We start from the raw sequence: 55611 nt of genomic DNA on the forward strand, positions 1-55611 counted from the left end.
CCCGACCGTCTGGTTAAAAGCCAGACGCTCTGCCGGACTGAGCTACCGGCCCGCACCGAGAGCTAACTGGTCGGCAGTGATAAGCGTTTACTCTCGGGTTCCCGCCGCAGTCGGCACATCAACGTCGCAGGAGCGAACGGGTCACTCGCGCGCGATCGACTCCGCGGCGAAATACTGTTCGAGGGCTTCGGACGCCAACTCGCCGGGGTCGCGGTTCTCGATCGATGCGCGCCGCCGGAGTTCCCGATACGTGTCGAGCGGGAGCGACAGTTCGATCCGGCCCAGTTCGATCCCGCGGGCTCTGAGGGCCTCGGCCGCGCTGGTCTCGCCGTCGACCTCGCTGGCGATCCGGCGGACCTGCCGAACCGTGAGGTCGGCGTCGACGACGGCCCACGCGAGGTCGAACCGGTCGACACCAGAGACGCGCGCGATGTGCTTTGCCGCGGTCGGCGCGATGTCTCCGCGCGCGACGTGCCGCCGGATCGCCTGCGGGAGGTCGTGCACGCGTGCCCACTTGCGGACGAACGAGACGGAGACGTCGCCGCCAGCGCGCTCGACCGCCTCCTTGTAGGAGCCGACGCCCCTGACGAGCGCCGCGCACGCGGCCGCGCCGCGAAGCATATACACGTTGTCCGCGGCACCGACGGTGTTCTCCGAGAACGCGCGGACCGTCTCGGCCGCGTCCGCGACGCTCTCGGGGTCGTCGGGATCGAACCCGACTGCGTCCTTCGCTCGCTCGCCCGTGACCGCGGGATCGGCGCGGACGACGGGCTCACCGACGGGTTCTTCGCGGTCTGCGGGGAATCGATTGCCCCGGTTCGGGCGTCGCCTGCCGCCGTCAGTAGTGCGCTGCTCGGCGCGGTCACCGGCCTCCTCGGTCATCTTCGATTCCACGTAGCGAGGCCGCGAGTAAAAGGCTCTCCCTCGGTCACATCGCTTGGTTGACGAGTATCGCTCACTCCTCGCGGCTGTCCGAGAGATGTTCCCAGATTTCGGTGCAGCCCGCTCCGTCGGCGAGGTCGTCGAGGTGGCTGTACTCGTCTGTCTCCGCTTCGTCGGTCGGTTCGGCCGGGTCGTCGTCGGGTTCGTGTTCCATCGTAAGCGTCATCGCTGCTCCGTCGGTGCGTGGCTGCGGGTGGTCTGCTGGCTGTGCTGCGTCTCGTCTGATCCCTCGTAGAGTTCCGGAGCGGCATCTGCGGGCGCGTGCTGCCGCTGCTCGACAGCCCGTTCGCTCGTCCGTGAACGGAGACACTGTCGGCGGTGGTCTGTCATCGAGCCACCCTATGCGACCCTCCTGCATAAGGGACGCTTCCGGAGTAAATCGAACCACTACTCCCGGATACCGGAACTCCGTTCCGGATTCTATGACGCCGGATTCTGGGAATAATCGACAGACTGCGGGGGGATCACTCGAATCGGCTGCGTCGCCGACAGCGTCGCGGTTTGTGACCGTCGTCAGCGTTGGGGTGCTTCGGCGCGTAGGACCGAGTGTGACGACTCGACTCCGCATCCTCGACGACGGTGCGTGGCTCTCCGTCGACGACGCGCGACGCGTGAGCGTGAGCGAACTCTGGCGGCTCGACGCGCCGGATTTCTGCGAATGCGACCTCGCGGATATGGTCGTCGAGAACTTCCTCGAGACGGGTGTCGACGGCCGAACCGTCCACGTGCGCGTCTACGGACAGTGTATCGTCTGCGGGACGAAATCGACGACCGGCTGGGTTCCCGTCGGCCGCGTCGTGGACGGCGAATTCGTCGATATCGACCGCGAGGGCGTGCTCTCACAGGCGACCCGGAAACAACCGGAAAAAAACTCCGCTTAACGGGAGCAGCGGGAAGGGTTGACGGCACGCGTCCTTCTTTGAAGGTGGGGGTACTGTACCTGGTAAGGATGCCAACGGACGTTGAAAACTGGAAATCGGAGGTCTACGGTAACGAGATACGAGAGCACCTGTTCAGGTTCGCCGAGGAGGGCTTCGACACCATCCCCGACGACGAGCGGGACGCGTGGTTCGAGCGCTTCAAATGGTGGGGGCTGTACCACCAGCGGAACGGCCAGGAGGGCTACTTCATGATGCGGATCGGGACGCCCAACGGCGTGCTCGAACCCGGTCAACTGCGGGCTATCGGCGAGATCACCGACGAGTACGCGAGAGGTCCGGGGACGAACCCGATCTTCGGCGACGCCTACGCCGACTACTCCACCCGGCAAGCGATTCAGCTCCACTGGATCGAACTCGCTGACGTTCCGGACATCTTCGAGAAGCTCGAAGCGAACGGGCTGTCGACCCAGCAGGCCTGTGGTGACTCCTGGCGGAACATCGTCGGCAACCCCGTCGCCGGGAAGGACGACAAGGAAGTGATCGACGCGTGGCCGGTCATCCGCGAACTCAACGAGACGTTCAAGGGCGACGATGACCACTCGAACCTCCCGCGAAAGTGGAAGGTTTCGGTGACAGGATCGGCGGACGGATCCGGCCAGGGCGACATCAACGACCTCGCCTTCGAGCCCGCGTACAAGGAGATCGACGGCGAGGAGGTCGTCGGCTTCAACGTTCGCGTCGGCGGCGGCCTCGCCCGAAACGAGCCGCGCTTCGCCCGCGACATCGACGTGTGGGTCCACCCAGACAACGTCTCCGCGGTCGCGGGCGGGATCTCCGCGCTCTTCCGCGACAACGGCGACCGCGAGGACCGCTACAACGCCCGGATCAAGTTCCTCGTCGACGAGTGGGGCGCGGACAAGGTCCGCGAGACGCTGCAGGAGGAGTACGTCGACTTCGAGCTCCACACCGCCGGGCGCGACGTCCGCAACGAGTACACCTACAACACCGGCGGGGGCGAGCGCAACGACCTCGTCGGCGTCCACAAGCAGAAAGACGGCAACTACTTCGTCGGCCTGAACGTCCTCGTCGGGCGGATGGGCGTCGACGACGTCTACGAACTGGCCGACCTCGCCGACGAGTACGGCTCCGGCGAGGTGCGGCTCTCCCAGCGACAGAACGTCATCGTCACGGACATTCCGGAGTCCGATCTCGACGACTTCCTCGCAGAGGACCTGCTCGAACACTACTCGCCAGAGCCGTCGCCGTTCATGCGCGGCTCGATCGCCTGTACCGGGACGGAGTACTGTTCGCTCTCGATCGTCGAGACGAAGAACCGCCAGGTCCGCTTCGCGCGCTGGCTGAAGGAGAACGTCGACCTTCCCGACGGCGTCGAGGAGTTCCACATCCACCTCTCGGGCTGCACCGCGTCGTGCGCGCAGCCGCAGATCGCCGACGTGAGCCTCCGCGGAATGAAAACGAGAAAGAACGGCGAGGCGGTCGAGGCGCTCGACGTCGGCCTCGGCGGCGGACTCGGCGAAGAACCGCAGTTCGCTCGCTGGGTCACCCAGCGCGTGCCCGTCGACGAGGTTCCCGGCGCGATCGCGAACCTCATCGAGAGCTTCGCCGAGGAGCGCGAGGAGGGCGAGTCCTTCCGCGAGTTCGTCGACCGCCACGACGACGAGGAGCTCGACGCGTTCGTCGAGCCCGAAGAGACCGATTACGAGGACCCGATGATGCACAACACGAAGCTGACGTGGTACCCCTACGCCGAGGACGACTCGATGGACGCCGCGCCGCCGATTCCCGCCGACGACTGATCGGCACGAGGGCCGAATCGACGACCGCGCCTTCGCCGCGCCGGAGCGGTAGCGACTTCCCGTTTGCCCGCCTGAACTCTCGTATGCCCAACCGACTGCTCAGAGTGAACGCCTACACGACGCTCGACCTCGTCGACGCCGCCGCGCGCGGCCACGACTTCGAGGACGAGGCGGTCGCGGTGTTGAACGTAACCTCTCCACGAAAGAACCCCGATCACGTGAAGCTCCAGTTGGAACTGGACAACGGACAGCTCGAATCGGTCCCGGCGCACGCCGACGAAGTGACGCTCTCGGCCGAGGAGGCCCGGGCGGTCGCGTCGGCGCTGGAATCCCACGCGGAGAAGGTCGAGGCCGCGGCGGCGACCGACGAAGACGACTCGGTTGCGACTGATGGAGCGGATCCGACTGCGGCCGACGAAGACGACCCGTCCGAGTGAGTCGTAGCGCGTTTTCTGCGTCGACGTTTACAGCCCCCAAATCGCGGCGATACCGACGGTTCCGACCACCGAGAGGAGCAACTGGAGCGGGCCGCCGACGCGAACGAAGTCCGTGAACTCGTAGCCGCCGGGGCCGTACACCATCAGGTTCGTCTGATAGCCGATCGGCGTCACGAACGACGTCGCCGAGGCGAACATCGCCGCCAGGAGGAACGAGAACTCGTTCGCGCCGAGGCGAGCCGCGGCGTCGACGGCGACCGGAATGGTGAGGACGACCGTCGCGACGGGGGTGATGATGCTCGCGAGGACGCCGACCGCCAGATAGAGGACGAAGAGCGTACCCAGAAGCGGTAAGACGCCGCCGAGCGCGACGAGCAGGTCAGCCAGAAGGGCGGCTCCGCCGCTCTCGTTCAGCGCGATCCCGAGCGGGATCACGCCCGCGAGCAAAAACACGACGTTCCAGGCGACGGCGTCGTAGGCGTCAGAGGTGGTGAGACACCCGGTCAGGACCATCGCGACGACGCCGACGAGGGCGGCGATCACGATTGGGAGCAGGTCGAGCGCCGCGACCCCGACGACCGCGACGAGGATTCCGACTGCCAGTGGGGCCTTCGGTGATACCTGGTGCCGTTCATCGGGTTCACTCGCTCCGTTCCCGTGGTCGATCGCGCCGAGCCCGTCGAACGCGCGTTCGTCGGTGACGACGAGTTCGCCGGTGTCGTCGAAGTACCGGAGGGACGCCGGAGTCGTCCGAAGCAAGAGCAAATCGCCGGGCTGTAGCGTCCGTTCTCCGAGCCCCGTGCGGATCAGTTCTCCCCCGCGCCGGATAGCCAGTACCGTCGTTCGGTGGTATTCGCCGAGTCCCGTCTCGCGAATGGACTTCCCCGCGTATCGGGAGTTGTCCGGAACGATCGCTCTGGCCAGCGTGCCGTCCGTCGGCGACGATTCGAAGGTGTCCTCGGTGACGGTTTCTCTGAGAAGGTGGCTCACGTCGGCCTCCTCTCGAAACCGATTGACGGCCTGTAGCGACCCGTGGACGACGAGCACGTCGTCCGGTTCGATCGGCGTATCCGCGTGCGGACCGGCGATGGCGTTTCCATCGCGGCGAAGCTGGAGAATGCGAATGTCCGGATGGTCCGCATCGAACGTCTCGATCGAGCGGCCGACGGCCGGAGACTCCGATCGGACGCGGACGAACGCCAGGTGATCGGAGAGATCGAACTCCGAGACGCGGTCCCCGTCGACGGGGATCCGTGCGGGCGTGAGCCACCGACCGACGGTGAGGAGATACGCGGTTCCGACGAGCAACATCCCGAGACCGAGACCGGTGAACTCGAACATCCCGATCCCGTCGCGACCGTCGATTAGCTGTCGGGCGAAGTCGCTGGCGAGGAGGTTCGTCGACGTTCCGACGAGCGTGAGCGTCCCGCCGAGAATCGCCGCGTAGGAGAGCGGGAGCAGGAGCTTCGAGGGGCTCGTGCCCGCCCGCTTGGCGAGATCCGTGATCATCGGGATGAAGACCGCGACGACTGGCGTGTTGTTGACGACGCCTGCGATCGGTCCGGTGGTCCCGACGGTCGCGACGAGCGCGCGAAACTCGCTGCCGTCGACGAGCGCCGCGAGTGCGACACCGAGGCGACGGATGATTCCCGTCTCTTGGACGCCCGCGCTCAGCATATACATCGCGATGATCGTGACGACAGCGGGGTTGGCAAATCCGGAGATGCCCGCACGCGGGTCGACCCCCGTCCACGGTTCGAGGACGACCAGCGCGGCGATGATTCCGATTGCCGTGACGTCGCTCGGCACGACGTCCGTAATGAACGCGACGAGTGCGAGGAGCACCAGCGCGAAGACGACAACCACGCTGGACACCTCGAAAAGCGGCATACTCCCCTCAAGCGTTACGGCCCGGTATATACGTTTCGCGAGGCGAAAACCAAGATACGCAACGCACGCTCCCGCGCCGAATCTCGAAACCCTCCTCCCAACGAGTCCCTGCTATCACTCTCGAAGTGACAATCGTGGTAAACGCGAACCACGTATATTCGAACGGCGAGCGAAATGACTCAATCCGACGCGACCACATGGATCGTTGGCGGTCTCGTTGCCCCCGTCGTCAGCGGCTATCTGCTGCACCGGGCCGCGACCGGCGGTGAACGGACCGACCCGGCGATCGACGAACTGCAGAGCGCGTACGCGCGCGGCGATCTCTCCGAGGAGGGGTATGAGCGTCGTCGTGAGCGACTCGAAGACAGCTCTTCGGGGTCCGACGAGTGATCCTCGATATACGATACGTGACACTCTTCGACACCTAACTTCGAATTCTTCAGATATCCACCTATTCTACCTTCGAACCTGAATCCCCGTGGCAAACGCACTTCTGCTCCGCGCGCCAAGGGCCGCTATGTCCACGCTCGACGAGACCGACATTCGGATCCTCGAACTGCTAGTCGAAGACGGACGGCGCTCCTACAGCGACATCGCCGAGGCGGTCGATCTCTCGCCTCCGGCCGTCTCAGACCGGATCGAGCGGCTGCGGGAGTCGGGCGTTATCCGGCGTTTCACCGTCGACCTCGATCGATCGCAGCTCAGGGCGGGCGTTCCGGTGCTCGTGACGCTCGAACTCTCCTCACACTCCGTCGAGACCGTCCGTGACGACGTCGTCGCGGCCGACGCTGTCGAGCACGTGTTCGTCACCGCGGAGGGCGACGTGGTCTTTCACGCGCGCCTCCGCGCGAACGCGGTTCGCGAACACCTCGACCGACTCATCGACCTCTCCCGCGTCGACGATTACGAGGTGACGATCGTCGGCGATGTCGAGTGGTCCCCGGCGGTCGGCGGCGCGGAGTTCGCGCTGTCGTGCGCGGAGTGCGGCAACACCGTCACCAGCGAGGGTCGGAGCGAGCGTATCGGCGGGGAGCGTTATCACTTCTGCTGTCCGTCGTGTCTGTCGCGGTTCCGCGAGCGCTACGAGCAGTTCGAGGCCGACGCCGCCTGAATTTCATCGCGGGCATCTGCTCCGGGAGCGTCCGCCCGCGAGCAGTTTGTATTCCATGGGTTTCGGGTCGGAAACGGACTGATTCGAACGAGACGATCGAGGGAGAGCGAGATCCGTACTATCACTTCTCCGAAGCGCACTCGAAGGGACAGGCGTGCGAATCCCGGACGCTGCGCACCGCCCGCACCGCGGCTTTTTCCATCGATGACCGCGGTCGGCCGAGAGGTTCGCACAACCGAACGGATTTGCCCGATGGGTCCGAAACAGTCTCCGATGACAAAAGTCAACGTCTCTCTCCCCCCGGAGGCGGAAGCGAACGTCGAGGCGTTCATCGACGAGGTCGACGACCGACTCTCCTCCTCGGAGGACACCTGCCGCGTCGTGACCGAGACGCTCGTCGACCTCCACGGGGACCGCGAGGCGTACGACCGCTGGCAGGCTGGCGAGGACGTTTCGGCGGCCGAACGCGTGCGGCTCCAGGGGTACGACCCCTGCAACGCGACGCTCGAATCCGAGTACTACGCAGAGAAGGACGAGGAGCGCTTTCCCCGCTCGAAGTATCTCCAGTGGCTTTGGCGACAGTTCGACGCCACGCCGATGGCCGACAACGTCGCGTTCGCGCTCCGATTCCGCGCGATGCTCGCGACGCACCTGTTCGACTCCTGCGGGGACAACTGCCGGTTTTTCAAGGGGATCACGTTCACCTACGGGCACAACATCTCCGTCGGCGACAATGTCGTGATCCACGACGACCTTCACCTCGACGACCGCGGCAGGCTCACGATCGGCGACCGGGCGTCGATCTCCGACAACGTGCACCTCTACAGCCACGACCACGACGTCGTCGATCAGACCGACGTTGAAAACTTCCACACGACCGTCGGCGACGACGCCCGCGTCACCTACGACGCGATGGTCCGCGCCGGGTGCCGGATCGGCGAGAACGCCGTCGTCGGCGCGCGATCGGTCGTACAGGGCGACGTCCCCGATCACCACATCGCAGCGGGCATCCCGGCGAAGAGCGTGAAGGTCAAGCCCGGCTGGGAAGATGTCGCCGATCCGATCGACGACAAACTCACGAACCGGCAGGCCGAACGGCGGATCGACTACGATCTCCCCGACGACCTCGACGCGTTCGACGAGTTCGAGCGCGACCGAACGCCACCCGCGGAGTGAAGCCGGAGCGCTCGCTCGCAACCTGTTACGCTACCGTGCGTTTCGCATTACGAGCAGCGACATCGGCAGACTGGCGGCGACGAGGCCGTAGACGCCACCGATCAGCGGGTCGACGCCGAACGACGGGCCCAGGAGGTACCCGGAGAGGAAACCGATCGGATCGAGCACCACTGCGAGAATGATAATCTGCTGTTCGAAGGGCTTCGCGTCGAACCATCGGGAGAGTCCGGGGAACATTCGAGGGACAGTGCGTCGATTGCGACGTCACTGACAAAGGTGTTTCCTCGCTCCGCTCGGAAAAAGCGTTACGTCCGTTCCTCGCGGAATGCGCCAGCCGGGAATTGAACCCGGGCTAGTGGCTTGGGAAGCCACTGTCCTACCACTGGACCACTGGCGCGCTGACGACCGGACGCCGTCTTGCACTCGAAACAGAGCCCCACGCCGGACTTAAGGATGACGGAACACCACACTGTGTACGTCTCGCGAGTGATTCCCGGGGACTCATTGCGGGATCGTCCGCTCTCTATCCAGTCGACCGCCGTCTCTTACCGCCGATCGGGGTCGCTGGGGAGGTGGTCACCGGCAACAGTCACAACCGACCGCTTCAGGAGTCGAGTCGGTAGAAGAGCGCCTCGAAATCCTCACCGTCGAGTTCGGCCAGGTGGGATTCCGACTGCTGTCGCAGCGTCTCGATTTCGGCTTCGAGCCGCTGATACCGCTCATCGGCGTCGAGTTGGAACTGTGGCTTTTCGGCCATCAGCGCCTCCCGCTTCGAGAGCTTCGAGAAGAACGTTTGGAGCGTATCCGTGTAGTCGGATCGACGGAGCAACCGATCGATGACGTCTTTGAGCGCCGTCTCGCCGACGGGCTTCGTGAGGTAGGCGTCGAACCCCAGTTCGAGGATGTCGAAGTCGGGGTCGACCGCGGTGATCATCGCCACGCTGCAGTCCGTCCCCCGATTTCGAATCTGCTCTAGGACCTCGTCGCCGGAGACGCCCGGCATCCGCCGGTCCAGGAGGACGACGTCGACCGTCTCGTCGAACTGTTCGAGCGCGCTGGGACCGTCGTGGGCCGTTTCGACGGTGTACTCGTCCCGCAACCACGACGCGTACAACTCCGCGAGGTCCGGCTCGTCGTCGACGACGAGGACGTGGGGATTCGCGCTCATACTGACGGGTGATCGCCACATCGTTAGTTCGTCGAAGTGATAAGTTTACTCCCTCCCGCGGACTCGAATGGAGGCGATCGTATCAAGATTTATTATTCGACTCTGTCAGTACAGTGTATGACACACGACGAGGAGGACTCGTCATCCACAGACGACGCTTCGTCCTCGTCACTCGGTGAACTGGCCGATCAGTTGGACGACACTAACCAGTTATCTGATGCTTCTGGCGACTGGCGGTCGCTGTCCGAACTCGTCAACTCGATCGAACAGCGCCGTGGCGACGCGGAACCGACGGCGGATCTCGACGATCGCGACCTGGGCCGGTGGGATTTCGTGGCTCGCGAGGAGTCCGGCGAAGGCGACTCCGCGGTCGATCCGAAAACCGAGGCGCTTCTCGAACTGACCGGCGGCGCATCGAACATCCTGCTCAGCGGTCCCGGCGACTGCCCCGCCGAGCAGAACTTTTGTTCGCGGCTGATGGAACCGCGAGTTGACGACCCCGTGAACCTCTTGGTGGTCACGATTTCGGACACCCCAAGTCAGCGGCTCTCGGTCCTCGAAAACTACCTCGAAAGCCCCGTCAACGACACCGTCGTCGTCGACGTGCGCACGTACAACCGCGAATCGAGTTACGAGGAGTACGACGGGCCAGTCGACATTCACACCGTCTCGAACGCACAGGACCTTCGACGGCTCGGGATCGTGATCAGTAAGGTCCTCACCGAGTGGGAGGACCTGTCGGATCCGATCACGATGTGCGTTCACTCGCTGTCGGATCTGCTCGAACTGAACGAGGACCACCAGCGGGTGTTCCGGTTTCTGCACGTGCTCCGCGGACGCGTCCAGTCCGCTGACGTGCGCGCTCACTACCACTTCGACCCGGAGCGGCACGACGACCAGGCCGTCCGAACGTTCAGCTCGCTGTTCGATACGGTGATTCAGTTCGACGAGAACGGTTCGATAGCGCTCGGTTAGCGTCCTTCCTTCTGTTCGAGATCATCGAGATCGCCGAAGGGTGAAGTCGCACTCGACGACGTATCCGTGTTCGAGTCCGGTTCGTTCGCGCTCGACGACGATTCGTTCGTCTCGCCGTCTTCGAACTCTGCCGAACCGAACTCGAACGGGGTCGTAGATTCCGACGAGTCGTCGTCTCGATCGCCCGCAGATCTCCGCGATAGCCCGTCGGTTTCGTGCTCGGCGCTCGACGGGTGCTGTCCGCGGGTGTTACGTTCACTGCCGTGCGAATCGCTTTCAGCCACGGGAATATCTCGTTCAGTGTCGCGTCTATCAGTCGGTGCGCTCGATTGCGTGCGCTCCGGCTGACGCTGTGAAGGCGCTTCTCGCGGCGACTGTTGCGGCTTCGATACCTGCGCTTCGCCTCCACGTGGTGATCCCACCGCCGCGTCCCGTCCGGAAGTCTCCGTGTCGGTGGTGACGACGGCGTCAGACAGGAACAGCCACTTCTCCCGCTTTTCGACGCCCGACAGGGAGTTCTCACAGTTCGGGCAGTACGGCCGGGACAGCAAGTCGAGGTCGATGTCGGACGAACAGGACTCACACTCGGCCTCGTGGACGCCCAGTGCCGCCGCGTCGCGTTTGATCGACTGGAGGGTGTCGCGCTCCCACTGAAGGTCCGAGAGCGCCTCTTCGTAGCGCGATTCCGCGCTCGAAAGGTCCGATTCCAAGTCGTCCGTCTGCGTGACGAGGTACGTGAGAATCGTCTCGAGATTGCCGAATTCGTCGTCCATCCACGCCCTGGTCTGTTTCTGCTCTGTCGCCAGATCGTCCTGTTCAGACGCGAGCGCCTCGTGCTTGTGGTCGAACTCCGATTCGAGCGAGTCGACGCGTTGTGTGAGCGAATCGTACTGCCCGGACAGCGACTGCCGCGTCGCGTCGACCTCGTTGCCGATCTCGTCGAGTTCCGCTTCGATCTCGGTCAATCGACCCGCGATCGCCTCTTTCACGCCGTCTAAGGACTGACCGCGCTCGGCTTCCGCCTCGATGTCCGCCTGCAACTCGTCGACCCGGTCGCGGAGCGTTTCGAGCTGGTCGCTCCGGCCCTCGTCGATCTCTGAGGAGTGTTGACGATCCCCCTCCTGTCCCTCGCGTGAGGGAGGGCTCGGCCGGTCGGTACTCGATCGATCAACGCTCGGTCCCCGACCACTACCGACGTCATTTCGGTCACCATCGACGGGGGACTCTCCGACCGGTGGAGGACCGTTCCCCGACTCGTCGAGTAGTTGCATCAGCTCGTTTAACGTCCAATACGACGACACGAGCCGCTCGAAGAGCTCCTCCCGTGAGATGCCCTGATTCGCGGCGTGTTGGTCGAGCCACTCCTCGAACGACGTCGTGGGAGCGCTTCCTCCGCGATCTGAGAAATCGTTAGGCATCTCGAAATCCGTAATTAACACGTGTAAGTTCGGTGAGGACAAAAGTTTTGTTACCGTTACTACCATACGCGACGTGATGACTGTCGTCTATCGGTGTGCCGTCGCTGTCGGGGGCCTTCCATATGGCGTTTGAGCACCGGGTCAAACTGTTCATCAGCGAGAACAACCGGGCGGTCGTCGCCGCCCTTCTCCTCTGCGGCGTGCTGTGCCTCCTCGCCGCCGGGTACGTCTTCAGCACACCGACGACACAGACGGTCGTCGAACAGACGGACAGGCAGACGTTCGACGCCGAAGTACACCCGAGCGCTCTCGTGACCCGTCCGACAGCCCTCTACGAACAGGGTGAGCGACTGGAGAACCGATCGGTGTATTTCCTCTCTGCGTCCCCCTCGCTGACCTTGCAGGCCAACACTAGCGTCCCCGACGACGAGCCCGTCGCGGTGGATACGCAACTGCAACTCGAGACGCTCGGTACGCGGAACGGACAGCCGTTCTACCGGTCTACGCGCACGCTCATCGAAACCGAGCAGACCGCTTCTGACGGACGGGTGAGCGCCACCGAGACGGTCAACGTCTCCGCGGTCCGCCAAGAGCTGGCAGTTGTTCAGGAGGAGGTGCAAGATACGGGGCAGTTCCGGCTCCGTCTCCTGTTAGACGTCGCCTACCGCAGCGAGGCGTACGAGGGATCGCTCAGCGCGAGTGCCCCGTTCGTCGTCAGCGACCAGTCGTACTACCTCGACGGAACCCTCGAAGCCACGGAGACCGAGTCGACGCCGGTCGAGCGACAGATCACCCAACCACCGAGCCCGGCCGAATACGGCGGACTCGCGGTCATTGGTCTCCTCCTGTTCGGCCTCGCCGCGGCGACTGTCCGAATCGACGATCGGGTCGATACCGAGGAACTCCGGACCCAGATCGTCCACGATCAGCACGCCGAGTGGATCTCGCGCGGGCAGTTCCCGACCGATTCCCAGAAGCAGTACATCTCGATTCTCACGCTGGAAGACCTCGTCGACGTCGCGATCGATACGAACCGACGCGTCATCCACGACCCGCAGATCGACGCCTACGCGGTGATCGACAGCACCGAGATCTACTATTACGCCTTAGCGGACGTGCAGGCCGACGAGTGGCTCGACATCTAGTGCGACGACCCGAGTCCCCACCCGTCCCGAAGGTACAAGGCGGTCCGAACCGGTCTTGCTGACGTCCACGGCTCACCGCTATGAACCGCTCGCTCTGGTATCTCGGCCTGTTGGTCATCGCCGCGGGGATCACGTTCACCGCGGTCCCGACCGGATTCGGGACGATGCTCGGCGACGGTTCGAGCCCCTTTCAGACCCCAGATCGCTCACAGGGTCCGATCACGCTCGTCGGAACGGGGAACGAGATCACGCGTGGCGTATCGCCTTCCACCGCCTCGTCGATCTCTCTCGCCTCGTCGCCCGCGTCGTCATCTTCGGCGTCGTCGACGGCGACCTCGTCGACCCGCCGAGACGCTGAAACCGCAGCGAACCGCTCCGAAACGGTCGTAGCGGCACTCGTCAACCGGGGCGACGCGGCCGCCAACGTAACGTACGAGGCACGTGTCGACAGCGATGCGATCGAACTTCGCACCGCGAGCGACGAGATCACGGTGCCCCGAGGCGGACAACACCTCCTGTTCGCCACATGTGCGGCTTCGGATGGGGACGCGGGAACAGCGACCCTGACCGTCACCATCGTCGAAGCGCATGTCGGCGACGCGACTGTCACCGACCGCGACCTCAGTGCGGAACTCTCCTTCGAGTGTACGGGGACAAACACGGAAACGAGGGACACATCGGCGACGGTCGAAGAACCCGCTACGACAGTTGTCGAATACGTCGAAACCGGCGGCGTTCGATCGTCGAACATATCCGATCCCCTACGATAGGCTCGCGCTCTTCGTCAGAACACCGCCGTTGGAGGGAATCAGAACAACCGCCGCTTGAGCTGCTCGATCACCGTGATATTTCGACCCGTCGAGCGCATCCTGATAGGGCCGAACCCGACGGCGATTAGACCGCTCGTGACGGCGGTGACCAGCAGCACCAGATCGATGACGAACACCGCGACGATCGGGTGAACGGCGTGAAGGGCCAGGATGATCGATCGCGGGAGAATAGGGAGGTACCGCCACTCGGAGATGCTGCGCGTGTACGCCCCGGTCGTATCGGGTGCCCGTATCTGCAGCGTCGTCGTCGCTTCGGAACGTCCGGGTATGAGGAACGTCGACTGCGAGACTGTGAGGCTGGGACTCCGCGGTTCGATCACCGTCAACACCGGGATGATGCCGTCGTTGGCGACGCGGTACTCGACGGTGGCGTCCTCGCCCACGCCGATGACGAGCGGGTTCTCGTTCGGCGACTCGGAGCTGACGATGTCGAACGACGTCGTCCCCGACGGGATCATCATACTCGCCGTCGCCGGTGCGAGGACGACCAACGAGAGGACGATCAAGAACGTGGAGGTCTTGATGTAGTTCGAGCGCCGCCGACTCCGTCGGCTCTCCGGCCGGTTCCCGCCGACGGCGTCGACGACGAAGCCGATCGCGATGATCCCGAGCCCGACCACGACGAGCGATTGAGCAGACCCACCACCGCCGAGGACTGCCCCGATTCCGACCGCGCTCCACGCGCTCTGGAGGATCCCTTGGAATCCGGTGACCGTCGTTCCCAACCCGGGAATGACGACCACCTGCCCGTTGAACTGCATCGCCTCGGAGACGATCTGTCCTTCGGTGACCGGCGGCTCCGCGCCCTCCTGATCGGTGAACGGATTCGCGTCACCGCGGGTGATATACCCATCCGCTGTCTCGCCGACGACGCGGTGCGTCGTGAGCCCGCCGCCCTGCAACTCCTCGGCGACGAACACGACCACGTCGCCCTGTTCCGGCGGTCCGGTGAGCGCCGAGGGGATTGCCACGAACCCGTCGCCGGGCTCCATCGTGGGGGCCATACTCCCGGTCTCGACGTAGCCGAGGAGGACGGGCTGTCCCGCCGCCTGCCCGAACAACATCGCGGCGACGGCGAGCACGAGTAGAATGACCGCTCCGTTCGCCACGGCCGTCGAGAGCTTCACGGGCGACGTAGAACAGCGATCGATTTAACGCTTAATGCGCTTGCCGTTCGACTGGGCCGGATTCGCGCTCTCACCCCTCGCTCGCGATGCTACGTCGTCGTCAACACCCGATCGATCGCCGCGAGTAACTCCGCTTTCGAGTAGGGCTTGATGAGATACTCGTCGGCACCCGCGTCCGTCGCCTGCGTTCGGGCGTCGTCGCCGACCGCGACCGTGCTCACGATGACCGCGGTCGACGGGTTCGCGGCAGTGATTTCGGCGGTCGCGCTGATCCCGTCGCCGCGCTTCAGACTGAGGTCCATCACCACGACGTCCGGCGAGTATTCGTCAGCGATTTCGACGGCCTCGTCTGCGGTCTCCGCGGTTCCGACGACCGAGTGGTGGTCCCGGAGGTACCGACGGAGCAGCGTCGTCTGCATCGGAATATCTTCGACGAGGAGGATGTCTGCCATCTTGGTGACGGAGATGCGGAATCGGTCTCAACGCGTCCGACGCGTCGTCGAGTCTCGCTCGAATGATCGGACTGTGAGCCGTTGTCGATGGTAGTGCGCTTTCCGACTTGAACGTACCGGCGTTCTGTCGATTGAGCACCGTGTGAACGGATTCCGATTTCGCCTCAGTCGGCGACAACATCGATTAAACGACCGATTAATGGTGAATTCAGCGCCTACAAGCCCGGCTTTCGATTCTAATGCTCCAATTGAACTCGCTTCAAGCACCCGAATACAAAGTGGGTAGGGTGTTCCTATACTGGTAACGACACGGACCATCCCCGTGTTAGGAGCATACTACTATGGCAATCAGCAGACGAAACATCCTGATCGGACTGGGCGCATTGGTCGGCGGCGGCGGCGCACTCGTGAGCACGGGCGCGTTTACGACAGTGAGTGCGGAGCGCTCGGTGAGTGTTGAGACGTCCGGTGACGCAAGCGCGTTCTTGACTATTACCGGAACCAGTCAGTACGTTAACGACGACAGTGGTAGTGGAACACTGACGATTGATCTTGGTGCGCCCGGGCAAGCGGGTTTCAACGAGAACGCAATTACAACGCTCAGTGGCGTGTTCGAGATCGCAAATAACGCCGCTGATGGCTCGGATGCAGAGGTTAGTCTTTCGACTACCGGAACGAGCAATGATCCCGATACGGGATCAGGGACAGTTTCCGTCGAGTTGGATGATGCTGAAGTGACCTTCTATCTCGGTGGAATCGACTCTGCCGGGACACAGACACTTTCTACTGGCGACGCCGCCGTAGCGGTTGATGTCGAGGTCGATACAACCGGCTCCTACTCGGGTGGATCCAGTGGAAATCTGACAATTGTCGCGAACGAACCGTAACACTGCTGTCTGACCACCATTCCATATATGAAACGACGACAAGTCATCACGGCAATCGGAACGCTCTCACTCGGTGCGGGAACGGCTCTCGGCACGGGTGCGTTCGACGCCACCTCATCAAACTCGAGTGGTGGACTTTCGGTTGTTACGCAGACCGAAAACGCGGACATCAACATCGTCCCGGGCTGGGATGAGTTCACCACCAGTAATCTGGGAGATGACCTATACGTCCCTGTTGATGGAGAGGACCCACCAGAGTACATCGCTTCGGACGGTACGATTAGCTACGAAAAGCTCTCCCGCGAGGACCTGCCGGTCGCAGTAGTCCAGAATTCCGGGTACGGGATGGCGACCGTTCAAATCGCAGTCGAAGTCGGCCGTCCGGAGACCAAGGTCGACTTCGCGAGCCTGTTAGCGGTGAACAACAACGACTCGCAAGATTACGAACTCGGGTTTACGTATTATCAGGGGTACGGAACACCAGTTGACGACGAGGAAATCTCCGCCGGTGTTGTCAATGATACGTTCATATTTGAGGCGGCGGACGGTACTCGGATCTCCCCGCTAAGTTCGGATTCCGAAGGAGCGGAACCTGCCAACCTGATGACTATCGACGCCGGAACGACTGAACCCGTCTCACTGAGCGTAAATACGGACCAATCGGACCTCACTGAGCAATACGCCGACGTTTACGGCAATAACTATGATGGGGCAGGGAGTTTCGTCTCCGATGGCGACGGGGCCACGACGGAGGAACTCGTCTCCGAGGTCACCGCCGTTGCGAACGAGCTCACATCGTTCTCGGAAACGGCCGAATGAAACCGTCTTTCCGTCACAGTCTGGTCTCTCTCTGATCTGGAAAACACCTCAACGACGAGCGCCCGAATTACTACCCAATGCTCACCCGCCGCCAACTCGTCGCTGGCCTCGGAAGCGCCTTCGTCAGCGCGGGCGTCGTCAGTTCGACGGCGGCGTTCACCGCGACCTCCTCCAGTTCCGAGGCCTCGTTCGTCGTGGTCTACCCGGACCTGATCGAACTCACGCCCGTCAACGACCCGCCGATTCACGTCGAAGCGAACGAGAGCGGCTACGTCACGGCGATCACGCCCGGCGGCGACACGGGACTGAATCAGCGCGCGATCACGCGCTTCGAGGACATCGTCGCGATCACCAACGCCGGAACGGTCGACCTCACGGGGCTGTACTTCGAGTTCGAAACCGATAGCGATGTCCTCGACGCGGAAACGCTCGCGGAGGTCGAGGCTGCGTTGTCGGTGACGGCTGGCGGCCAGACACTCCGAACGAGCGGCGAATCCGGCGACGATCTGCTCGACGTGAGCGCGCACGGGGCGGCCGATGACAGCGTGCTCACGCCCGGCGAGTCGATTCCGTTCGGCGTGCAGGTCGACCTCATCGCCGATCACGGCGCGTCGACGCGTACGGACCTCCCCGCTCCCGGCGACCACGACGTGACGCTTCGGCTGGTCGTCGAGGGCGACGAGTGAGTCGCCGCACGCGCTGGCCGGTCGGTTCCGACACCGTCGCGGAATGGAGAGACTATTTGTAGGTGAAGTAATAACTTCCCCCGACGAATGGGGCAGCGAGCCGAGATGGAGTCGACCGACGCGGCGTCCGCTTCCGATTTCGGATCGACCGAGGAGACGCTTCACAAAGACGAGATCTTCGAGTTGATGGGTAACCACCGTCGACGCTACGCGATCCACTACTGTAAACGGACCACGGATCCCGTCGAACTATCCGACCTCGCAGAGCAGATCGCCGCGTGGGAGCAGGGCAAGGCGATCGCGGAGATCACCTCCGCGGAGCGCAAGACCGTCTACACGTCACTCCAGCAGACACACCTCCCGCGGCTCGATCGAGCGGGCGTGATCGAGTTCGACGGCAACGAGATCACGCTGACTGATCGGGTCGATCGACTCGATATCTACCTCGACATCGTCCCGGAGAGCTCGATCCCGTGGAGCGTCTACTACCTCGGACTCTCCGCGATCGGGGCGCTTGTCCTTCTCGCGCTCTGGGTCGACTTCCTGCCCACTGGTCCGCCCCCCGTGTTGCTGTATCCGACGCTCATCGTGGCCGTGTTCGCAGTCTCTGCGACATATCACGTGTACGTGAATCGCGAAAACCGGTTCGAAAACCTCGAACGTCCTCCGTAACGGTGCTCGTCGAGGAGCCACCGCCGCGCTGGACGGAGTCGATTCCGCTCGGAGCCGACTTACCCTGCCTGCACGCTCCCTCGCGCTGGCGTCCCCTCGACGGTCACGCCGCTCGGATCGTAGGTGAGCGTCCCGTCCCGATCGTCGAGCGTCGCTCTATCGACCGACAGGGTCGCCGACTCGACGCCGAGGGCTACCTCGGCCTGTCCGTTTGAGGAGGCGACGCGCGCCGCGTCGAGCAGCACGTCGCCCGAGGCGCTGAACGCGATTCCGACGTTGGTCTCGAAGGCCGCGCCGCTCGCGAGGATGTCCGCGGCCGATTCGATCTCCAACTCCCCGTTCGAGCTCGTCACCGACGCCTCGCCTAACTGGAGCGTCCCCGACTCGGCGGTCAACCCGATCCCGACGTCCGTCGAGATCGATGCGCCAGCGGCCTGGATACTCCCGCCTGCCAGATCGATCTCACCGTTCGTCGAGTCCACGGTGGCGTCGGTCAGCGTGAGCTCCCCTCCGTCTGCGGCGAGCGAGATCTCAGTATTCGTCGAAATCGCCGCCTTCGACGCGTCGATGTTCGATCCTCCGATATCGATCGCGCCGTTTTGCGACTCGATCGTCGCCTCCGAGAGGCCCACCGATCCCGAGTCCGCGTCGAGCGAGATGGCCTCGTTCGTCCGCACGGTCGTCCGCGGCGCGTCGATCGAGCGCCCCGAGAGCTCGATCTCGCCGTTGCTCGATTCGATTGTCGAATCGCCGATCGACAGCGCTCCCGATCCCGCGTTCACGGAGATCTCCTCGTTCGTCGCGACTGTCGCGTCGGATGCGGTGACCTCGCTTCCCGAGAGTTCGATCGCGCCGTTTTGCGACTCGATCGTCGACCCCGACATCGACAGCGTCCCTCCGTCGGCTTCCAGCGTGACTTCGCGGTTGCTCGAAAGACTCCCGTCGCCGACCGCGATCGACCGGGCGGCGATGTCGACCTCTCGGTTCCCGAACTGGACGCGCCTGCCGTCGGCCGCGATGACGAGGGCCGCGCTGTCGTCGTCGAACTCGGCCAGTTCGTTTCGGGTGACGGTCCGCTCTCCCTCGTCGTACGCGTGGTTTCCGTTCTCGTCGACGTAGGCGACAGCCCCACCCGGTGGACCGCTGGGACCGCCGGGTCCGCCCCCACCGCCCTTCCCGGGGCAGTCGTACTCAACGAGCGTCTCCAGGGTCGCGTCCGTGACCGTCGCGGACCCGCCCCGTGCCTCGATCACGTCGATCTGGAGCGTCGCCGTCCCGCTGCCGCCGTTCGGTGGACTGCAGGCGGCGTAAATGGGATGACGGCCGCCCTGTTGGACTGTCGCGGTGTCGGAGGGGGTTTCGACCGCAACCGTACTCGAATCGATGCTCGCCTCGAACTCGATCGTCATCGCGCCGTCGAGGTTGTTCACCAGCTCTGCGACGGCGACGCTGTTTTCGGGTTGTGAAACTGGGGTATTCGTGTTCGAGACCGCCACGAACGCCGCGCTGTCGTCCGCGACCGAAACGTCGACCGGGCGGTCGCCCGCGATGGTGCTGAAGCTCGCGGTCGGCACAATCGTCAACATCGCACCGACCAGCACGAACGCCAGCCCCACGTACAGCCACGCTCGACGCATTGAGTACCCTTCGCCGAACGTACAAGCCCAACTACCTTGTGTACTTCGGCTGTCGAATCACAGATCGAGGCCCTCGCTGTGGCTGTGTGCCTCGCTGGGGAACGCCCCGGATTCGACGGCGTCTCGATACCGTTCGATCGCGGTCCGCATCTCTGCTCTGACATCGCCGAAGGCCTCGGCGAACGGGGGGATTCGATCCGACAGCCCCACCGCGTCGTCGACGACGAGCACTTGGCCGTCGGTGTCAGGGCCCGCGCCGATTCCGATGACCGGTATGTCGAGTTCGTCGCTGGCGGCTGCGCCGACCTCTCTGGGAACGTGTTCGATCACGAGCGAAAATGCGCCAGCTTTCTCGTGGGCCTTCGCGAGATCGAGCATCTCCGCGGCGTGCTCCGCGGTCGTTCCCTGGCGGGTGTAGCCGCCGACGCCGTGGACGTGCTGCGGCGTGAGGCCGACGTGCGCCATCACCGGAATACCGAGATCCGTCATCGCCTCGGTCAGTTCCACCGTGTGTGGTCCGGACTCGATCTTCACGGCGTGTCCCCCGGCATCTTTCAGCAGTCGGCCCGCGTTTTCGAGCGTCTGCGCCCGGTCGACACCGTAGCTGAGGAACGGGAGGTCCGTGACGACGAGCGCGTCTTCGACGGCTCCGGCGACCGATTTCGTCGCCCGCAGCATATCGCTCATCGTCACCTGCAGGGTCGAGTCGTGACCGAAGACCGCGTTTCCGATGCTGTCGCCGACGAGCACCATTTCGATGCCCACCTCGTCCGCCAACCGCGCGGTCGGCGCGTCGTAGGCCGTGAGCATCGTCAGCGGTTTTTCGGGGTCCTGTATGCTCGCAACGGTCGTCATACTCGCTCATCACCGCCGGGGGCCTTCAATGACTCCGTCTCGCGCGTGGATGGGGGACGTGAATCGGTCGACGATGCCGGGTCGCGCAGTCCCCGCGCGGATTCCCACGTGCGAACCAGCGTCCACAGCGTCCGATTTGTCGGAACTTCTACCCCGTGCGCGTCGGCCCGATCGACGACGTAGCCGCTGATGACGTCGATCTCGGTCCGTCCTCCGCGCTCGATATCGCGCCGCATCGACGAGTCGTTCTCGGCGGTCGCCACGACGACTTCGTCGACGGCTCCGACCGCCTCCTCGTCGGCGATGGCGACGCCGACCGCCCGGGCCGTCGACGCGACTTCGCGAGCGATCGGTTCGACGAGGTCGACACCGGGACTGGCTCCGAGCGCTCCGTTCGGCACGCGAGTCAGCGCGGTCACCGGGTTGACAGCCGCGTTCACGGCGAGCTTTCGCCAGAGCTCTCGTCGGATCTCGTCGGCCGTCTCGACGGTCGCCGGAACGCCAGCGATCGCGAAGGCCTCGCCGACCGCAGCGGCGGTTTCGTCGGCGTCCGTCGGCTCCCACGGGCCGACCGCGAGGTCTCCCTGCCCGTTCCATTCGACTTCTCCGGGATCTCGCCGGGCGGCCCCGTAGCTGGTCGTCCCCGCCAGCACGGGACAGTCGAGATGTCGCGCGAGCGTCGCCTCGTTTCCCATCCCGTTCTGTAGCGAACACACCGCGCGAAACGATCCGGTCGCGAGCTCTCTCGCGGCCATCTCGGTGTCGAACGCCTTCACGGTCACGAGCGCGAGATCGGCTGCGAGTCCCGTTCCGTCGGTCGTCGCTTTCGGATACACCGTGAACGAGTCGGTGCCGGTCACGCGAAGCCCCGACTCCCGAATCGCGGCGACGTGCGGATCGCGCCCCACGAGCGTCACGTCGTGTTCGGACGCCCGCGCGAGCAGCGCGCCGAAGAGACTGCCGAGGCTGCCCGCGCCGAAGACGACGATGTCCATATCGGTGGCACGAGGTCGACCGAGAAAGCGGTTGTGTTGACTCCGGGGACGACCGGCCGCTTCGTCGACCGCTGACAGCTGGTTTCGAGACCATAGAAGTGTACGATCGTCCATCAATACGCCGGAACGGGTGAGTATTAGTGCCCCGCGACGGTATCAGTATCCGATGACTACGGAGCAACCGGTCCTCGAAGAGGACGCACCGCTCGATCTTCGCCTTTCCACGGCGGAACTCGACGCGACGGTCGACCACCTCACTGCGTTCCTCCGCGACGTCGTCGACGACGCGGGCGCCGGCGGTGCCGTTCTCGGCCTCTCCGGCGGGATCGACAGCACGACGGTGGCGTATCTCGCGGCCGAGGCCTTGGATTCGGAGAACGTCCACGGCCTCGTGATGCCGTCCGTCGCGAACACCGAGGACAATATGAGCGACGCCGAGTGGGTCGCCCAGGAACTCGGAATGGAGTACGACCTCGTCGAGGTTCAGCCCATCGCTGAGACGTTCTTCGGGACCTTCCCCGAGGCCGCGGACGACCGGATGGCCGCCGGGAACGTCTACGTCCGCGTCCGCGGGGTGTTGAACTACTTCGTCGCGAACCACGAGGGCAAGGTCGTCCTCGGCACGGGCAACCGCTCGGAGGCGCTGACGGGCTACTTCACGAAGTACGGCGATCAGGCCGTCGACTGCAACCCGATCGGCAACCTCTACAAACAGCAGGTCCGACAGCTCGCGGCGCACCTGGGCGCACCGGAGGAACTGGTGATGAAGACGCCCTCCGCGGAGATGTGGAGCGGTCAGACCGACGAGGAGGAGATGGGAATCGGATACGACACCCTCGATGCGATTCTCGCGCTCCACGTCGACGGCCCGCTGTCGACGGCCGCGACGGTTCGCCACCTCGACGTCACCGAAGCGCAGGTCGAGCGCGTCGTCGAACTCTACGAGCGCAGCGCTCACAAGCGTGAGATGCCGCCCGCTCCGGAGCCGCTGCACCGGTAGGGAGTTCTCGATACCCCCACTGATTCGACCGCGATCCTCGATACCCTCTCTGCTTCGACCGCGATTCTTTTATCCCGACGCGCCCACTTCTCACACGATGCGTCTCGGTATTCTCGGAACCATCCAACTGGCGGCGACGCTCATCTTCGCGGCACCGGTCGGCATCTTCGGCGTCACCCGACTCGTCGAGGGCGACACGCTCATCGGCGGCGGGGCGGTCGCGATCGCCGCCGCAATGGTCCTCCTTCCCCACTACCTCACCACGCCCACCGACATCCCGATGAAAGTCGGCGAGCGCGTCGTCAGCGCGGTCGTGAAAGAACCCGACGACGACGAGGCGTCGTAGTCGGCTCGGCGATTCTCCTGTTCCGAGCCGGTGCGTCCGTAATCCGCCGATCAGAGCTACTCTCGCGGCGTGAACGCCCGTTCGCCCCCGCCGATCCGTTCGTACCCCTCGTCCGTGACGACGATGAGTTCGCTCAGGCGGACCTGACCGTGGTCGCCGTCGGTCACCGACGGGCTAACGGCGAGGATGCCGCCGGACTCGAGCGTCGCCCCTGACTGCGCCCGTGGTCGTTCCCGACGCGACAGCCCGACGCCGTGGACGATCTCTGTGGGGTCCGAGTCGGAATCAGTATTGCCTCCACTGGTCGGACCGAACCCGAACGCCGCCAGTTCGGCGGTGGCCTCTCGGCCGACGTCGGCGACTGCGGCCCCCGGTTCGATCTCGCCGAGCGCGGCGTCGAGTGCCGCCTCGCTCGCGACGTACGCGCGACGCTCCCAGCCGCCGTCGCTGTCGACGACGAACGTTCGAGAGAGCCGTCCGTGGTAGCCGCTCGGCCCGCGCGGAGCGACGTCGACGACGACCGACTCGTCCCTGTGGGCGACACCGTCCGCTCGCGGGGCATTCCCCGTGATCGCTTCGGATACGTCGCTCGACCCGGCCACACCGGTCGCTCCAGTCACGACAGTCGATCCGACCGCGACGCTCGTGTTCCCCGCGTCGCTGACGCCGCCGCGAGCGAGTTCGGCGTTCACTTCTCGACGGAGTCGTTCGGCGGTGAGCGGTCGTCCCTTCCATAACAGTTCGTCGGCCGCTCCCGACTCGGCCGCTGCGAGGATCCGCTCGCCGCGTCGAACGCCCCGCTCGGCAGCCCGCTGGACGGACTGAATGGCCTCGATCTCCGCGTCTGTTTTCGTCGTTCTCGCCTCCCCGACGGCCGTCGTCGAACGCAGTTCGTAGCCCGCGCGTTCGAGATAAATCGCGGCGTCGTGTGGGATTGTCGGCGGCACGAGGACGGTCGGCGCTCGGTCGTCGCTCGCAGGGTCGGCTTCGCGCGCGGAATCCAGCACGGCGGCGGCGCGCTCGCCCGGGTGGTCGGCGGGGCGCGCAGTGGCGATCCGCCCGTCGAACTGACGGCGCGCACGAGCCACGCAATCGGCGGGTGGGCACAGCACCCGTTCGCCTCCCGTGTGCACGTACGCGTAGCGGTCTTCGGGACCGCGGAAGCGCGTGAGATACCGGAGGTCGGCGTCGAGGCCCCCGCCGACAGCGACGTATCCCACCGCGTCTCGCTCGTCGATTTCGACATCGAGGAACGTGCCGTCGGTAGCGGGTGTGGCTACCTGTCCGATCGGACCGCGCTCGGCGACCGCCTCAGCCGGATCGCTCTCGTGGGTCACTCGCCTACGCGTCGGGTTCCGGCATCGGAACGTCCCCGTCCTGAGCGTCGTTGAGGAGGTCCTCGATCGACTCCTCGCGAATCTCGTTGTGCAGCAGGACGCTCACCGGGAGCGTCGGCGCGCCGCTGACGAGGTTTTCGAGGAGGATGAGCCGCTCTCGCGCACGCGACATCCCGACGTAAAACACGCGCCGCTCGTTGTCCGTGAGGATCGGCACGGGATCCGTCGTCGAGGTGAACTCCTCGACGCCGGGGACGTCCTCGTCCTCGACCGACGCGGCCATCTGCTCGACGACCTTCTCGGTCAGGTCGGTCGCGACGAAGACGTGGTCGGCCTCGCGACCCTTCGCGGAGTGGATCGTCCCGATCCGGACGCGATTGGGGTCCATCCCCTGGTACTCGCCGGAGAAGTACGCCTCGACTGACTTCCGCTGGAACGAGGTGACCTTCCGGAGCATATCCCCCGCGTCCTTCGTGTCGGGGGCGAACGGCGCGAACTCCGAGATCACGTCGGGATCGACTTTGAGGTCCGTCAGGTCCTCGACGCCCGCGTTCTCCTGGAGTTCGTCGATGCGATCGAACAGTTCGTCCCGGTCGTTCGCGCCGAATGCCGAGTCCTGCAGCATATCCGCGAGCCGCCGCGCCTGCAGCCCGTCGAGATCATCGCCGCGTTCGAGCGCCTCGACGGCGCGGACGTACTGCGTCAGTCGATCGGTCCACATCCGCTGGTCGGTGAGCGCCGAGAAGGGCATCCCCAGCGGGAGGAACTCGTCGATGAACTGGAACAGCTGATACCGCGCGCGGAACAGGACCATAATCGTCTCGTCGTCGTCGCCCTCCTCGATCGTGTACCGGACGTTCCGCGCGAGATCCAGCATCGACGGCGACTCGATTCCCTCGACGACGCCGCCCTCCTTTCGCGGGCGGAGATCCTTCTCCTGGCGCTTGTCGATGTGCCGGATCTCCTGATTGACGACGTTGAGAACCCGCGACGGGAGTCGGTAGGAGTTCGGCAGGACCACGTCCTCGTCGCGGTCGGCGTCGAGCAGGAGATTGGGGTCTGCGCCCTGCCAGGCGTAGACGACCTGGTCGTCGTCACCGGCGATGAGGACGCGCTTCATATGCGGCTTCCACTCCTCGTAGACGTCGTACTGGAGGGTCGTGATGTCCTGGAACTCGTCGATGACGAGGTAGTCGACGTGCGGGACGAGCGAGCGTTGCTTCACGCGCTCGAGCATATCCGCGAAGCCGACGAGCCCGTGTTCGCCCTTGTAGGACCGCCACGCGCGGATGACGTCGGGCACGTCGATCCGGTCGTCGTCCGCCGACCACGTCGGCGTGTACTTGTTGCCCTCCTGGGCGTTCGGATCGATCTCGGGCGGGAGTCGAACCTCCTCGACGTTCCACTGGAAGGGCACGTCGTACCAGTCGGAGACGTCGCGGCGCGTTCGCTGCAGCCACTGGCTCGTCGCGATGATCTTGTTCCCGATCGTCGTCGAGCGCGCGGTTCGACGGCCCGCACCGCCGTACTCGTCTTCGAACTCGATGCCGTAGTCCTCGCAGAACTCCTTTTTGTCCTTCTCGCCGACCACGTCGTTCCGCGAGAGATCCAGGAGTTCGTACGCCTTCGCGTGCATCGTCGCGACGTTGCCCTTCAGCGAGCGCGGCGAGACGTCGAGTCGTTCCGCGAGCCGCTCGCGGACCTCCGCGGCGGCCGCTCGGGTGTACGAAACGACGAGAATGTCGCGGATAGTGATGTCATCGTCTTCGAGGAGTTCGTCAACCCGATCGAGTAACGCCGTCGTCTTCCCGCTGCCGGGGCCACCGAATAGGCGGGTGACCGTCGCGTCCGAGTCGCTCATTGGACACGTTCACGCGCTTGTGCGTGATAAACTACCGGTTTCGAAAAAACCCGTACGGTCGGCTTCGACCCGATCAGATTCGGGGATCCCAGCCGCAGACGGTGCAGTCGGCCGCACCGTCGTCGTGGAGTGCACCGCACTCCGGACACTGTTTCTTGTTATACGACGTCTCCCAGTCTACCGTCTCGATCTCGTGACCGCGGTCGTCGAGGAACTGGTCGAACAGCGCGTCGTCGGAGGTCGGTGCTGAGGCCATACACGCTATGGTATGTCTTACCATTACTTAGTCCTACTGCCGAACCCCGTTCGTCGAGAACGAACTCGAAGCCATCCACCGAGGTTCGAGGCGATTGAACGCAACTCAAAAATCGCTCAGAAGTACGAATTCACCCAAATTACGCCGATTCGAGGTCGTAGAGCGCGCCGTACTTTTCGGTGACGTAGTCGATGAACGCGTCGGCGGTGAAGTCCGATCCCGTCGCGCGCTCGACGAGTTCGTTCGTCTCGTAACGCGCGCCGTGGCGGTGGACGTTCTCCGTCAGCCACTCGTGGAGCGCGTCGAACTCGCCCGCAGCGACGTCGTCGTCCAACGCGCCCAGTTCCGCTTCGGCCGCGGCGTACAACTGTGCCGCCATCGCCGATCCAAGAGAGTACGTCGGGAAGTAGCCGAAGTTGCCGTGGCTCCAGTGGATGTCCTGCAGACAGCCCTCCGAATCCGTCTCGGGCCGAATACCGAGGTACTCCTCGTACTTGTCGTTCCACACTTCGGGGACGTCTGCGACGTCGAGTTCGCCGCGGACCAGCGCGCGCTCGATTTCGAAGCGGACGACGATGTGGAGGTGATAGGTGAGTTCGTCGGCCTCGACGCGGATGAGGTTGTCTTCGTACACCTGATTTGCGGCCTCGTAGGCCTCGCGCGGCGTCACGTCCGAACTCTTCGGGAAGTGCTCTGTGACCGTCGGCAGGAACCCCGTCCAGAACGGTTGGGAGCGCCCGATGTGGTTCTCCCAGAGCCGCGACTGGGACTCGTGGACCGAGAGGTCGCGGTCCTCGCCCAGCGGCGTCCCGTACTGCTCGTCCGGCAGGCCGTGGGTGTAGGTCGCGTGGCCGAACTCGTGGATCGTCGAGGTCAGCGACCCGAGCGGGTCGGATTCGTCGAACCGCGTCGTCACCCGTGCGTCGAACGTCGTCCCGGTCGAGAACGGGTGGGCGGCGGTGTCGAGGCGACCGCGTTCCCACGGGTACCCCAGCGTCGTGAGCACGTCGCGACAGAGCGCCTCCTGCTCTCCTTCGGGATACGTTCCCAGCGAGGTGAACGCGTCGGTCGCGAGGTCGACCTCTGATTCCCTGATCTCCTCGATCATCGGCACGAGCGCCTCCCGAATCGATTCCAGAATGGACTCGGCGCGGTCGAGCGAGAGACACGGCTCGAAATCCTCGAAGAGCACCTCGTAGGGGTCGCGGTCGGGGTCGATGTGCTCGGCGTACTCGCGCTTCAGTTCGACGTGTTTGCGCAGGTACGGCGCGAACTGCTCGAAGTCGTCCTCGGCTTTCGCCGACTCCCACACGGGGAGCGCCTCTGAGGCGGTCGTCGAAATCTCCTCGACGAGCGCCGAGGGAACGGCGACCGCGCGGTCGTGTTGACGGCGGATCTCGCGGACGACGGCCGCCTCTTCGTCGGTCAGATCCCCGCTCACCGTTGTCGATTCGAGGTCGTCGAGCGCGTCGCCCACGTCGTCATCGGTGAGCAGTTCGTGCGCGAGCGACGACAGCGTCGAGATCTGTTGGGACCGCGCGGGCGTCCCTCCTTCGGGCATCATCACCTGCTGGTCCCACCGCAGGATGCCGGTCGCGTTGCGGACGTTCGATATGCGACGGTACGCGTCGAGGAGCGCCTCGTAGGCGTCGGGGCCGGTTTCGTCTGTGTTCCCTCCCGCTTCGCTCGTTCCTGCTGTCATTACCGTATCGCAGATCACGGACAGGTATCAAGCCGACGGCTCTCGTCGCCGCGAGCGCGACGCACTCGACCCGCGTCTCACTCCTGCGGCCAGCGCTCTGCGAGGTCCTGGTAAATCCGCCGACACCGTCTCAACACGTCGATAGAGACGCTTTCGGTGGCCGTGTGAGCCTCGCCCGGCTCGGACGCGCCCACGACGACGCAGTCGGTTCCGGCGGCCGCGAGCCACCCGGCATCGGTCGCGTGCGGTTTCGTGACGTGGTCTGGCGTCGCCGACTGCGCCCCGTCGGCGGCGGCGAGCGCGGCGTCGGCGAACGCCTCGTCGCGACACGCCATCGGCGGGAGGTCCTGATCGACAGTCCACTCGACGCCGTCGACTTCCTCGACCCGTTCGAGCGGCGCTCGCTCGCCGGGCACGGTGCGTTCGTCGACCGTCGCGGTGCAGCGCTCGGGGATGACGTTCCACGCCGTTCCACCCGCGATCTCGGTGACGACGACGCTCCCGCGAACCCGCTCGCCGAGGACCGTCGCCTCCGGTGCGTCGAGACCGCGGACGACGCCGACGGCGTCGCAGGCGCGGTAGACGGCGTTCTCGCCGGACTCGGGTTCGCTCGCGTGGGCGGCAGCTCCGCGCGCCGTGATCGTCGAGCCGCGTCGGCCGCGGTGGGCGATCACGACGTCGGTCTGGTCGTCGCCCGCGTAGTTCGTCGATCCCTCGCCGACGACGGCGTAGTCGGGCGCGAAGCCGTCGGCGATGGCTGCGCGCGCGCCCACGCCTCCCCGCTCCTCGCCGACGAACGAGGCGAAGACGAGTTCGCCCGCCGGGTCGGCGTCGCGGAACGCTACCATTGCAGCCGCCAGCGATCCCTTCATATCGGCCGTGCCGCGGCCGTAGAGTCGCCCGTCGCGTTCGTCGACGACGTACCCGGGGTCGGTTTCGGTACCGTCGACGACCTGTGATTCCTCGGGTGTGACGAGCTGCGAGTCGTCGGGCGCGACGACGTCGTGGTGGCCGACGAGCGCCAGCGACGCCTCCCCGTCGCCGCGTCGCGCGAGGACGTTCCCGCTCCTGTCTCGCGTCACGGCGGCATCGGTTTCCCCGCGCAGCCACGATTCGATGGCGTCGCCGGCGGCGGTCTCGTCCTCGTGACTCGGGATCGAGACCAGCCGTCGGGTTAGCGCCACCAGCTCCGTTCGGTTCGCGCTCACGCTCGGCCTTCGCTCGCGTCGATAGAAAAGCGTCGGGGTCGCAGCCATCGCTGGCGTTCGCGTTCGTCAGAAGCCCCTGGTCTGGGGCAGCGTGTTCCCGTCGATCGGGGGGCAGGCGGTGATTCAACATCTCACCCGAGGATCGAAGTGCCAGAAGCGCGACGATCGGAACGAACCAATGCGAGTCTACGAAGTCAGAGAGGGCGACCCCGACTACGAGAGCGTCGTACGGGCCGGGCACGCCCGCGAAAACCGCGCGTTCGATGGGCGGCAACGTCGACGGCGACCTCGGCGCGGGAGGCGTACCGGTACGTCGATCGGGGAGCACACCAGGGCAAGGTCGTCATCAGCGTCGACTGAATGTGCGCCTGGGCAGTGACTCCCCTTTCTCCGCGTCTCAGGCCTCGACGGCTTGCTCTTCGAAGAACGCGAGGTCGTGGATCCGGCTGTCATCCGTCAGTTCGGGGTGGAACGCGGTCCCGACCACCGGGCCGTCGCGGACGGCGACCGGGCGGCCGTCCCACTCCGCGAGGACGTCGACGCCGTCGCCGATCTCGTCGATGGCGGGCGCGCGGATGAACACCGCGGGGAATGGTTCCCCGAGACCGACGACGTCGAGTGGTGCCTCGAAGCTGTCGACTTGTCGACCGAACGCGTTGCGGTCGACGCTCACGTCGAGGAGGTCGAGCGTGTCGACGCGCTCGTCGTTGGCGTCTCGGGAGGCGACGATGAGGCCCGCACAGGTCGCGAGGACCGGCTTGCCCGCGGCGACGTGCTCGCGGACCTCCGCGTCGATTCCCTCGCGGGCCAAGAGCCGGGAGATGGCCGTCGACTCGCCGCCGGGGAGCAACAGCACGTCGCAGTCGGGGACGCGCCCGGACTGTCTGATCTCGACGACGTCGACCTCTTCGCCGTGCGCCTCGGCGGCGCGCCGGATGGCCGCTGCGTGCTCTGTGACGTCGCCCTGGACGGCGACGACACCCGCTCGTAACATACCCGTCGCTCGGGGTCGAATCGACAAAAAGCGTCCGTTGTTCGCGCGCGGTCTGAACCGGCCGCGATCAGCGGTCTGCGCGGTTTGCGTCTCCTCCGCCGCTCGTCCGACTCAGATCGCGACGGCGTTGAGGAGGAGCACGCCTACACCGAAGAGGAGACCGAATGCGAAGACGGTTTTCGGATCGATGCGGATGGCGTTTCGGTCCTCGGCGTCGAAGTAGCGGACGAGTCCCGCACTGGACATCAACCCGCCGCTGTTCTGGCCACTGCTCATACTCTCCCCTCGTCGGTGGCGCGCCTAAACGTTTCGGATCGCTGGGGTTCGGAACCGATTGACGTGGTTCGAGGCGGTTCTCCCCCGGCGAGTACCGGGTATAAACAAAAAAAACTCGGATGGTGGAAACGCTTATGCGACGCCCCGCGTTACGTCGCTACGCATACGATGACCGTCCGAATACTCGATTTCTACGCCGATTGGTGCGGCCCGTGCAAGAAGCAGGACCCGATTTTAGAGGAGCTGGAAGCCGAATACGGCGACGTCGCGTTCGAGAAGATCGACGTCGACGAGGAACAGGACGTCGCGAACCAGTACCAGGTCCGGTCGCTCCCGACGATCGTGATCGAACGCGACGGCGAGATCGTCGACCGGTTCGTCGGCTTCACACAGCGCGAGGACATCGAAGCGGCGCTCGACGGTGCCGCACAGCCCGCAGGCGCGTAATCGCTTTTCACTTCGATCGTTGTAGCTTCACTTCGATCGTTGTAGCTTCACTTCGATCGTTGTAGCCGTCATCGGAGGCCTCGCTTCCTGCCGTCTCGCGTTCTCGACGCCGCCGACGCACGACACCCCCGTCGACCGTCTCGCAAGCGTTATACTCCCGCATCCGGAAACGATCCGTATGGCTAAGAACGAAGCTGCGGTCGATCGGACGCTGGAAAAGCAGATCTGTATGCGCTGCAACGCCCGCAACCCGCAGCGCGCAACCGCCTGCCGAAAGTGCGGTTACAAGAAACTTCGACCCAAGTCGAAGGAACGCCGCGCGGCGTAGATCGAATCGTCCTCCCGAAGATCGGACTGCACCCCTTATTCGTCGGGATACTTCGGTTCGCGGCGCTCCGCCCGTTCGAGCGCTCGCTCTATGACCTCCCGAACGGAGTCGTTCTCACCCGCCGGATCCGCGCGGTAGACGTCGCCGTGACCCGCATACAGCGCCGCAACCGTGTCTGGGAGACGATCCAGGAGCGTCTCTAAACTCCCGATGAGCCGCTCGCGCGACTGGCCAGGCAGGTCGGTACGGCCGAAACTCCCGTCGTCGAACGCGCCGTCGTTGTAGACGACGACGTCGCCGCTGAACACCCGTTCCTCGCCGACGAACGCGACGTGATCCTCGGCGTGCCCCGGCGTGTACACCACCTCGTAGGGCTCGCCGCACAGATCGACGGTTTGGCCGTCTTCGAGGCCCGCGGTCCGTCGCGGGTGGTCGTCGAAGGCGTAGAGGTCCGCGTCGAAGCGGTCGAGCACCGCGTCGAGTTCGCCGACGTGATCACGGTGCTGGTGCGTGAGGTAGACCGCGTCGAGGTCGTCGACGTGTTCGGCGACGACGGATTCGACGCCCGGCATCGTTCCGGCGTCGACGAGGACGGGATCGGGGCCGTCGAGCAGGTACGCGTTGCAGGTGAACTCCGTTGCACCCTCGGTGACCGTGTGGATCTCCATACCCGTTCGTTCCGCCGCGGCGACGAAAAAGTCTCGGCTGTCCGCGTCGGTTGCGCCTCCTCGGTTCACTGAGGGAGATCCGGGTGTCGTCGTAGGTGGTCTGGAAGCCCTCGTCGGGCCAAACTGTCGGCCGCGATCGCTTCTCGACGTTCCTGCCACTCCTCGTGGCGGACCATAATCCACACCGGAATCGCGTCCACGTCTAACAGCTTTGCGATCGCCAATCTGTTCCGTCCGTCGAAAAAGAGGAGGTCCCCCTCTCGGCCGATACAGACCGCGATTTCGTCGAGGGCGGAGGGCGGAGCAGCCCACGGTTGTTCGCTCTCGACGTATCCGTCCGGATTCACGCGCGCCAGTCGGTCGCGCGAGAGATACCCGTAAGACCGTATCGATTCGTAGAGCTCGTCAACCTTCGTACACCGTTGTTCGAACTCCGCTCGGTTCGTACAGCCCCACATCACGACCCCGTCCTCGATGAAACCGACGACGCGGTCGAAAAACTCCGTCTCGGTCCAGGGAACCCCGTGGTCGAAATGGGCCTCGAACGACCGGTAGATCTCCGTGTCTTCGAAACGCGTCTCACACCGGTCCCACTCTCCGCCGCGAACGGTGCCCGCGTACTTGAACTTCGAATCGGGAAACTCCACCGTCTCGTGCGTTTGGCAGGGGTACCCGTCCTTCTCGACCAGGAACTCGATCTGGTCGGGATCGACGCTGACGACCTCGAACGGCGACAGGTTGGTATGGCGTGCGTACTGCAGGGAATCTCTGAAACAGACGAGGGTTCCATAAGTGCGGCGATAGGCCTGCCACCCCTGAAGCACGGGACGGCGAAGCGGCGGGTACCGATCGACGACGTCTCGCCCGAGCGACCGGATGAGCGTTTCGAGATGGGATATGTAGTGTTTCATTCTGTGACTGGACCGCGTGACGGGTTGGGGGGCGCGGTGAGTGCTGATCGGATCTGTCAAGAACTACCCCTACGAGGGAAACGTCTTCGATGACTTTGAAGAAGGTCCTCAGTTACAATTGCTGAAACTGCGATCGTTCGAGGATAGATTACACCGACTCTCTCGGTCTCCGTTACCCGTCTCATCGGACCCGAGAGTCGAGAAAGCGACGTATAACAATGGTGTTGATCCCGGTACCAGCGCGTATGACGGATTCGGACTGGGAGGCTGGAAACCTCCTCGACGTTCTCGGAGATCCACTCTGTCGGCAGGCGCTCGTGATCGCCCACGAATCGCCAGTCTCGGCGACGACATTGGCCAACCGATTGGACGTGTCTCCGCCGACCGTGTACCGACGCGTCAACAGTCTCGTGGAACACGAACTAGTTCAGGAACACCGACGAATCGACGCCGACGGCAACCACTACCGACTGTTCGAAGCCTCGCTGGATCGCGTTGAGATCGCCCTCACGAGGGATGGATACCGGGTCAGTATCCGCCACCGACAGGACCTCGGTGACCGGTTCGACGAGTTCTGGACTGCGTTCGGCTCCTCCGAGTTCCCGAGTCGCACTGAGCGATCGACGGATCACGATTCGAGAACCGACCCCTCACCATTATAACCGAGATGGCTTGGATAGATATCTTCGTCCTCGCAAACATCCTTCAGTTTGCGTTCGGGGTTTCGATCACGGGAATCAGCTACTGGGCGTACCGTTCGAACCACAGGAAAGCCTCGTTCCGAAATTCGACAGTGGGATTTCTCTTCATCACCGTCGGTGGCGTCCTGGCTCCCATCTACGAACTCGGAATCAAATCCGACTACACCATCACCGCCCAGGAACTGCTCAAACTACAGATTATCGAAGGAACGGTGATCGGTGTCGGACTCGCGTTTCTCCTCGTTTCGGTATACAGCCACAGCGGTGGGACCGACCACCATCGACATATCCAACTCGACGTCCGCGACGGAGGGCGGGAGACAGAGCGCTGACGAATGGATATCCCAGCGGACGGCGAGCATTTATCACCTATCGAGCGGCCAGCACCCGCGTGACGTAGATCTTCCCCCGCGTCGGGCCGCGGTTGTCTGGCACGTCGACGCGGGTACAACAGCGACGACGGTAGGCCGAGGATCGTCGTCGACGGCGGGTGCCAGCTGTTCGCCACCTCGTACAGTCGGTTCTGTCGGCTCTCCTCTGTCGATCCACCGGCTCTTCCCCATCCGTTCCGTCGGCTCTTCCCTATCCGTTCCGTCAACTCCCCAATTCCTGCGTGTGTTTTTTGTCGGTCACCCTCGTATTACCACTTGTATGGGATTTGGGAGCTACGACGAGTCCGAACAGGAGAACCAGGACTTCGACACCGATCTCGAAGACGACGATGGGATCGCGACCTCCCAGGCAGACCATCGGGGCGACGTCGAGTTCGAGATCGGCGCGTCGAACGACGAACTCCTGGATCGTCTCAAAGACATCAAAGACGAGGGCGAGTGACGTCTCCACCCGAGTGGCGTCCGAGGGAGTGAGCCCCCGGTGAAGCCCGGTACGCGGGCGCTCGGTATCGCGGAATCGACCGACGAGCGGAGCGGTCGCTGTGTGTTCTGCGGGGCGGTCGTCCGCGCCGACCGCGTCGTCGACGGCGTCGCCTTCGCGACGGCCAGCGTCGGCGGTCTCGACGCTACTGACGCCGTCTGTACGCTGTTCGAGCGACTGCAACGCGAGGATGTCCGGTACCTTCTGGTCTCGGGCGTCGCCCCCGCGTGGTTCAACCTTCTCGATCTGGACCGGATCGCCGCGTCGACGGAGCGTCCGGTACTCTCGGTTTCGTTCGAGGAGAGCCCGGGACTGAATCCCGCGCTTCGCGAGCAGTTCGACGGGGAGGGGCTCGACGACCGCCTCGGGATCTACGAGCGGCTGCCACCGCGTCGCCGCCTCCGCGTGAACGACGAGAGACTGTTCGTCCGATACATCGGTTTCGACGACGGGGAACCGGATACCGACGCCGCCAGCGATGCCGCCAGTGATGACGATGGCGTCCCGGAGGAGATCACGCGCGTCGTTCGCGCGTACACGCCCGTCGGCGGTCGACCGGAACCGATCCGCGTCGCGCGTCTCGCCGCGCGCGCTGCTCGGCAGTGGCGTGCCGAGCCGTTCAAGAACACCGACCGGAGCGAGTAATGGAACGGTGACGCGCTATCGACGCCGACCGTCGCGGGGAACTGCCAGCGCGGACCGTCACGGGTAAGTCGGTTCCGTACGCGCGTCCGGTATGACTGGCGAGGACACCGACACAGTCGGGAACGGCGACGGCGGAGCGATGGACGGACTCGTCGTCCGCGGCTGCGAACGCTGCCCCCAACTCGTCGAGTCGCGCTCGCGGATCGTCAACGGAGTCGGACCCGAAGACGCCGATCTCGTGTTCCTCGGGGAGGCTCCCGGCGCGAACGAGGACGAACGGGGCGAGCCGTTCGTGGGCCGGTCCGGAAGCATCCTCGATGACGCCCTCCGCGATGCGGGACTCGATCGGACCGACGTTCGGATCACGAACTGCGTTCGGTGTCGGCCGCCGGACAACCGCGATCCGATGCGCGAGGAGCTTGCGAACTGCAGGGGGTACCTCGAACGGGAGCTCGACCTCGTCGACCCGGCGCTCGTCGTCACGCTCGGAAAAGTCCCCTCCGAGCACCTGCTGGACCGATCGGTCGCCGTCACGAAGGAGGCGGGCGACGTCGTCGACGTCCGCCTCGGAGAGCGCTCCTACCGCGTTGTCGTCTCCGTGCACCCGGCGGCGACGTTGTACGACGGCAGCCAGCGAGAGACGTTCTTCGAGACGATCGCGCACGCCGCCGACCTCGCTGGCGTCAGTGCCAGCGACAGCGGACAGGCGAACCTCGGCGACTTCTGAGCCGTCGGGGGTTTCTGAGCCGGAGAGAGGCGTTGTGCCGCAGCGGTCTCTGAGCCGCGTCGATTCATCTCCGAGCGAGCCGCCTACCGCCAACGTGGGGTGTCGGAAACGATTTGACCCGCCGCTGCGAACCTGCACGTATGAGCGTTCAGACGGTAGCGGATGTCGTTCTCGTGGATTACGGCCTCGGAAACCTCCGCAGCGCCCAGCGAGGGCTGGAACGCGCCGGTGCGTCGGTGTCGATATCCGACGACCCGGCCGACTTCGAGGCGGTCGACGGGATCGTTCTCCCCGGCGTGGGTGCGTTCAGCGAGGGAATGGAGAACGCCGGGCCGTTCCGCGAGCCGCTCGCGGCGGCCGCCGAACGCGGCCAGCCGATCTTCGGGATCTGCCTCGGGATGCAGATGCTGCTCACGACCAGTGAGGAGGCCGACTACGCCGGACAGGGCCAAGTCGAAGGCCTCGATTTCATCCCCGGAACCAACGTCCGATTCTCTCAGGGACAGAAGGTGCCGCATATGGGATGGAACGAGCTGAACGTCGAGCGCGAGCACCCGCTCGTCGAGGGAATCGACGGCGAGTACGCGTACTTCGTCCACTCCTACTACGCCGAACCCGACGATTCCGAGGCAGTGGTCGCGACGACCGACTACGACGTGACGTTCCCGGCGGTGATCGCCAACGAGACAGGGAACGTCTTCGGCACCCAGTTCCACCCCGAGAAGTCCGGCGAGACCGGGCTTCGAATCCTCCGGAACTTCGTCGACTACTGCGCCGAGCGGTGAGTCCGCTGCGGCGATTTGCAGGCCAACCGCGCCGATTCGTCGACAATCGGCTCCGCGGGTCGGTGCGTTCTCCCCGACGGGCTTTTAGGATCCCACAGAGTACACCGCGCTATGCAGGTTGTCACGTTGGGCCCCGAAGGAACGTACTCCCACCGCGCCGCCCGCGCCGTCGACGAGGACGTCGTGTTCCGCGAGTCGGTCTCGGGAATCGTCGAGGCGGTCGACAGCGGCGAGTACGACCGCGGCGTCGTCCCTATCGAGAACAGCATCGAGGGCAGCGTCACCGAGACGCTCGACGCCATCGCCAACGCGGATATCGCGGTCATTCAAGAGATCGTCACGCCGATCCGACACGCCCTCCTCGCGCAATCGCCGAACTTCGATACGGTCGCTTCGCACTCACAAGCGCTCGCGCAGTGTCGCTCCTACCTCGAACGCGAGTACCCCGACGTCGCGTTAGAACCGGTGGCGAGCACCGCTCGCGGCGTCGAATACGCTCGCGAGGACGCAACCGTCGCGGGAATCGGCCATCCGGACAACGCTGGCGACGACCTCACAGTCATCGCCGAGGACATTCAGGACCGCTCCTCGAACGCGACGCGGTTCCTGGTGATCGCGCCGCTCGAAGAGCGCGCGGACGGCGGCGGCAAGTCCACGGTCGTCGTCTACCCGAACGCGAACTACCCCGGGCTCCTGCTCGAACTGCTCGAAGCGTTCGCCGAGCGCGACATCAACCTCTCGCGGATCGAGTCGCGGCCGAGCGGCAACCGCCTCGGTGACTACCTCTTCCACATCGACTTCGACGCGGGCTTCTACGAGGACCGCGCGCAGGACGCGCTCGAAGACATCGAAGAGATCGCGGAGAACGGCTGGGTCAAGCGACTCGGCTCGTACGACAAGCGCCACGTGCTGTATTAAAACAACCCGATAGAATCTCCGATCCGATGTCGAATTAGGGGTCTTCAGGCGCTATACTGTGTGATCTGCGATCATATATCCTATCAAATTTATTATCCCTGCGGTCGTATCTCTCTGTCGGTGAAATACAATGATGAGACGTTCCCCCAGTTTCGATAACTTCGAGTTTGACGACCTCTTCGACCGGATGTCCCGACAGTTCGAGGAGATGAGCCGCCAGTTCGACGGCACCCGCTCCTTCGGTCGCGAGATGGCCGTCGACCTCCGCGAGGACGCAGAGTCCTTCGTCGCGATCGTCGACCTTCCGGGATTCGAGAAGAGCGATATCGACCTTATGGTGACCGACGAAACGCTGACGATCGAGGCCACTCGCTCCGAAGCCTCCGACGAGGAATCGGAGCACTACGTCCACCGCGAGCGCCGGTCCGACGCGGTCCGTCGCTCGATCCGTCTCCCGTCCTCGGTCCGCGCCGACGACGCGTCGGCGACGTACAACAACGGCGTCCTCTCGGTGACGCTGCCGAAACTCCACGTCGAGGACGAGGACGCTCACCACATCGACGTCGAGTGACCGCTCCGGAGTGACTGCTTCGGAGTGACCGCTTCTGATACCGCTCCCGATTTCTGACGTTTCTCTCCCGGTTTCTCACATTCCGATTTCTCACATTCTCCTCGAGTAGCGCTCACGAGCGACGTAGAGCGTTTCCCCTCCGACGATCGACTCCGTCGAACACGGCACGGCGGGCGAATCGTACCCCAGCGTCGTGAACAGGAAGTCGGCGTCGACAGCGTCGGCGACCGCCCGAGTCGGTCGGTGGAGTTCCGGCGGCAGATTCAATCCGTATATCAGGTCAGCGTGATAGCACTCGCCTGGATCGTCGCGCTCGCTGGCCTCGACGATGTCGTCGCGGACGAACGAAACCGAGTCGGGGACGTCGACTGCGGCCATGTCCGTGGCAGTGACTGTCACTCCCTCTTCGACGAGGCCGACGGCGACCTCCGGACGGCGACCGATCCCGATCTCGACCGCGGTATCGTACGTCGAAAATCGGGCGACTAGGGCGGTATCACGCGGCGTAATCACGGCGCGGTATTTATTAATCCGCCCCGCTTAAGCCCTTCTATGCTCGTCGACATCGTGCCGATCGGGGACCTCTCCGCGCAAGTAAAGCGCGAAGCGTCGGCCGCGCTCAGAGGGGTCTACGACTGCGACGTCACGGTTCAGGAGGAACAGTCGATCCCCGACGGCGCGTTCGACCGCAGTCGGAACCAGTACCGTGCCGAGCAGTTCATCGAACTGGCGAGTCGAGTCGGGACCGGCGAGAAGAACATCGGTATCACCTCCCAGGACCTCTACTACCGACGCCGAAACTACGTTTTCGGGCTCGCATATCTGAACGGTAACGGCTCCGTGATCTCGACGCACCGGCTTCAAACGTCCTCGGACGGCGGGATCACGTCGAAACCCCAATCGGAGGTGTTCGCAGACCGCGTTCGCAAGGAGGTCGTCCACGAGATCGGCCACACGTTCGGCCTCGAACACTGCGATAACAGCAAGTGCGTGATGTCGTTCTCCCCGACGGTCCGCGAAGTCGACGTCAAAGAGGAGAACCTCTGCGGCACGTGTAGTCAGCTTCTGTACTGATTTTCGGATTGTTATCGCTCGCTTCGCTGACGTGGATCTCTTTTATGATCAAAATATAGTCATTTAGCGAGAAATATAGAAAGATTGATTGATAATGGAAGCTTCGTTTTTGGATAACGCCTCGATGATGGATACGCCCCCTCTGGCACTATCGCGAATCGTCTGCGAAAGGTGGCACAGACTGAAGACGCTTCAATGGTCTTCATCGGCAGTGAAAACGCTGGCCGTCTCGTTACCGCGGTGAGTAGTATCGGTGGATTCGTGGCGACAGACCAGTCCTATGACGTTGTCATTGTTCGCGATCGCAGTCCTGCGAAGATTGCCAAACTCAGGAACGCCTCGCCGCAGAAAAACCAAAATCGGATTTCTACCTCCCCAAATGAATCTGAAACCTGTTCGTAGTAGCGGAGTTCAGCAAGGAATTCTGAAATATATAAAATAACTTAGATTCATATATAACAAACATATCTAGGTAGCAGAAAATCTCCAAAACCGCGAGTTTCATTCAACGAAATAATATGTCTACACCTGTTATACCGCTGTCTGTTTTGGAAGTACGCTGCTCGGATTCGACAGTGTGACACGTTTATTATCGAACGACGAGAGGCGATAGTATGGACCAGAACGACGTCGTCAGTGCGCTGTCTGTCCCCGAGGAGACGATCCTGGACGCGTGCGGCGACCCGCCACTGCCCGAAATGGGTGTGATCGAGCAGATTTGGGAGACGGAGGCGATCCCCGAGGCCGAGGTCCGCCACCGTGCGGCCGAGGCCGCGGAATCGCTTCCGATCGAATCGGTGCCAGATGGCGGTGAAATCGCGATCGGGGCCGGTAGCCGGGGGATCGCGAACCTCTCCGAAATCGTCGCGGGCGTCGTCGACGCGGTCGCCGACGCGGGATACTCGCCGTTCGTCTTCCCCGCAATGGGGAGTCACGGGGGGGCGACCGGCGAGGGCCAGCGGGAGATGCTCAACGAACTCGGCGTGACCGAGGACGCGATCGGCTGCGAGATCCGCTCCAGTATGGAGGTCGTCGAAGTCGGTCGGACGCCCGAGCGGGACGTCCCGGTCGTCGCCGACGCGAACGCGGCGGCGGCCGACGGCATCATCCCGATCAACCGCATCAAGCCCCACACGGACTTCGACGGCGTCGTCGAGAGCGGTCTCTCGAAGATGCTCGTGATCGGGATGGGAAAGCAGCGAGGGGCGAAGATCGCCCACGACTGGGCCGTCGACTGGTCGCTCCGGGAGATGATCCCCGAGATCACCGAGCGACTGCTCTCGGAACTCCCGGTCGTCGGCGGCGTCGCGATCGTCGAAGATCAACACGACGACACGGCGCTTCTCGAGGGCGTTCTGCCCAGCGGCTTCCTCGACCGGGAGGCCGAACTACTGGAAACCGCCTACGAGATAATGCCGAAGATCCCGTTCGAGGATGTCGACGTTGCGGTCTTCGATCGCCAGGGAAAGGACATCAGCGGACAGGGCCTGGACACGAACGTCATCGGACGGCGACCGTTCGCGATCAACGAGCCGGAACCGGAGCGCCCGCGGCTCAAGCGGATCTACGTTCGCGGGCTCACCGAGACGACCCACGGGAACGCGATGGGCGTCGGTTCCGCGGACGTGATCCACGAAGATATCGTCGCCGAACTCGACGCGCCGACGACGCTCATCAACGCGCTCACCGCGAGTACGATCCGCGGCGTCCGACTCCCGCCGGTTGTCGAGACCGATCGGGCCGGACTCGTCGCCGCGCTCTCCACTATCGGTGTCGTCGATCCCGACACGGTTCGCGTCCTGCGCGCCCCCGATACGATGCACCTCCATCGACTCGTTGCTTCCAAAGCACTCGTCGAGGAAGCCCGCTCGCGCGAGGATCTCCGTGTGGTGCGTGAGCCCTCGCCGATCGAGTTTGCCGACGGCGCGTTCGACGCGCCCGGATACGGGGACGCTTCGGAGTGACTCAGTTCGAGGAACCCGCCTCGACGACCGTGTTCCGCAGCGTTCCGACGCCCTCGTACGTGATCTCGATTTCATCGCCCGGTTCGATCGTGCCCGGGTTCGCCGGACTTCCGAAGGCGATCACGTCGCCGGGGCGGAACGTGAACCGCCGCGAGAGGTACGAAACGACCTCGTAGGGATCGAACAGCATCAACTCGGTGTTGGCGTCTTGGCGCACCTCGCCGTTTATCTCTGTCCGGATGTCGAGATCGTACGGGGTGACGTCGGTCTCGATCCACGGCCCCAGCGGCGCGGAGGTGTCGAACGCCTTCCGCGCGGTTCGCCCCTGCTGGTCGAGCGCGTCGACGTCGTTCAGGACCGTGTACCCCCGGATCATCTCTGGAACCTCCTCGGGGTCGACGTCGTGACACCGCTCGTCGACGACGGCCGCGAGTTCCCCGGCGTACGTCAGTTCGTCCGTCCACGATGGGTACCGAATCGGCCGGTCGGGGCCGATGAGAGACGTTTGAGGCTTGATGAAGAAGTCCGGTTCCTCGGGGCGGTCGTAGTCCATCTGATCGAGCGTCTCGGCGTAGTTGCGGCCGACACAGTACAGCGCTGAGGGCGAGCAGGGGTAGCCGAGCGCGCCGTCGCGGCCGACCGCGTACGTCCCGTCGTCTGCGACGACGGTCCCGTCCTCGTAGCGTCCTGTGACCGGCCCGTCGGGGGTCTGTATTCGTGCGATTCGCATACGGCGAGTTCGTCGCAACGCTGCAAAAGTCCAACGGAACGGCGAAAACTCACGAGGGCCGTCGATCTCGACGGGAAAAAAGCGGAGAGAGTCGCTAGTTGTTCGCCTCGGCCGCCCGCGGCGACTTCGTGAGATACTGCGAGTACAGCCGTGAGACGCCCGGTATCGTCTTGAACGCCGTCGAGACGACGAGCACGAGGATGGCGACCCCGATGAGCGCCTGCACGCTGTGGTCGAAGAACCCGAAGTACGGGCCGAAGAAGCTCAGCACGGCCAGCACGACGTAGATCGACCGTCCCACGACGGAGAGTCGGCTACTGCCGTCGTAGCCGAAGATCGTGATACAGAGCGCGACGACGCCCATCAGGACCCCGAAGGTAACCATAACCGTCGCTGGGAACTCCCAGTAAATGATCACGTCGTTCGCGACGAATATGAACGGGATGACGAACCCGGGAAGCGCGAGCTTCGAGGATTTGACCGCCGTGTCGAGATACTCCGCTTCGGCGATCTTCGCGGCGACGATCGTCGACGGCCCGACCGGCGGTGTGAGCGAGGAGTACATCGCGAAGTAGAACACGAACATGTGTGCCACCAGCTCTTGGACGCCGAAACGGACCATCGCTGCGCCCGCGAGCGACGCGACGAGGACGTACGCCGCCGGTGCTGGCATCCCGAGACCGAAGATGAGGCTCACGGCCATCGCCAAGAGCAGGAGCAGGAGAATGCTCCCGCCAGCGAGGCTGATCATCAGCGTGTTCAGCCGCTGGGCGAATCCCGTCTGCGTGAACACGCCGATGATGACGCCGATCACGCCGAGGATGACGAGCAGCGGTGCCATATCTTCCGATCCGAGTTTCATCCCTTCGACGGTGTCCCGCACCGCGCTCTTCGCACCGGCGGACTTCTCCTCGTACACGTACTTTACGAAGACGAACCCGACCAACGCGAGCGTGGTGTAGAAGCCCGCCGTCAGCGGCGTGTACTGCAGCACGCCGAGTAGGTAGATCAGGACGGCGAAGGGGGCCACGTACCAGAGAATTTCGAGGAAGACCCCGTAGTCGACGTCGCTGACGTTACGCTCCGTCGACCAGCCGAACTTGTAGATCAGGAGCTGCACGGAGACGATGATGCTGAAGTAAAACAGGATGGCCGGGATCAGCCCCGCCTGAATGATTCTGACGTACGGCAGTCCCAGGAGATCCGCCATAATGAACGCCGCGATGCCCATAATCGGGGGGACGAGCTGACCGCCGATAGAGGCGACCGTCTCGATTCCGCCCGCGTAGCCCTTGTCGACCCCCTGATCTTTCATCAGCGGGATCGTGAAGCTCCCCGTGGTCGCCGTGTTGGCGGCCGACGCGCCGGTGATCGATCCGAAGGCTAAGCTGGCGAGCACCGCAGCGTGCACGATGCCAGATTTGAACAGCTTGCTCACCTCTTTGCTCACGATCATCAGGTAATCTAAGATGCCGTACGCCTTGGTGAACCCGGCGAGAAGCAGGAAGATCGCGACCCACGTCGCACCGATCTGGAGGATGAAGCCGTAGACGCCCTGCATCCCCAGCACGGTCAGTCGGAGCAACTGCATCGTGTCCATCCCGCTGTGGTACAACGCACCGGGCATGTACGGACCGAGGTAGCCGTACAGGAAGCCGATCGGGACGATAGACGCCATCAGTTTCCCGAACGAACGAACCGTCACGTCGGTACAGAGGTAGATTATCACGGCTCCGACGACGTAATCGATCGTTCGGTACCCGACGATCGGGCCCTCTTCCATCCAGCGCACGTGATGTACGTCCACGTACGCGACTACGCCCAACGAGACGATGGCTAACGAAACGAACAGTATCGGTCGGACGAATCGGCTGTACGCGTTCTGCACGGTCTGCGGGAGGTAGTTCAGATACGTCGCCGCCTCGGTCGCGTCAGGATCCAACGCGTCACGAAAGAGACCGATGTAGAAAATCGCCAAACAGAGCCCTAACACGAGGTTCGTGTGACGGACTCGCGATCCGTAGAACGATTCGGCGTAGTACAGCAGCAGCAGCGCTAGGCCTACGCCGAGGACGTAGATGCTTCCATCGGCGAATTTTCGGATGCGTCTCCTTCTTGGGTGATCACTCATAATTTAATAATATGGGGCTGCCGATAGCCTCAGTTCAGGCCGTACTCGTCGAAGAAGTCCTGAGCGGCGGCGTGGTAGTCGAAGCCAGGGTGCGGTTCGTTCGTCCAGTGGTCGTCATCCGTGTAGAACGACAACAGTTCGTGGTATTCGCCCATCGACTCGCGGTTCTGGTACATCGTGTCCAGCATATTGTAGACCGGTTCCTCCGGCGTCTCGGCGGTTCCGTAGATCCACGTCACCTGCGACATCGAGCGGGGCGTGTCGGGCACGTGGGCCCATCCCTCGGAATCCACCTCGAACTCGAAGGAGTTACCCCATCCCTGATCGTTCACGTTGCCTTGGAGTTCCGACGGGATTTCGAGGAGCCGGGCGTCCACGGTCCCCTTGATCTCCTGTACCCAACCGGGCGTGACGGTGCCGACCAACACGTTGGTGAACGCGCCGAGCGCGACGTCGACACGGCCTTCCGCAACCGCGGCGCCCATGTCCCCGTACCCGACGTTCCGCTCTTGGTATTCGATGCCTCTGAGTTCGAGGACGCGGCGGACCATATCCGTGACGCGCGATCCGGCCGGTCCGGGCGCGACGTAGTCGTCCGGTCCGATGTCGTCGATGCTCGAGAACCGCTCGTCTTCGGCGAAGAGGAACCAGTCCGACGTGGAGCCGTGGACGAGAAGCTGGAGGTCGACGCCGACGTCCCCGAACGGCTCGTTGCCCTCGTTGACGTCGTGTGCGGTCGTGCTCTCGACCAACGCGACGTCGATTTCGTCGTTCTCGAGTCGCCCGACGTTCGCGGCCATCGAGGCGCTCGGACGGACGTCGAGGTACACCTCGTCGTTGTTCTCGTTGACGACGCCGCCGAGTCCCGACATCATCGCGAAGTTCGCGCTCACTTCCGAGGCCGTCCCCATAATGAGCGTCTCTTCGGTGCTGCCCTCGTCGGAGCCCGAATCGGAGTCGCCCCCGCTGTTCCCGCCGCTGTCGCTCCCGCCGCTGTCCCCACCGGAGGAGCCGCCGTCGCTACCCCCGTCGCTCGAGGAGTCGTCGTTTCCACCCATACATCCTGCGAGACCGACGGTCCCGAGAAGTCCGGCCTTTTTCAGAAAGCCACGGCGACGAGCGGTGCTACGGCTATCGTTATCTCTGGTACCATTTACCATAGAAGAAAAGATACAATCATTATAATATAAGTGTTTTGGTCGCGTGCGATCGTACCCTCCGGGGAACGTGTGTCGGATGTCCTCGAACGAGGGATTCAGCTACTGTTCGGATTCCCCGACGGACCGTTCCTTGATGGCTGTGCGGTCCAGTTTGTCGCTGGCCGTCCGCGGGAGCGTACTCTCATAGAAGTGATAGGCACGCGGCCGTTCGTATCGAGAGAGCGAGTCGCTCTGCAAGCACCACTCGTCGAGGTCCTCGGCCGTGAGGTCAGCGTCCGTCGCGTGCACGGCCGCGGTCACCCGCTCGCCGTACTCCTCGTCTTCGACGCCGAAGACCGCGGCCTCGACCACGTCGGGATGGGCGTTGAGTCGCTCCTCGACCGGCGTCGGGAACACTTTGATGCCCTTCGAGAGGATCATATTGTCGTCTCGGCCCTCGATGAAGAGGTAGCCCTCCTCGTCCTGGTAGCCGAGGTCCCCGGAGTACCACCAGCCGTCCTCGAAGGATTCCCGCGTTTTTTCGGTATCTTCCCAGACCCACACGGCGGACTCGGCGGATTTCACGATGATCTCTCCGACCTCGCCGGGATCGACGACGTCGTCGGGTGATCCCCCGCTCTCGATCACGCGTACCTGTACGCCGAGATGCGGTTTCCCGACGCTGTCGATTCGGTCTCCCTGCATCTCCTCGGCATCGATGTACGTGCCGCAGACCTCGGTCGCGGAGTACGATTGCGACACCGACGGCGAGATGCGTTCCTGGAGTTGCTCTAGCGTGGTCGTCGTGAGCGTTTCGCCGCCCGATTCGACCGTCACGAGGCTGCTCAGGTCGTACTCCTCGAGGTCGGGCACGCGGAGCACTTCTCGCCACATCGTCGGTACCAGGTTGGAACTGGTGATCGAACGCTCCTCGACGAGTTCGACGTACGCCTCGGGACTCCACTGTTTCACGTAGTACGACGACCCGTTCGCGAGCATCGTCGGCAACGTCGTCGAGTACCACGCGGCGAACGAGGGCGTGAAGAAGTTCGACACGCGGGTCAATCTGGTGGTCCCCTTCTTGTGTGCGAGCTTCATCGCGCGGAGGACGAGGCTCCGGTTGGTGTGGCACCACCCCTTCGGCTTGCCGGTCGTTCCGGAAGTCCACATCACGGCTGCGACGTCGTCGGGGTCGCTCGTGACATCGGGTTCGTCAGCGGGTTGATCGGTCGTGAAAGACGACAGCGGTCGCTCGTACTCCGTCTGTGATTCGCCCGTCGTGACGACTGCGGCGATATCTGTCGAAACCGAGTCGTAAACGTGTTCTTCGACGAACTCGGAGCGCTCTTCGTCCACCACGAGCACTCGCGGACGGAGCGAGTCGATGCACGTGCGAACGCTCTCCGGCGAGCCGCGCACGTGAAGATTCGAGACGATACACCCCGCCTTCAGGCCAGCGTTCCAGAGTATCGTTTGTTCGACGCTCGCCTCGGTGAGGTAGGCGATTCGATCGCCCTGCCTGACGTGCTCTCGGAGGGCGTTGGCCGCGCGCTTGCTCTCCGCATCGAACTCGGCCCACGTGATCTCCCGACCGGAGATCCCGTTTCCGAACGCGACACGGTCCGGGTTGGTTTCGGCGGCGATGCTGGATAACTCTCGAACCGCTGGCAGCTCAACTCTGGGTGATACCTGCATACGGCGGCGTCAGATGTATTCCGGGAAGAGCCGCTTGTGCGGCGGTTCGATGTCGAGCAGGCGGCAGACGTTTCCGCCCATCATCAGATTGAGGTCGTCGGCCGGGATGTCGGCCTCGCGGACGTACTTGTCGATCTGCCGCATCGAGGTGCCCCACGCGTCGCACTGGTGGGCCTGCAGGCCTCGGCTCTTGATCTGGGTCCATCGCGACGGCGGGTAGTCGTACTCGCCGGTCGAGCGGTTCGCCGGGTTGTTGGTCGCGATCCACGACGCGCCCCAGTCGGTCCCCCAGATCAGCTGCTCGGGGCCGATGTTCGGGTCGTTCATCGGCCGCTTGAGGAGGTCCGCCCAGTAGTTACCGATCTCGATGTAGACGTTGTCGTACGTCGCGGCGACGTTACAGGAGTCCTCGACGTTCTTCCGCCAGTTGCCCTGGACGCCGCCGTGGTCGATGATGACCGGGACTTCCGGGTACTCGAGGTGGAGGTCGATTGCGTACTTGATGTCGCGTCGGTCGGGCAGGAGCGTGCCGGGGTCGCGCTCGTAGCCGCCGTTGACGGAGCCGGGGTGCCAGCGAACCGGCACGTCGTGCTTCGCCGCGACGTCGTAGATCTTTCGGAGCTGGTCGTGGCGCTCCTCCCACGGGATTCGCTCGGCGCGGTCGGTGATCGTCGGATCGAACGGCAGCATCTCGCCGATGCCGACGAAGCCGTCCTGGCTGAGCCGTTCGTCCATCTCCTCGCAGGCGCGGTCGATGTCCCACTCCTCCTCGCCAGCGACCGCCTTTCGGTTGGTCTCGTAGGGGTGGGCGAACGCGACGAACTTGTCGGGGTGCTCTTCGACCATCTTCCCGTGAAGTCGGTCGCTGAACCCGAACCCGGGCTGGAGACAGACCATATCGACGCCGTAGAGGTCCATATCGTACAGGAGCCGATCCGTGTTACGGTACGTGACGATTTCGGCGTCGTCGTCCGCCTGATCGGCGTCCTGCGCGTTCCACATTAGTCTGGAAAGCGTGGCGTAATCCGGCTTCTCGTCTCTATCCTGGAAGTTCACGGCGACCCGCTGGCCGTGAACGTGTGTATCAATAACGAATCTTCCCATTCGCATAGCAACTGATCGGTTGATTATCGTCATATATTATATTGTCGGTCGGTCACGTGCGACGCGGTAGGTTGGGTAGCGTTGACAATTGCGTGGCGATCGCGGAATTGGCCGGTGGATCACCTGCGTGGTCGCGGAATTGGCCCGGGGAACCATCCGATCGCGACTGTACCGGGTCCGTTCATCCTATGGAACTATACTCGTCAACGGTGAGGGTCGTGGTATGCACGTTGGTATTATCGGCGGCGCGAGTACGATCGGTTCGACGCTTGCGTACAGTCTCGTCTGCGACGACCCGAGCAATTCTATCACGCTGTTCGAGAAATCGCTCGACGCTGCGTGGGGCCACACGACCGACTTGACGCACGCGAACTACCATTCGGCCGATGCCCCGCGTTCACCACCGGCGGGCCACACGACCGCAGCGGACACCGACGCCGGATCGGTCACTTACGCGCCGACCGAGGAGATCGGAGAGTACGACCTCGACGCCGTCGTCATCACTGCACGCGTTCCGCCGCGTGAGGACGACACACAGCGGAGTGCGCGCGGCGCACGGTCGCGGGAGTTGGAGGCCAACGTCCCGCTCATCGACGCCATCGCCCAATCGCTTGATGGGATCGACCCGGTTCCGACGGTCGTCGTGACAAACCCTGTCGACCGCATCGTCTATCGGCTCTGGACGCGGCTCGGGTGGGACCGATCGAAGTTCCTCGGCTTCTCGTTGGCCGAGACCGCACGGGTCGCCGACGCCATCGCACGGCGATACGAGGTCCACCCGACCAGCGTCTCGTGTCCGACGATGGGTGAGCACGGCGAGCACGTCGTTCCCGTCTTCTCGCGGGCCTCGATCGGCGGCGAACCGATCTCGCTGTCGCCCGACGAACGGGACGAAATCGTCACCGACATTCTGGAAATCCCGTTCGAAATCGCGAAGAAGCGCGGGCTCCAGGACTCCTCTCGCTGGGTGAGCGGCGCGGGCCTCCTTCGGGTGCTCAGAACGATCTCGTCTCCCGACCTCACCGACCCGCTCTGTCTCTCCACGGTGCTGGATGGAGAGTACGGCTTCGAGGACGGCTGTCTGAGCATCCCGGTAACGCTGACGGCCGACGGGATCGATCGGCGAATCGAGTGGGATCTCCCGGACAGCGAGAGAAAGCGACTACGCGAGGCCCACGACGCGATCTGGACGGATATCGAGCGGATCGAATCCTGAGCCGACTCCGCGGTTCGACCGGGTGATCCTTCCGAAGTTACCGGAGACGCTCGCGACAGTCGATCGTGCTTTCTGGGCGGTCCGTACTCGGTTCCGAGAGCGAACCCTGCTCGCGTTCTCAGAGCGAACCCCTATATACGATTATCAAAAATAGACCGACGAGATGGGTGACGCCGCAGCGGACGTGACGGGCGACGACGAACAGACCGCCGCCGAGGTGATGCTTCGATCCCTCCGCGCGTACGGCGTGGAGTACGTCTTCGGCAACTTCGGAACCGACCACCCGCCGCTCCTGGAGGCGGCGGCGCGACTCCGGGAAGACGACCCCGATGCGATTCCGGAGTTCGTGCTGTGCCCGCACGAGTCCGGCGCGCTCGCCGCGGCGTCCGGATACGCGGCGGTGACCGGGGAACCGCAGGCGGTGTTCGTCCACGTCGACGTCGGGACGCAGAACCTCGGAGCGATGGTCCACAACGTCCACCGCGGCGACGTCCCCGTGTTCATCTTCGCCGGGCTCGCGCCGATCACGCACGGCGGCGAACCGGGCGCGCGATCGAGCGGCATCCAGTACATCCAGGACGTCTACGACCAGGACGCGATCCTCGAACAGTACTGCCGGTGGACCGGCGAGTACCGTCCCCCCGCCGATCCCGACGAGTTCGTCGCGCGGGCGCTGACGCTCGCGTCGACGCCGCGTCGGGGTCCGAGTTACCTCACCGCGACTCGCGAAGCGCTGGAGACGACCGTCCAGTCGACGGCCGGATCGCGCTCGCTCACGACGGCCGAACCCGCACCGGCGGACGAGGCGACGATCGATCGGCTCGCGTCGATAGTGCGCGAGGCCAGCGCGCCGCTCGTCATCACCAGTAAGCTCGGCGCGAACCGCCCCGAGCAGTCGGTCGACCAACTCGTCCGGTTCGCGGAGGCCGCGGGCGCGGGTGTCGTCGAACAGCGACCGACGGCGCTGAGCTTCCCGCGCACGCACGACCTTCACGTCGGTTTCGGGCCGCGCGACGCGATGTCGGACGCCGACCTCGTCGTGCTGGCCGACACGGACGTGCCGTGGGAACCGGCGTCGGAGCCGCCCCTCGACGCCGACGTGCCGATCGTGCACGTCGATCTCGATCCCGAAAAGCGACACTACCCGCTCTGGGACTTCGAGGCCGATATCGCCGTCCGAGCCGATCCCGGGTCGACGCTCGCCGCCGTCGCAGACCGTCTCGGATCGGACGCCGCCCAGCGAGATGGGGGTTTATGGCGCGATCAGCACGAGCGAAGTAGGCGAGCGCGCGCCGACGCGCTCGACGCGCAGTACGCTGACGACACGCTGACGCCTGCCGTCCTCACGGACGCGATCAACGAGGTCGTCGACGAATCGACGATCGTCCTCAACGAGACGACGACGAACAAGCGAACCGTGTTAGAGCACCTCGACCTCGACCGGCCGGGAAGTTATCTCTCGCCGTACGGTTCCGGGTTGGGCTGGGCCCCTGGCGCGGCGACCGGCGTCAAGATGGCCGCGCCCGACGACACGGTAATCACGCTCGTCGGCGACGGTTCCTACGTCTTCTCGAACCCGACGGCGTCGGCGTGGATGGGGACCGCCCGCGACGCGCCGTCGCTGACGGTGGTGTACAACAACTCGCGGTGGAACGCCGTTCGCACGTCCACGCTCGATCAACACCCCGACGGGAGTGCCGCCGCCGCGGACGTCCCCGAGAGCAAATTCGACCCGATTTTGGATCTCTCCCACGCAGCGCACGTCGTTGACGCGTACACGGAGGTGGTCGAGTCGGTGGAGTCACTCGACAGCGCCCTTCGGAAGGGTCTCGACGCCGTCGAACGCGGCGAGCAGGCCGTGCTGGACGTCAGAGTCGAACAGGAGTAGTCACCGTCGGTCGAAAAAAGAACGAAACGCTCGTTTTCGCAGGCGTTGGCGCGGTTCACGTTTCGTTTTTGCGGACGTTGACGCGCCTCTGACTTCGTTTCGCGGACGTGGGCCCGGAGCAGACTTCGATCGGAGAGATGGGCGCGCTTCAGGCCTCGTAGCCCTGGTTCGCCAGCGCCTCTTCGAGCGCCGAGAGCACGAACTCGATATTCTTCCGCTGCGCCGAGTAACCCATACAGCCGATCCGCAGGATCTCACCTTCGAGGTCGCCGAGTCCGCTGGCGATTTCGAGGTTGTGCTCCTCTTGCAGTTCGGCGAGCAGTTGCCCGTCGTCGACGCTATCGGGGATGCGTACCGCGTTCAGCGACGGCAGCCAGAACTCGTCATCGGAGTTCATCTCCAGGCCGAGCCCTTCGAGTCCGGCCTTCAGCTCGCCTGCGACGGTCCGGTGTCGCTCCCAGCGGTTTTCGAGGCCTTCCTCGGCGACCAACTGGAGGGACTCGCGCAGCGCGTAGACGTTCGTGATCGGCGCGGTGTGGTGATACGACCGGTCGTCGCCCCAGTAGCCTTCGAGCAGCGAGAGGTCCAGATACCACGAGCGGACCTCGGTATCGCGGTCGAGCACCTTCTCCATCGTCCGGTCGTTGACGGTGAGCGGGCTCGCGCCCGGCGGACAGGAGAGACACTTCTGGCCGCCCGAGTAGGCGACGTCGATGCCCCACTCGTCGACGCGGAGTTCGACGCCGCCGAGCGACGTCACGCAGTCCGCGATCACGTACGCGTCGTGCTCGTGCGCGATGCTCGTGAGTTCGGACACGTGCGGTTGAAGCACGCCCGTGCTCGTCTCTGCGTGGACGAACCCGAAGATATCGGGGTCGTGACGGTCGAACGCCTCGGCGACGTCCTCGGGATCGAGCGGCTCGCCCCACGGCGCTTCGACGCGGACGACCTCGCCGCCCGCTCGCCGTGCCATCGACGCCATTCGACCGCCGAAGTACCCGTTCGTCGGCACGAGAACGGTGTCGCCGGGTTCAACGACGTTCGCGAACGCCGTCTCCATCGACGCCGAACCGGTTCCGCTCACGGGGATCGTCCAGCGGTTCTCCGTCTGGAACGTGTACCGGAGGAGGTCCTGAACCTCGTTCATAATCTCGATGAACGCCGAATCGAGGTGGCCGATGAGCGGTGCGCTCATAATTCGAAGCACTCGCGGATGGACCTCGCTCGGTCCCGGTCCCATTAGCGTCCGTTCCGGCGGATTAAGCGGGTCGGTCTCTGGTGGTTGCAGCATACGAGTCCATACGTGACACGGGGTGAATAAAACTATGTGCATCCCTTCGATTGGTACCGCTTACCGCGATTGATTACTGGTACCACTCACCAAGAACGGTTGCGAAAGAGTATTAGAGCGGGACGGAAATCCTATGAAAAATGGTCGAGATCTCACATCTTCTGGCGGTCGGTCTCGCGATCGGCGCGGCGGTTTCCTCGGCGACGTCGAATCTGAGCGTCAGGCAGGGCACGGACAGCGGCCGGACGAAAGACGCGATTTTCGTTGTTTCGATCGTCAACGTACTCGTTCTCCTCCCCATCGTAGCGGTTCGGTTCTACCCCGAGTACGGGCTGACGCGGCTCTCGCTGGTCTCCTTTGCGATTGCCGGAATCCTCGGAACGCTGATCGGGCGCGCGCTGAACTTCGCCAGCATCGACAAGATCGGAGCGAGTCGGACCGCGCCGATCCTCGCGTCGTGGGCGCTCATCTCGACCGTTCTCGGCGTTATCTTCCTCGGTGAGACGCTCACAGCGATTCACGGCGTGGGGATCTTCCTCGTCGTCGGTGGCGTCGCCGTCATCGCGTGGAAGACGAGCAACGACAATCCCGAGGACCTCCCCCGACCCGAGCTCCTGATCGGGCTGTTGATCCCGTTCGGGGCCGCGGTCGCGGTCGGCTGGGAGCCGATCTTCGCGAACGTCGGCTTCGACGAGGGGACGCCGCCGCTCGTCGGACTCGCCGTGAAGTCGATCGCCGCCGCGCTCGGCTTCGCGCTGTACCTCTGGTGGGACGACGACCTCCCCGACCGCTCGGTCGTCCGCGGTACCAACGCGCGGTGGTTCGTGTTCGCGGGCCTCACGAACACGCTCTTTCTCCTCGGCTACTACGTCGCGCTGTCGATCGCGCCGGTGAACATCGTGAGTCCGATCGTCGTGACGAACACGCTGTTCGTCGTCGTGCTCGCGGCGCTGTTTATGCCAGAACGACTCGAACGGGTCACGTGGCAGATTATGGCCGCCGCGCTCGTCGTCGTCGCGGGCGTGCTGTTGATCACCGCGTTCGGGTGAGACGGCTCGGCGTTCGACTCGGCCGGTTGAGGTGATCCGATTCGGTATTCGACGCGGCCCGGTGATCCGAGTGGGCGTTTGTCGCGGTCGGATGATTTGCCCCGACTCAATTCGCGTCCGCTCGAACCCGGCGACACATCCCCCAACTTTACATCGTCGCATCGCTACCGCTGACGTATGTCACAAAAGACCGTCCCGCAAGCCGACGGACCCGCATCGGCTCCGTCGCCACGGGACGACGCATCGGAGTATCGGGAATTGGCCGCGGATCTCCGCGCGGACGTCGACGGTTCGGTACGCTTCGACGAGTACGCACAGATCCTGTACGCGACGGACGGGAGTATCTATCAGGCACGCCCCGCCGGAGTCGTCGAACCGAGGGACATCGACGACGTCCGCGCGGCGGTTTCGATCGCCGCCGATCACGAAATCCCCGTGATTGCGCGCGGAACGGGCTCCTCGCTCGGCGGGCAGGCTGTCGGTCCCGGCTGTCTCGTCATCGACGTGTCCACACATTTGAACGACATCGTCGAGATCCGCGCCGACGAGAAGCGCGCGGTCGTCCAACCCGGCGTCGTGCAGGACCACCTCGACGAGCGACTCGCCGAGGATGGGTTGAAGTTCGCGCCGGACCCGGCCTCCTCGAACCGCGCCACGATCGGCGGCGGCATCGGTAACAACTCTACCGGCGCGCACTCCGTCCGGTACGGCATCACCGACGCGTACACCGAGCGGCTGAAAGTGGTCCTCGCGGACGGCAGCCTCATCGAGACGCGAGAGGTCGTTCTCGACGGCCCAGAGTGGGAGGAACTCGTCGAGGGGGACACGCGCGAGGCCGAGATCTACCGCACCGTCCGCCGCTTGGTCGAGGAGAACGCCGACGAGATCGACGCGAAGTACCCTGACCTGAAGCGGAACGTCTCCGGGTACAATCTCAACAAGGTCGTCTACGAGAACGACGACGGCGAGCGCGTCATCAACCTCTCGAAGCTGTTTGTCGGCGCGGAGTCCACTCTCGGCGTCGTCGTCGAGGCCGAGCTGTCGCTCGTCACGAAGCCCGAAGCAACCGCGTTGGCGCTGTACTGCTTCGACGACCTGATCGCCGCGCTGGAAGCCGTCCCCCGCGCGCTCGAACACGAGGTGAGCGCGGTCGAGTTGATGGACGCGGAGGTGTTCAGACTGGCCAGGGAGTCCGAACAGTACGCCCGATACGAGGAACCGATCCCTGACGGTACGGCGGCGACTCTTATGATCGAGTTCGACTCCGAACTCGTCGACGACTTCGAGGGCGCCATCGCCGAGGTGACCGAGCGGTTCGTCGCGGAGGGCGATGCCTTCGACGTGATCGAAGCCTACACCGACGAGGCGCAGGCCGACCTCTGGAAGCTCAGGAAGGCGGCGATCCCGCTGCTGATGAGCCTCGAAGGCGACCCGAAACCGTACCCGTTCATCGAGGACGCGACCGTCCCGCCCGCGGAACTCGCCGAATACACGCAGAAGTTTATGGACATCCTCGACGATCACGGGACCTCCGCGGCGTACTTCGCACACGCGGGCAGCGGCACGCTGCACATCCGCCCGATCCTCTCGTTGAAAGAGGACGACGGAGTCCAGACGATGCGGTCGATCACCGACGACGTCACCGATATCGTCGTCGAGCATCACGGGGCGTTTTCCGGCGAGCACGGCGACGGCCTCGCGCGCACGGAGTTCAACCCTAAGATGTACGGCGAACGGCTCTGGACGGCGTTCCAGGAGCTCAAAACCGCGTTCGACCCCGACTGGCGGATGAACCCGGGTAAGGTCGTCTACCGCGACGACAACCCGACAGATATGCGGGAGCACCTGCGCTACGG

The 55611-nt window shown here is 64.2% G+C and carries 59 protein-coding genes and 2 tRNA genes (2 of these 61 running past the window's edge); 31 read left to right on the forward strand and 30 right to left on the reverse strand.

What is annotated here, in order from left to right; genetic code table 11:
• From FJT57_RS14060 to FJT57_RS16460, 4 genes are all read right to left on the reverse strand, one after another.
• Window positions 1-52: transfer RNA gene (locus FJT57_RS14060), tRNA-Lys, on the reverse strand (it extends 26 nt beyond the left edge of the window).
• A gap of 89 nt (window positions 53-141) precedes the next feature.
• A complete protein-coding gene (locus FJT57_RS14065; RefSeq protein WP_144906307.1) occupies window positions 142-882 on the reverse strand; it encodes a DUF7119 family protein in 741 nt (246 codons plus the stop codon).
• Window positions 883-955: 73 nt separating this feature from the next.
• Window positions 956-1096 carry a hypothetical protein gene (locus tag FJT57_RS16455; protein ID WP_162524366.1) on the reverse strand — a complete coding sequence of 47 codons (141 nt, stop codon included), beginning with the start codon at window positions 1094-1096 and terminating at the stop codon, window positions 956-958.
• 8 nt (window positions 1097-1104) lie between these two features.
• Complete coding sequence (locus FJT57_RS16460; protein ID WP_162524368.1) at window positions 1105-1272, reverse strand: hypothetical protein; 168 nt, start codon at window positions 1270-1272, stop codon at window positions 1105-1107.
• Between the two features lie 218 nt (window positions 1273-1490).
• On the opposite strand from FJT57_RS16460, the gene FJT57_RS14070 reads away from it, so the two are divergent.
• From FJT57_RS14070 to FJT57_RS14080, 3 genes are all read left to right on the forward strand, one after another.
• Window positions 1491-1823: a hypothetical protein gene (locus tag FJT57_RS14070; protein WP_144906309.1), complete on the forward strand. Its 333-nt coding sequence runs from the start codon at window positions 1491-1493 to the stop codon at window positions 1821-1823.
• A gap of 68 nt (window positions 1824-1891) precedes the next feature.
• Window positions 1892-3640 carry a nitrite/sulfite reductase gene (locus FJT57_RS14075; RefSeq protein WP_144906311.1) on the forward strand — a complete coding sequence of 583 codons (1749 nt, stop codon included), beginning with the start codon at window positions 1892-1894 and terminating at the stop codon, window positions 3638-3640.
• Between the two features lie 83 nt (window positions 3641-3723).
• Entirely contained in the window at window positions 3724-4077 is a 354-nt protein-coding gene (locus FJT57_RS14080; protein WP_144906313.1) for a DUF6360 family protein, read from the forward strand.
• A 27-nt stretch (window positions 4078-4104) separates the two neighbouring features.
• Here FJT57_RS14080 and FJT57_RS14085 read toward each other — a convergent pair whose 3' ends face one another.
• A complete protein-coding gene (locus FJT57_RS14085; RefSeq protein ID WP_144906315.1) occupies window positions 4105-5967 on the reverse strand; it encodes an SLC13 family permease in 1863 nt (620 codons plus the stop codon).
• A 174-nt stretch (window positions 5968-6141) separates the two neighbouring features.
• Between FJT57_RS14085 and FJT57_RS14090 the strand changes: the two genes are divergently transcribed.
• The 3 genes from FJT57_RS14090 to FJT57_RS14100 all read left to right on the forward strand — a co-directional run bounded on the left by FJT57_RS14090 (window position 6142) and on the right by FJT57_RS14100 (window position 8254).
• Complete coding sequence (locus FJT57_RS14090; protein WP_144906317.1) at window positions 6142-6357, forward strand: SHOCT domain-containing protein; 216 nt, start codon at window positions 6142-6144, stop codon at window positions 6355-6357.
• A 127-nt stretch (window positions 6358-6484) separates the two neighbouring features.
• Window positions 6485-7078 carry a winged helix-turn-helix transcriptional regulator gene (locus tag FJT57_RS14095; RefSeq protein ID WP_144906319.1) on the forward strand — a complete coding sequence of 198 codons (594 nt, stop codon included), beginning with the start codon at window positions 6485-6487 and terminating at the stop codon, window positions 7076-7078.
• Between the two features lie 273 nt (window positions 7079-7351).
• Window positions 7352-8254 (forward strand): acyltransferase, encoded by a 903-nt coding sequence (locus FJT57_RS14100; RefSeq protein WP_144906322.1) that lies wholly within the window; start codon window positions 7352-7354, stop codon window positions 8252-8254.
• Window positions 8255-8284: 30 nt separating this feature from the next.
• Here FJT57_RS14100 and FJT57_RS14105 read toward each other — a convergent pair whose 3' ends face one another.
• The 3 genes from FJT57_RS14105 to FJT57_RS14115 form a co-directional block, all read right to left on the reverse strand.
• Window positions 8285-8491, reverse strand: a complete 207-nt coding sequence (locus FJT57_RS14105; protein ID WP_144906324.1) for a hypothetical protein — start codon at window positions 8489-8491, stop codon at window positions 8285-8287.
• 89 nt (window positions 8492-8580) lie between these two features.
• A tRNA-Gly gene (locus FJT57_RS14110) sits at window positions 8581-8651 on the reverse strand.
• Window positions 8652-8858: 207 nt separating this feature from the next.
• The gene (locus FJT57_RS14115) at window positions 8859-9422 is read right to left on the reverse strand and encodes a response regulator (protein ID WP_144906325.1); all 564 of its coding nucleotides are present in this window, start codon (window positions 9420-9422) and stop codon (window positions 8859-8861) included.
• A 117-nt stretch (window positions 9423-9539) separates the two neighbouring features.
• Between FJT57_RS14115 and FJT57_RS14120 the strand changes: the two genes are divergently transcribed.
• Window positions 9540-10397 (forward strand): DUF7504 family protein, encoded by an 858-nt coding sequence (locus FJT57_RS14120; RefSeq protein ID WP_144906327.1) that lies wholly within the window; start codon window positions 9540-9542, stop codon window positions 10395-10397.
• On the opposite strand, the gene FJT57_RS14125 is transcribed toward FJT57_RS14120, so the two are convergent.
• Window positions 10394-11815 (reverse strand): hypothetical protein, encoded by a 1422-nt coding sequence (locus tag FJT57_RS14125; protein WP_144906329.1) that lies wholly within the window; start codon window positions 11813-11815, stop codon window positions 10394-10396. The genes FJT57_RS14120 and FJT57_RS14125 overlap by 4 nt on opposite strands.
• A gap of 122 nt (window positions 11816-11937) precedes the next feature.
• Here FJT57_RS14125 and FJT57_RS14130 point away from each other — a divergent pair, with 122 nt between their 5' ends.
• Together FJT57_RS14130 and FJT57_RS14135 are read left to right on the forward strand one after the other, a co-directional pair.
• Complete coding sequence (locus FJT57_RS14130) at window positions 11938-12960, forward strand: DUF5305 domain-containing protein (RefSeq protein WP_144906331.1); 1023 nt, start codon at window positions 11938-11940, stop codon at window positions 12958-12960.
• An 80-nt stretch (window positions 12961-13040) separates the two neighbouring features.
• Window positions 13041-13730: a hypothetical protein gene (locus FJT57_RS14135; RefSeq protein WP_144906333.1), complete on the forward strand. Its 690-nt coding sequence runs from the start codon at window positions 13041-13043 to the stop codon at window positions 13728-13730.
• Between the two features lie 38 nt (window positions 13731-13768).
• Here the strand turns inward: FJT57_RS14135 and FJT57_RS14140 are convergent, their stop codons facing one another.
• Window positions 13769-14917, reverse strand: a complete 1149-nt coding sequence (locus tag FJT57_RS14140) for a S26 family signal peptidase (RefSeq protein ID WP_238994007.1) — start codon at window positions 14915-14917, stop codon at window positions 13769-13771.
• 89 nt (window positions 14918-15006) lie between these two features.
• Window positions 15007-15369, reverse strand: coding sequence for a response regulator (locus tag FJT57_RS14145; RefSeq protein WP_144906335.1), 363 nt, complete (start codon window positions 15367-15369; stop codon window positions 15007-15009).
• A gap of 341 nt (window positions 15370-15710) precedes the next feature.
• On the opposite strand from FJT57_RS14145, the gene FJT57_RS14150 reads away from it, so the two are divergent.
• The 4 genes from FJT57_RS14150 (at window position 15711) to FJT57_RS14165 (ending at window position 18433) form a co-directional block, all read left to right on the forward strand.
• Entirely contained in the window at window positions 15711-16256 is a 546-nt protein-coding gene (locus FJT57_RS14150; protein ID WP_144906337.1) for a hypothetical protein, read from the forward strand.
• Between the two features lie 27 nt (window positions 16257-16283).
• Entirely contained in the window at window positions 16284-17075 is a 792-nt protein-coding gene (locus FJT57_RS14155; RefSeq protein ID WP_144906339.1) for a hypothetical protein, read from the forward strand.
• Between the two features lie 77 nt (window positions 17076-17152).
• Window positions 17153-17761: a hypothetical protein gene (locus FJT57_RS14160; RefSeq protein ID WP_144906341.1), complete on the forward strand. Its 609-nt coding sequence runs from the start codon at window positions 17153-17155 to the stop codon at window positions 17759-17761.
• Window positions 17762-17866: 105 nt separating this feature from the next.
• Window positions 17867-18433, forward strand: coding sequence for a DUF7344 domain-containing protein (locus FJT57_RS14165; protein WP_144906549.1), 567 nt, complete (start codon window positions 17867-17869; stop codon window positions 18431-18433).
• 59 nt (window positions 18434-18492) lie between these two features.
• Here FJT57_RS14165 and FJT57_RS14170 read toward each other — a convergent pair whose 3' ends face one another.
• The 3 genes from FJT57_RS14170 to FJT57_RS14180 are packed head-to-tail and all read right to left on the reverse strand — an operon-like array spanning window position 18493 to window position 21920.
• The gene (locus FJT57_RS14170; protein ID WP_144906343.1) at window positions 18493-20070 is read right to left on the reverse strand and encodes a DUF4097 domain-containing protein; all 1578 of its coding nucleotides are present in this window, start codon (window positions 20068-20070) and stop codon (window positions 18493-18495) included.
• A 57-nt stretch (window positions 20071-20127) separates the two neighbouring features.
• Window positions 20128-20925, reverse strand: a complete 798-nt coding sequence (gene panB, locus FJT57_RS14175; RefSeq protein ID WP_144906345.1) for a 3-methyl-2-oxobutanoate hydroxymethyltransferase — start codon at window positions 20923-20925, stop codon at window positions 20128-20130.
• Window positions 20922-21920 (reverse strand): ketopantoate reductase family protein, encoded by a 999-nt coding sequence (locus FJT57_RS14180; protein WP_144906347.1) that lies wholly within the window; start codon window positions 21918-21920, stop codon window positions 20922-20924. Before FJT57_RS14180 ends, panB begins: the two co-directional genes overlap by 4 nt.
• Window positions 21921-22086: 166 nt before the next feature.
• Here FJT57_RS14180 and FJT57_RS14185 point away from each other — a divergent pair, with 166 nt between their 5' ends.
• On the forward strand, window positions 22087-22920 hold the full coding sequence (locus FJT57_RS14185) for an NAD+ synthase (RefSeq protein ID WP_144906349.1): 834 nt from the start codon (window positions 22087-22089) through the stop codon (window positions 22918-22920).
• Between the two features lie 97 nt (window positions 22921-23017).
• Window positions 23018-23266 (forward strand): DUF7533 family protein, encoded by a 249-nt coding sequence (locus tag FJT57_RS14190; protein WP_144906351.1) that lies wholly within the window; start codon window positions 23018-23020, stop codon window positions 23264-23266.
• 56 nt (window positions 23267-23322) lie between these two features.
• Here the strand turns inward: FJT57_RS14190 and FJT57_RS14195 are convergent, their stop codons facing one another.
• The 7 genes from FJT57_RS14195 to FJT57_RS14225 all read right to left on the reverse strand — a co-directional run bounded on the left by FJT57_RS14195 (window position 23323) and on the right by FJT57_RS14225 (window position 30900).
• Window positions 23323-24603: a M24 family metallopeptidase gene (locus tag FJT57_RS14195; protein ID WP_144906353.1), complete on the reverse strand. Its 1281-nt coding sequence runs from the start codon at window positions 24601-24603 to the stop codon at window positions 23323-23325.
• 4 nt (window positions 24604-24607) lie between these two features.
• A complete protein-coding gene (locus FJT57_RS14200; RefSeq protein WP_144906355.1) occupies window positions 24608-26464 on the reverse strand; it encodes a UvrD-helicase domain-containing protein in 1857 nt (618 codons plus the stop codon).
• A 73-nt stretch (window positions 26465-26537) separates the two neighbouring features.
• Entirely contained in the window at window positions 26538-26720 is a 183-nt protein-coding gene (locus tag FJT57_RS14205; protein WP_203229195.1) for an HVO_0416 family zinc finger protein, read from the reverse strand.
• Window positions 26721-26859: 139 nt separating this feature from the next.
• Complete coding sequence (locus FJT57_RS14210) at window positions 26860-28422, reverse strand: carboxypeptidase M32 (RefSeq protein ID WP_144906359.1); 1563 nt, start codon at window positions 28420-28422, stop codon at window positions 26860-26862.
• A gap of 77 nt (window positions 28423-28499) precedes the next feature.
• A complete protein-coding gene (locus tag FJT57_RS14215) occupies window positions 28500-29630 on the reverse strand; it encodes a M20 family metallopeptidase (RefSeq protein ID WP_238994008.1) in 1131 nt (376 codons plus the stop codon).
• A 397-nt stretch (window positions 29631-30027) separates the two neighbouring features.
• A complete protein-coding gene (gene pdxT / locus FJT57_RS14220; protein ID WP_144906363.1) occupies window positions 30028-30624 on the reverse strand; it encodes a pyridoxal 5'-phosphate synthase glutaminase subunit PdxT in 597 nt (198 codons plus the stop codon).
• Between the two features lie 111 nt (window positions 30625-30735).
• A complete protein-coding gene (locus tag FJT57_RS14225; protein WP_144906365.1) occupies window positions 30736-30900 on the reverse strand; it encodes a preprotein translocase subunit Sec61beta in 165 nt (54 codons plus the stop codon).
• Between the two features lie 168 nt (window positions 30901-31068).
• On the opposite strand from FJT57_RS14225, the gene trxA reads away from it, so the two are divergent.
• Together trxA and FJT57_RS14235 are read left to right on the forward strand one after the other, a co-directional pair.
• On the forward strand, window positions 31069-31347 hold the full coding sequence (gene trxA, locus FJT57_RS14230) for a thioredoxin (RefSeq protein ID WP_144906367.1): 279 nt from the start codon (window positions 31069-31071) through the stop codon (window positions 31345-31347).
• A 178-nt stretch (window positions 31348-31525) separates the two neighbouring features.
• The gene (locus tag FJT57_RS14235) at window positions 31526-31675 is read left to right on the forward strand and encodes a 50S ribosomal protein L40e (RefSeq protein WP_144906369.1); all 150 of its coding nucleotides are present in this window, start codon (window positions 31526-31528) and stop codon (window positions 31673-31675) included.
• A gap of 35 nt (window positions 31676-31710) precedes the next feature.
• Here FJT57_RS14235 and FJT57_RS14240 read toward each other — a convergent pair whose 3' ends face one another.
• Together FJT57_RS14240 and FJT57_RS14245 are read right to left on the reverse strand one after the other, a co-directional pair.
• Complete coding sequence (locus tag FJT57_RS14240; RefSeq protein ID WP_144906371.1) at window positions 31711-32343, reverse strand: MBL fold metallo-hydrolase; 633 nt, start codon at window positions 32341-32343, stop codon at window positions 31711-31713.
• A gap of 65 nt (window positions 32344-32408) precedes the next feature.
• The gene (locus FJT57_RS14245; protein ID WP_144906373.1) at window positions 32409-33254 is read right to left on the reverse strand and encodes a hypothetical protein; all 846 of its coding nucleotides are present in this window, start codon (window positions 33252-33254) and stop codon (window positions 32409-32411) included.
• Window positions 33255-33499: 245 nt separating this feature from the next.
• On the opposite strand from FJT57_RS14245, the gene FJT57_RS14250 reads away from it, so the two are divergent.
• The 8 genes from FJT57_RS14250 (at window position 33500) to FJT57_RS14285 (ending at window position 38474) form a co-directional block, all read left to right on the forward strand.
• The gene (locus FJT57_RS14250; RefSeq protein WP_162524369.1) at window positions 33500-33916 is read left to right on the forward strand and encodes a winged helix-turn-helix domain-containing protein; all 417 of its coding nucleotides are present in this window, start codon (window positions 33500-33502) and stop codon (window positions 33914-33916) included.
• A gap of 5 nt (window positions 33917-33921) precedes the next feature.
• Entirely contained in the window at window positions 33922-34287 is a 366-nt protein-coding gene (locus tag FJT57_RS14255; RefSeq protein WP_144906377.1) for a DUF7521 family protein, read from the forward strand.
• A 319-nt stretch (window positions 34288-34606) separates the two neighbouring features.
• Window positions 34607-34789 carry a DUF5786 family protein gene (locus tag FJT57_RS14260; protein ID WP_144906379.1) on the forward strand — a complete coding sequence of 61 codons (183 nt, stop codon included), beginning with the start codon at window positions 34607-34609 and terminating at the stop codon, window positions 34787-34789.
• A 39-nt stretch (window positions 34790-34828) separates the two neighbouring features.
• A complete protein-coding gene (locus tag FJT57_RS14265) occupies window positions 34829-35473 on the forward strand; it encodes an endonuclease dU (RefSeq protein WP_144906381.1) in 645 nt (214 codons plus the stop codon).
• Window positions 35474-35612: 139 nt separating this feature from the next.
• Window positions 35613-36200, forward strand: coding sequence for a uracil-DNA glycosylase (locus FJT57_RS14270; RefSeq protein WP_144906551.1), 588 nt, complete (start codon window positions 35613-35615; stop codon window positions 36198-36200).
• A gap of 140 nt (window positions 36201-36340) precedes the next feature.
• Window positions 36341-36985 (forward strand): imidazole glycerol phosphate synthase subunit HisH, encoded by a 645-nt coding sequence (hisH, locus tag FJT57_RS14275; RefSeq protein WP_144906382.1) that lies wholly within the window; start codon window positions 36341-36343, stop codon window positions 36983-36985.
• 111 nt (window positions 36986-37096) lie between these two features.
• Entirely contained in the window at window positions 37097-37903 is an 807-nt protein-coding gene (pheA, locus tag FJT57_RS14280) for a prephenate dehydratase (protein ID WP_144906385.1), read from the forward strand.
• Window positions 37904-38033: 130 nt separating this feature from the next.
• Complete coding sequence (locus FJT57_RS14285; RefSeq protein WP_144906387.1) at window positions 38034-38474, forward strand: Hsp20/alpha crystallin family protein; 441 nt, start codon at window positions 38034-38036, stop codon at window positions 38472-38474.
• Window positions 38475-38564: 90 nt separating this feature from the next.
• Here FJT57_RS14285 and FJT57_RS14290 read toward each other — a convergent pair whose 3' ends face one another.
• A complete protein-coding gene (locus FJT57_RS14290) occupies window positions 38565-38987 on the reverse strand; it encodes a UPF0146 family protein (RefSeq protein WP_144906389.1) in 423 nt (140 codons plus the stop codon).
• A 39-nt stretch (window positions 38988-39026) separates the two neighbouring features.
• Here FJT57_RS14290 and FJT57_RS14295 point away from each other — a divergent pair, with 39 nt between their 5' ends.
• Both FJT57_RS14295 and FJT57_RS14305 read left to right on the forward strand, forming a co-directional pair.
• Entirely contained in the window at window positions 39027-39548 is a 522-nt protein-coding gene (locus FJT57_RS14295) for an archaemetzincin family Zn-dependent metalloprotease (protein ID WP_144906391.1), read from the forward strand.
• A 614-nt stretch (window positions 39549-40162) separates the two neighbouring features.
• Window positions 40163-41512, forward strand: coding sequence for a DUF362 domain-containing protein (locus FJT57_RS14305; protein WP_144906393.1), 1350 nt, complete (start codon window positions 40163-40165; stop codon window positions 41510-41512).
• Between the two features lies 1 nt (window position 41513).
• Here FJT57_RS14305 and FJT57_RS14310 read toward each other — a convergent pair whose 3' ends face one another.
• From FJT57_RS14310 to FJT57_RS14330, 5 genes are all read right to left on the reverse strand, one after another.
• Window positions 41514-42242 (reverse strand): fumarylacetoacetate hydrolase family protein, encoded by a 729-nt coding sequence (locus FJT57_RS14310; protein WP_144906395.1) that lies wholly within the window; start codon window positions 42240-42242, stop codon window positions 41514-41516.
• Window positions 42243-42336: 94 nt separating this feature from the next.
• Entirely contained in the window at window positions 42337-44373 is a 2037-nt protein-coding gene (locus FJT57_RS14315; protein WP_144906397.1) for a TRAP transporter permease, read from the reverse strand.
• Window positions 44374-44402: 29 nt separating this feature from the next.
• On the reverse strand, window positions 44403-45533 hold the full coding sequence (locus FJT57_RS14320) for a TAXI family TRAP transporter solute-binding subunit (RefSeq protein ID WP_144906399.1): 1131 nt from the start codon (window positions 45531-45533) through the stop codon (window positions 44403-44405).
• A gap of 99 nt (window positions 45534-45632) precedes the next feature.
• Window positions 45633-47207: a class I adenylate-forming enzyme family protein gene (locus tag FJT57_RS14325; protein WP_144906401.1), complete on the reverse strand. Its 1575-nt coding sequence runs from the start codon at window positions 47205-47207 to the stop codon at window positions 45633-45635.
• Window positions 47208-47216: 9 nt separating this feature from the next.
• Complete coding sequence (locus tag FJT57_RS14330; RefSeq protein ID WP_162524370.1) at window positions 47217-48317, reverse strand: amidohydrolase family protein; 1101 nt, start codon at window positions 48315-48317, stop codon at window positions 47217-47219.
• 217 nt (window positions 48318-48534) lie between these two features.
• Between FJT57_RS14330 and FJT57_RS14335 the strand changes: the two genes are divergently transcribed.
• Together FJT57_RS14335 and FJT57_RS14340 are read left to right on the forward strand one after the other, a co-directional pair.
• Window positions 48535-49527, forward strand: a complete 993-nt coding sequence (locus FJT57_RS14335) for a malate dehydrogenase (RefSeq protein ID WP_144906405.1) — start codon at window positions 48535-48537, stop codon at window positions 49525-49527.
• A 163-nt stretch (window positions 49528-49690) separates the two neighbouring features.
• The gene (locus FJT57_RS14340; protein WP_144906406.1) at window positions 49691-51415 is read left to right on the forward strand and encodes a thiamine pyrophosphate-requiring protein; all 1725 of its coding nucleotides are present in this window, start codon (window positions 49691-49693) and stop codon (window positions 51413-51415) included.
• Between the two features lie 148 nt (window positions 51416-51563).
• Here FJT57_RS14340 and FJT57_RS14345 read toward each other — a convergent pair whose 3' ends face one another.
• Window positions 51564-52706, reverse strand: a complete 1143-nt coding sequence (locus tag FJT57_RS14345) for a pyridoxal-phosphate-dependent aminotransferase family protein (protein WP_144906409.1) — start codon at window positions 52704-52706, stop codon at window positions 51564-51566.
• 140 nt (window positions 52707-52846) lie between these two features.
• On the opposite strand from FJT57_RS14345, the gene FJT57_RS14350 reads away from it, so the two are divergent.
• Window positions 52847-53755, forward strand: a complete 909-nt coding sequence (locus FJT57_RS14350) for a DMT family transporter (RefSeq protein ID WP_144906410.1) — start codon at window positions 52847-52849, stop codon at window positions 53753-53755.
• Window positions 53756-53932: 177 nt separating this feature from the next.
• Window positions 53933-55611: the 5' portion of an FAD-binding and (Fe-S)-binding domain-containing protein gene (locus FJT57_RS14355; protein WP_144906413.1), read on the forward strand. The gene runs 1306 nt beyond the window's last position; the window shows 1679 of its 2985 coding nt (coding positions 1-1679); its start codon is at window positions 53933-53935; its stop codon lies off the right edge, out of view.

It is taken from the genome of Halobellus captivus, from assembly GCF_007655485.1.
Taxonomy (GTDB): domain Archaea; phylum Halobacteriota; class Halobacteria; order Halobacteriales; family Haloferacaceae; genus Haloquadratum; species Haloquadratum captivum.

Excerpts from the sequence above, each read along its gene's own strand:
- FJT57_RS14065 (WP_144906307.1), bottom strand. The coding sequence starts at position 882 with ATGACCGAGGAGGCCGGTGACCGCGCCGAGCAGCGCACTACTGACGGC.
- FJT57_RS16455 (WP_162524366.1), bottom strand. The coding sequence starts at position 1,096 with ATGGAACACGAACCCGACGACGACCCGGCCGAACCGACCGACGAAGCG.
- FJT57_RS16460 (WP_162524368.1), bottom strand. The coding sequence starts at position 1,272 with ATGACAGACCACCGCCGACAGTGTCTCCGTTCACGGACGAGCGAACGG.
- FJT57_RS14075 (WP_144906311.1), top strand. The coding sequence starts at position 1,892 with ATGCCAACGGACGTTGAAAACTGGAAATCGGAGGTCTACGGTAACGAG.
- FJT57_RS14080 (WP_144906313.1), top strand. The coding sequence starts at position 3,724 with ATGCCCAACCGACTGCTCAGAGTGAACGCCTACACGACGCTCGACCTC.
- FJT57_RS14085 (WP_144906315.1), bottom strand. The coding sequence starts at position 5,967 with ATGCCGCTTTTCGAGGTGTCCAGCGTGGTTGTCGTCTTCGCGCTGGTG.
- FJT57_RS14090 (WP_144906317.1), top strand. The coding sequence starts at position 6,142 with ATGACTCAATCCGACGCGACCACATGGATCGTTGGCGGTCTCGTTGCC.
- FJT57_RS14095 (WP_144906319.1), top strand. The coding sequence starts at position 6,485 with ATGTCCACGCTCGACGAGACCGACATTCGGATCCTCGAACTGCTAGTC.
- FJT57_RS14100 (WP_144906322.1), top strand. The coding sequence starts at position 7,352 with ATGACAAAAGTCAACGTCTCTCTCCCCCCGGAGGCGGAAGCGAACGTC.
- FJT57_RS14105 (WP_144906324.1), bottom strand. The coding sequence starts at position 8,491 with ATGTTCCCCGGACTCTCCCGATGGTTCGACGCGAAGCCCTTCGAACAG.
- FJT57_RS14115 (WP_144906325.1), bottom strand. The coding sequence starts at position 9,422 with ATGAGCGCGAATCCCCACGTCCTCGTCGTCGACGACGAGCCGGACCTC.
- FJT57_RS14120 (WP_144906327.1), top strand. The coding sequence starts at position 9,540 with ATGACACACGACGAGGAGGACTCGTCATCCACAGACGACGCTTCGTCC.
- FJT57_RS14125 (WP_144906329.1), bottom strand. The coding sequence starts at position 11,815 with ATGCCTAACGATTTCTCAGATCGCGGAGGAAGCGCTCCCACGACGTCG.
- FJT57_RS14130 (WP_144906331.1), top strand. The coding sequence starts at position 11,938 with ATGGCGTTTGAGCACCGGGTCAAACTGTTCATCAGCGAGAACAACCGG.
- FJT57_RS14135 (WP_144906333.1), top strand. The coding sequence starts at position 13,041 with ATGAACCGCTCGCTCTGGTATCTCGGCCTGTTGGTCATCGCCGCGGGG.
- FJT57_RS14145 (WP_144906335.1), bottom strand. The coding sequence starts at position 15,369 with ATGGCAGACATCCTCCTCGTCGAAGATATTCCGATGCAGACGACGCTG.
- FJT57_RS14150 (WP_144906337.1), top strand. The coding sequence starts at position 15,711 with ATGGCAATCAGCAGACGAAACATCCTGATCGGACTGGGCGCATTGGTC.
- FJT57_RS14155 (WP_144906339.1), top strand. The coding sequence starts at position 16,284 with ATGAAACGACGACAAGTCATCACGGCAATCGGAACGCTCTCACTCGGT.
- FJT57_RS14160 (WP_144906341.1), top strand. The coding sequence starts at position 17,153 with ATGCTCACCCGCCGCCAACTCGTCGCTGGCCTCGGAAGCGCCTTCGTC.
- FJT57_RS14165 (WP_144906549.1), top strand. The coding sequence starts at position 17,867 with ATGGAGTCGACCGACGCGGCGTCCGCTTCCGATTTCGGATCGACCGAG.
- FJT57_RS14170 (WP_144906343.1), bottom strand. The coding sequence starts at position 20,070 with ATGCGTCGAGCGTGGCTGTACGTGGGGCTGGCGTTCGTGCTGGTCGGT.
- panB (WP_144906345.1), bottom strand. The coding sequence starts at position 20,925 with ATGACGACCGTTGCGAGCATACAGGACCCCGAAAAACCGCTGACGATG.
- FJT57_RS14180 (WP_144906347.1), bottom strand. The coding sequence starts at position 21,920 with ATGGACATCGTCGTCTTCGGCGCGGGCAGCCTCGGCAGTCTCTTCGGC.
- FJT57_RS14185 (WP_144906349.1), top strand. The coding sequence starts at position 22,087 with ATGACTACGGAGCAACCGGTCCTCGAAGAGGACGCACCGCTCGATCTT.
- FJT57_RS14190 (WP_144906351.1), top strand. The coding sequence starts at position 23,018 with ATGCGTCTCGGTATTCTCGGAACCATCCAACTGGCGGCGACGCTCATC.
- FJT57_RS14200 (WP_144906355.1), bottom strand. The coding sequence starts at position 26,464 with ATGAGCGACTCGGACGCGACGGTCACCCGCCTATTCGGTGGCCCCGGC.
- FJT57_RS14205 (WP_203229195.1), bottom strand. The coding sequence starts at position 26,720 with ATGGCCTCAGCACCGACCTCCGACGACGCGCTGTTCGACCAGTTCCTC.
- FJT57_RS14210 (WP_144906359.1), bottom strand. The coding sequence starts at position 28,422 with ATGACAGCAGGAACGAGCGAAGCGGGAGGGAACACAGACGAAACCGGC.
- pdxT (WP_144906363.1), bottom strand. The coding sequence starts at position 30,624 with ATGTTACGAGCGGGTGTCGTCGCCGTCCAGGGCGACGTCACAGAGCAC.
- FJT57_RS14225 (WP_144906365.1), bottom strand. The coding sequence starts at position 30,900 with ATGAGCAGTGGCCAGAACAGCGGCGGGTTGATGTCCAGTGCGGGACTC.
- trxA (WP_144906367.1), top strand. The coding sequence starts at position 31,069 with ATGACCGTCCGAATACTCGATTTCTACGCCGATTGGTGCGGCCCGTGC.
- FJT57_RS14235 (WP_144906369.1), top strand. The coding sequence starts at position 31,526 with ATGGCTAAGAACGAAGCTGCGGTCGATCGGACGCTGGAAAAGCAGATC.
- FJT57_RS14240 (WP_144906371.1), bottom strand. The coding sequence starts at position 32,343 with ATGGAGATCCACACGGTCACCGAGGGTGCAACGGAGTTCACCTGCAAC.
- FJT57_RS14245 (WP_144906373.1), bottom strand. The coding sequence starts at position 33,254 with ATGAAACACTACATATCCCATCTCGAAACGCTCATCCGGTCGCTCGGG.
- FJT57_RS14250 (WP_162524369.1), top strand. The coding sequence starts at position 33,500 with ATGACGGATTCGGACTGGGAGGCTGGAAACCTCCTCGACGTTCTCGGA.
- FJT57_RS14255 (WP_144906377.1), top strand. The coding sequence starts at position 33,922 with ATGGCTTGGATAGATATCTTCGTCCTCGCAAACATCCTTCAGTTTGCG.
- FJT57_RS14260 (WP_144906379.1), top strand. The coding sequence starts at position 34,607 with ATGGGATTTGGGAGCTACGACGAGTCCGAACAGGAGAACCAGGACTTC.
- FJT57_RS14270 (WP_144906551.1), top strand. The coding sequence starts at position 35,613 with ATGGACGGACTCGTCGTCCGCGGCTGCGAACGCTGCCCCCAACTCGTC.
- hisH (WP_144906382.1), top strand. The coding sequence starts at position 36,341 with ATGAGCGTTCAGACGGTAGCGGATGTCGTTCTCGTGGATTACGGCCTC.
- pheA (WP_144906385.1), top strand. The coding sequence starts at position 37,097 with ATGCAGGTTGTCACGTTGGGCCCCGAAGGAACGTACTCCCACCGCGCC.
- FJT57_RS14285 (WP_144906387.1), top strand. The coding sequence starts at position 38,034 with ATGATGAGACGTTCCCCCAGTTTCGATAACTTCGAGTTTGACGACCTC.
- FJT57_RS14295 (WP_144906391.1), top strand. The coding sequence starts at position 39,027 with ATGCTCGTCGACATCGTGCCGATCGGGGACCTCTCCGCGCAAGTAAAG.
- FJT57_RS14305 (WP_144906393.1), top strand. The coding sequence starts at position 40,163 with ATGGACCAGAACGACGTCGTCAGTGCGCTGTCTGTCCCCGAGGAGACG.
- FJT57_RS14310 (WP_144906395.1), bottom strand. The coding sequence starts at position 42,242 with ATGCGAATCGCACGAATACAGACCCCCGACGGGCCGGTCACAGGACGC.
- FJT57_RS14315 (WP_144906397.1), bottom strand. The coding sequence starts at position 44,373 with ATGAGTGATCACCCAAGAAGGAGACGCATCCGAAAATTCGCCGATGGA.
- FJT57_RS14320 (WP_144906399.1), bottom strand. The coding sequence starts at position 45,533 with ATGGTAAATGGTACCAGAGATAACGATAGCCGTAGCACCGCTCGTCGC.
- FJT57_RS14325 (WP_144906401.1), bottom strand. The coding sequence starts at position 47,207 with ATGCAGGTATCACCCAGAGTTGAGCTGCCAGCGGTTCGAGAGTTATCC.
- FJT57_RS14330 (WP_162524370.1), bottom strand. The coding sequence starts at position 48,317 with ATGCGAATGGGAAGATTCGTTATTGATACACACGTTCACGGCCAGCGG.
- FJT57_RS14335 (WP_144906405.1), top strand. The coding sequence starts at position 48,535 with ATGCACGTTGGTATTATCGGCGGCGCGAGTACGATCGGTTCGACGCTT.
- FJT57_RS14340 (WP_144906406.1), top strand. The coding sequence starts at position 49,691 with ATGGGTGACGCCGCAGCGGACGTGACGGGCGACGACGAACAGACCGCC.
- FJT57_RS14345 (WP_144906409.1), bottom strand. The coding sequence starts at position 52,706 with ATGCTGCAACCACCAGAGACCGACCCGCTTAATCCGCCGGAACGGACG.
- FJT57_RS14350 (WP_144906410.1), top strand. The coding sequence starts at position 52,847 with ATGGTCGAGATCTCACATCTTCTGGCGGTCGGTCTCGCGATCGGCGCG.